This is a genomic window from uncultured Neptuniibacter sp. (genome assembly GCF_947498015.1).
Lineage (GTDB): Bacteria > Pseudomonadota > Gammaproteobacteria > Pseudomonadales > Balneatricaceae > Neptuniibacter.
In genome coordinates, this window is the sequence record NZ_CANMIR010000016.1 from 1 (window position 1) to 57,671 (window position 57,671).

Sequence of the window (57,671 nt, forward strand, 5' to 3'; positions counted from 1 at the left end):
GGACGGCGAATTCTACAGAGATCTCAGACACCGTCAACACCTAACTTTAAAAAATTCCAAAAAAACTCAAAAAAAGCTAAAAACACCCTCAAACTGTTCACTCCGCAACCAGCGCTATTTAATCCCTATACAGCAGACATAAAAAAAGGGTGATTACTGACGTAATCACCCTTTTTTTATCTCTACCTGAAGCCACTAACCTAATGTAAAAAGATGATGTTTCTTTTTACCCAGCTTCACGAGGAAGTATTTGCCGTATAGTGCTTTCTCAACAGCAAAGACCTGTGGAGCATTCATATTATCTTCTACTCCATGTGCCTGACCGTTAACAATCACTGCATTACGTTGCAGGGCATCTTTAACCTGTTTACCACCTGGCGCCATACCCGCCTCAGATAACAGTGTTGTTAGCGGCGTTTCACTCAGCTCACCAGTCTTTAATGCAGATGAAGGTAATCCATCCTGTGCGATCTGAGCGTAATCCTGTTCACTTAACTCCGATGTATCCCCAGAGAAAAGCGCATCAGTAATACGTCGTGCCGCCATAAGACCTGATTCCCCATGAACCAAGCGTGTAACCTCTTCTGCCAAAACTTTCTGTGCTTCAGGACGCCCCTGACGTTCTGCATCTGCTTTTTCCAATGCATCAATCTCAGCAACAGGCAAGAAAGTAAAATATTTCAGAAAACGATACACATCGGCATCTGCGGTCTGCAACCAGAATTGATAGAACGCATACGGTGATGTTTTATTCGCATCCAGCCAGATTGTGCCTGACTCCGTTTTACCGAACTTTGTTCCATCTGATTTCGTAATCAATGGCAGTGTCAGGCCAAACACTTGATTACCATTCATACGGCGTGTCAGTTCTGTGCCGCCCGTAATATTGCCCCACTGATCAGAACCACCAATCTGTAAGGTACAGTTATGAGAAGCATTCAACTGCTGAAAATCATATGACTGCAGGATCATGTATGTAAATTCAGTAAAAGAGATCCCTTCCCCTTCACGATCGATGCGCTGTTTTACGGACTCTTTAGCAATCATCTGATTTACAGAGAAATGCTTACCCACATCGCGCAAGAAACTCAACACATTGACGTTTTGAGTCCAGTCCAGGTTATTCACAACCTCAGCACTTTTCTCACCCGCTTCAAAATCAATAAATGCACTCACCTGTGCTTTAAGCTTTTCGACCCATCCTGCTACAGTAGAATCATCGTTAAGTTTTCGTTCCTGCGCTTTAAAACTGGGATCACCGATCAAACCAGTTGCACCGCCAACCAATGCCAGCGGTTTGTGCCCATATTCCTGAAAACGCTTTAAGGTTAACAGAGGCACCAAACTCCCGATATGAAGGCTATCCGCAGTAGGATCGAATCCGCAATAGAGAGTCACACTGCCGTCAGCAAGATGTTTTTCCAGTTCGTCTTCACTGGTCATCTGCGCAACCAGTCCGCGCGCTTTTAAGTCTTGTAACAGTGTTTCGCTCATCGCTTCAATATGCTCTTTATCATGGCAGGTTAGTAAAAGACGGCTATTTTAGCGGGAGCACGCTCTGCAAACAAATATGTTCCTGCGTTTATTTATTTGATCCACACCAAGCACTGTTCAAGTTTTGTTCAGCCATGCCGACTTTTTTATATAAGAGTGGCATAATGTGACGTTTGTAACCGATAACCCACGACATACATTCAAGGGGCACAGGGTGTTCACACGCTTTTCATCTTTCCGCGGTAATTTTCCGACTGTCCATCTCATTGCAGTCTGCATATCTGTCTTTATTCTTAGCCTTACTCTGCTCCTACTCCCATCACAGCCAGTCAGTGCAACTAAAGGCAGCCCTGTACTAGAATCCTCAACTACTGTGAATGAGCTTGAAAGCACTCCCGTTGCTGTAGCCGCTACCAAACCAGCAGCAAACGAAACAACGGCTGATACTCCTACAAGCAGTTCCAACACTCTTTCCGTGTCCTCCGATGAACACTGGGTTGATTATGTTATTGGTAGCGGTGACAACCTGACCACAATGTTTAAAAAAGCGGGATTAACCGCACGTGATGTTTACCTTGCTGCTAATGCAGGCAGAGAGATCAAAGCATTTACACGACTGTTTCCAGGCCAGACACTCTCCTTTCTTATAACAGATGGCGAACTGTATAAACTCCGCCATATACACTCTGCACTCAAAACAACCTGGCTGCACAAAACAGACAACGGTTTTAAAGTTGAAGAGGTTTTGCGTAAACCGGCTATTAAGCAACAGTTTGCAGAAGGCGTTATTCAGGATTCACTCTTTCTTGCCGGTGAAGAGGCGGGACTATCGAGCAAAAAGATAATGGAGCTGGCGAGCATCTTTGGCTGGGATGTTGATTTCGTTCTCGATATCAGAAAAAACGATAGCTTCAGCCTAATTTATGAAGAGCACTACCTCGATGGAGAAAAGATAGGCGAAGGCCCTATTATCGCCGCTCAATTTATCAACCGTGGACAGAAATATACCGCACTTCGCTATACCAACCCCGAAGGTGATAGTAACTATTTCACACCTGAAGGTTATAGCATGCGCAAAGCATTTCTTCGCTCCCCGGTAGACTTTGCCCGTATAAGCTCGCGATTCAGCCTTAAACGCAAACATCCTGTACTCAACCGTATCCGTGCCCATAAAGGTGTCGATTACGCAGCCCGTACTGGCACACCTATTAAAGCAGCAGGTGATGGCAAGATTATTTTCCGAGGCCGCAAAGGCGGATATGGTAATGCTGTCATTGTCCAACACGGCGGAAATATCACCACCCTTTATGCACATATGAAAAGCTTTAAGCGCAACCAACGTGTAGGCAGCAAAATCAAACAAGGGCAGGTTATTGGTTTCGTTGGGCAATCCGGTTTGGCTAGCGGCCCACACCTACACTACGAATTCCGTCTTAACGGGGTTCACAAAAACCCTCTGACAGTTAAGCTCCCTCATGCCAAGCCCATTCAGAAACGAGATGCTGAAGCTTTCAAGGATACCGCCAGCAGCCTACTGGCACAGTTGGAAACCTATCAAGCGACAAAACTCGCAGCGCTAAGTACGCAATAATGAGCAAACTGAAAAATATTTATATTGGTCTCATGTCAGGCACGAGCCTAGACGGAATTGATATCGTCGCCGCCCGTTTTGAACCCAGCTTTCAATTATTAGCCTCACAGTCAGCGATTATCCCTGCAGAGCTGAAGAATAAACTACTATCCCTAACCCAGCCAGGTTCCAATGAGATCGATCTGATGGGCATAGCGGATAATGCATTAGGGCAGCTCTTTGCCGATGCTACAAACCAACTGATAGATGATAACAATATTGATCGCTCGCAGATCAGGGCTATTGGCAGCCACGGACAAACCATCAGGCATCGCCCGGAATGTGGATTCACCCTGCAGATTGGTAATGCAAATATCATTGCAGAACAGACAAGGATCACGACGGTAGCTGATTTCAGACGCCGAGATATGGCCACCGGAGGACAGGGCGCACCACTGGTTCCAGCATTTCATAAGGCTCTACTGCAAAGCTCCGTAGATGATCGAATTCTTTTAAATGTCGGGGGCATGGCCAATATAACCTTTCTCCCATGCAACATCGACCAACCAGTCATGGGATTCGATACAGGACCTGGCAATGTGCTTTCAGATGCCTGGATTATGCATTGCCTGAAACAACCTTTCGACCATCATGGAGACTGGGCACGATCAGGCTCACTCAACTCAGCACTGCTTAATGATCTATTATCACTGCCCTACTTTTCAGAAGCACCGCCTAAAAGCACTGGCAGAGAGCAGTTCAATCTGGATTGGGTCCAGCAAATATTAGCGGGGCACTCCACGCTTTCTGATGCGGATGTACAACGTACATTACTTGAGCTCACGGCAGAGTCCATATCATCTAATATCCGCCAGTTCGTACCGAGTCAACAGTTCGAGCTTTTTGTCTGCGGAGGTGGAAGCAACAACAGATTCATGCTGGAGCGGCTTCGCTTATTGATGCCTCAGATCAAAATATCCACCAGCGATAAGCTTGGTATTGAGGCTGATTGGATGGAAGCAGCTGCATTTGCCTGGCTAGCAAAACGTTGCTTAGATGGAGAAAGCGGCAACGTCCCGGATGTCACGGGCGCCAGTCATGAGAGAATACTCGGCTCGATACACCCCGCCTAGAAATAAAGATAGCCTTCTCGTCGTAATCGAACCTCCTCAGCAGGCCCAAGGGGAACGGTATCTACAAAATCGGGAAGCTCGGAACGCTCAACCCCATTGATTCTCATCCAGGTTTCACAAATTCGAATATCGATAACATTACTCGCTTCGAGGCGTTCCGCGAGTTTAATCAGATCTTTATACCGTTCCATATTTCTATGTCTGAACGCATGCGCCTCATCGCCATGCAGCACAAAGACGATCGGATCATAAGTGCTCAGATTTTCAACTTCCTCAGCCAGCATCCCCGCCCGCTTAAACAGCATTTCAACCTCGCTGGGGGTATTTTTCTTAATCAGCGCAAGATATCGGGGACTCTGAAGGTCTGGAGAGATAGGAGATTGCTGAGTTTCAGCATAAGCACTTAGAGAGAAGCAAAGGAGAAGAAAAGAAAAGAATGTGCGATACATACCTTTTTACCTACAAAAGCAATCATTTCACTTATAGCAGAGCTAGAGGTATATGAATAGGTTATAAACACCGTTTACAACCTATTCTCTCCTACTCAGATTGAGAAGGAGGAACCACAACCGCAGGTTGTGGTTGCATTAGGGTTATTAATAACAAACTGCGATCCCTGCAGACCTTCTTTAAAGTCTACCTCAGCACCGGCCAGATACTGGAAGCTCATAGGATCAACAACCATCGTCACCCCATCCCTCTCTACAACAGTATCATCATCTGCTGCACTTTCATCAAAGGTAAAGCCGTAAGAGAAACCGGCACAGCCTCCACCTGTGATAAACACACGTAGTTTCAGGCTGTCGTTTTCCTCTTCTTCAATCAACGACCTAACTTTTGCAGCTGCAGCTGCGGTAAAAACCATTGCCGCTTCTGCATTTGGATCAACTGTTTCTATCATAGGGACCATACTCAAATTAACTGAGCGCAATTATCACCTTAACCCAGCAATTCAGTCAAGTATTATGGCATCAAACCAACAACATGAAGACCTGCACTCTCATCCAGATCAAACATAATATTCATATTCTGGATCGCCTGACCTGCAGCACCTTTCACCAAGTTATCAATAACCGATAGCACTACGACCGTGTCATCATTTTGCGGACGATGGATGCTTATACGGCACATATTCGCACCTTTAACACTTCGTGTTTGCGGATGACTGCCTGCTGGCATGACATCAACAAAAGGCTCATCAGCATAGCGCTCTTCGAACAGCGCCTGCAGATCATGATCTACCGGGTCTTTCAAAACACCGTAACAGGTCGAATGAATTCCTCGGATCATGGGTGTCAGGTGAGGAACAAAGGTCAGATGAACCGGTCGCTCAGCAACCAAAGATAATCCCTGTTTGATTTCAGGCAGATGACGATGCCCATGAACACCATAAGCCATCATACTTTCGCTGGCCTCGCACATCAGCATACCAACTTTGGCACCACGCCCTGCTCCACTGACACCTGATTTACAATCCGCAATCAGTCGACGGTGATCGATCAGTTTGTTCTCCAGTAGCGGAAGGTACGCCAACTGTGTTGCGGTTGGGTAACAGCCAGGACAAGCAATTAGCTGCGCACTCTTGATCTGCTCACGGTTCAGTTCAGGCAATCCATACACAGCCAACTCAGCCATATCCGGCTGAGTATGTTCCATGCCATACCATTCAGACCAGAGTTCCAGATCTTTAATCCGGAAATCAGCTCCCAGATCAATTACCCGTGTGCCACTATTGACCAACTCTGCAGCCATGTTCATTGCCACACCATGAGGAGTCGCAAAGAACACAACATCACATCCACTCAAGGTTTTTACGTCAGGCACGGTGAACTTAAGGTCATACAAACCTCGCAGGTTAGGATACATATCAGCTACGCTAATACCTTCCTCTGATCGGGAAGTGATCACCTCAACTTTCGCCTGTGGATGATTTGCTAATAATCGAAGTAACTCAACACCGGTGTAACCGGTTCCGCCTACAATACCGACCTTAATCACGGGAACCTCTCATAAGGGACAAAAAACTGGTAACGTATAATACAGAATCAGCAGCCCATATGACTATTAATAAATAATTCAATACGATGCTCCGAAATACTTTTTCCATGGAACATTTCCGCCATCGCCTGGCGCACAGCGAAGCATTGCCTCAGATGGTTGTTCTGGGCATTCTCTGCGGGCTCCTGTGTGGAGGTGTGCTGGGAGCCTTTCGTTTTCTGCTCGAGTACCCACTTTCGCAACTGCTTCCAGGTAACGAAAGTGAAAATTTCGAAGGCCTGTCTCACTGGTTCCATTTTTTCCTGCCGGTCATTGGCAGTCTGCTACTCATCGCTATTCTTTCACGTGTAACACCGCTCAACCGAAAAGTGGGTGTAACTCACATGATGGAACGAATGGCGTACCATCAGAGCAAGCTTCCCCTCGTCAATGCCATCATGCAATTTCTTGTCGCCACCACAGCTTTGATCTTTGGTCATTCTGTCGGTAAAGAGGGCCCGGCTATCCACCTGGGAGCAGCCTGTGGCAGCCAACTTGGACAGAGACTGAATCTCCCTAACAATACCCTTCGAATTCTAGCAGGTTGCGGAACAGCCGCCGGCATCGCTGCCACCTTCAACACCCCACTTGCAGGCGTAGTGTTCGCAATGGAAGTTGTCTTACTGGAATACACGGTGATCGGATTCATGCCAGTGATGGTATCGGCGGCAACCGGCGCACTTGTCGTACAGTTCATGTTTGGCAGCGAGTTAGTACTTACTGTTCCCTCAATGCATATTGAGTCCTTACGCGAGATACCTTATGTCGCCTTTCTCGGCGGCATTATCGGTCTACTGGCCGTAATGTTCATCTACCTGATGCGGGAGACGATGAAGTGGTCAGATCATTCAGTTTTGACCTACCGCTCTAAACTGATCATAGCGGGGTTATTCACCGGTTGTTGCGCCGTTTTTTACCCACAGGTTATGGGGGTCGGCTATGACACTGTTGCTGCCGCCCTGCAGGGGCAGATAGGCCTTGGACTGCTAATAGGCATACTGATCGCCAAATGCATACTGACCCCGGTGGTGCTCGGCCTGGGGGTTCCGGCAGGTCTTATCGGCCCGACTTTCTTTATAGGCGCTGTCGCAGGCGGCATGCTTGGCATTTTAGGTGCAGGAGCTGTCGATGAAGATGTCGCCCACTCAGGCTTTTATGCACTTTTAGGGATGGGCAGCATGATGGGGGCTGTGACTAATGCCCCGATGGCAGCTCTCGTCGCCATACTGGAACTGACCGGCAATCCCAATATTATCTTTCCAGCGATGATCTCAATCGTTATCTCAAATCTGATCGCCCGTTACGTTTTTAAAATGCCGTCCATCTTCGTTACGAGCATGCAGCTACAGGGGATGGATTATCGCTATCGCCCTCTCACACAAGTGCTCAACAGTTCAGCAGTTCAGAGCCTGATGACCACCCACTTCGTAAAAAGCGATCCGATCATATCGTGCCAAGGTGCCAGCAATGCCCTGGAGGGTAATCCAGACTGGATTATGATCTCCCATAATGATGAAAATATTCTCCTCTCTCCCGGAGATCTTCACTCTATGGTTCGAGCCTCCACGCACCCCCAGCAGGATATCGATATGTTAAAAATGCCTGCACTACGTCTGGATACGAAACCGATCGAAACTAACGCAACACTGCAACAAGCCTTGGATCAGATGACTGCAGAGGGAGTTGAAGCCCTCTGCGTTGTTGATAACCAGGCGAATGTGATCGGTCTGCTTTACCGCGACCAGATAGAAGCCTACTACCGTCAGAGTTAATCCATGAAATACAGTCTAACCGGTCTCTATGGGATCACCGATGCTGAGTTAATGCCAGATACTGAAACCCTGCTACGCCGGGTCGAAAGCAGCCTCAAAGGGGGTGCCCGAGTCATCCAGTACCGGGATAAATCTTCAGACCTTCAAAAACGGGTGCAGCAAGCTTCCGCTCTGAACACACTTTGCCAAACCTATAAAGTCCCTCTTCTGATCAATGATGATGCAGGCCTGGCAGCTGGGATTGGTGCAGCAGGTGTCCACCTTGGTCAGAGTGATGGCGCCGTAGCGGAAGCCAGGGAGATGCTGGGGGAGGATGCGATCATTGGTGTGACCTGCCATGACTCTTTAGCGCTTGCTACAGAAGCATCCCTGGAGGGGGCTGACTATATCGCCTTTGGGGCTTTTTTCCCGTCAAAAACTAAACCTGACGCTACACCGGCTCCGATTACGCTCATTCAGCAGGCGAAGGCCTCTATTCAGCTTCCAATAGTAGCGATTGGTGGCATTAGCGTGGATAATGCCGAACAGATTGTGACCGCCGGTGCTGATATGGTGGCCGTTATTCATGCTCTTTACGCCCAGAATGATATCCAGGCCACCGCAAAGCGTTTCCACCAGCAATTTACTAATTGATTTAGAGAGATAGAAAGATGTCCCGTTCCGAAGAGCTATTTCAGGCAGCCCAACGACATATTCCTGGTGGCGTAAATTCGCCAGTCCGTGCATTTAAAGGTGTTGGAGGAACTCCGGTTTTCTTCAAGCGTGGTGATGGCGCCTATCTCTTCGACGAAGATGACAATAAATATATCGATTATGTGGGTTCTTGGGGGCCTATGATCCTGGGGCACTGTAACAGTGACGTTATCGATGCCGTTCGCAGCTCCCTTGATAATGGACTTGGTTTCGGTGCACCAACCGAAATTGAGATTGAGATGGCAGATAAAGTATGTGAAATCATGCCCTCTCTGGATATGGTTCGCATGGTGAGTTCGGGTACCGAAGCTACCATGAGCGCTATTCGCCTGGCTCGTGGTTACACTAAACGCGATAAGATCGTAAAGTTTGAAGGTTGCTACCACGGCCATTCAGACTCCTTACTGGTTAAAGCAGGGTCCGGCATGCTCACCCTTGGCGAGCCGAGTTCACCCGGCGTTCCTACATCACTTGCAGAACACACAATCACACTGACCCATAACGATATTGATAGTGTACGCCAAGCCTTTGCCGAGGTAGGGGATCAGATCGCCTGCATTATTGTTGAGCCTGTTGCTGGCAACATGAACTGTATTCCACCACTTCCTGGTTTTCTGGAAGGGCTGCGCGAAGTCTGCGATGAATACGGTAGCGTACTGATTTTTGACGAAGTGATGACAGGCTTCCGCGTCGCACTCGGTGGCGCTCAGTCTGTGTACAACGTTAAACCTGACCTGACCACCCTAGGGAAGGTGATTGGCGGCGGACTACCTGTCGGCGCCTTTGGTGGTAAGAAAGAGATTATGGAGCATATCGCACCTTTGGGAGCGGTCTATCAGGCTGGCACCCTGTCTGGAAACCCTCTGGCAATGGCAGCTGGCCTTGCGATGCTCAAAGCGGTTTCCAAACCCGGCTTCTACGAGCAGCTCAGCGCTAAAGTAGAACTGTTGACCGAAGGCCTTCAGGCCGTTGCCATGTCAAATGGGGTTCCGTTTACCACCAGCAGAGTCGGCGGTATGTTTGGTCTGTTCTTCACAGAGCAGCAACAGGTCACCAGCTTCTCAGAGACAATGGCATGTGATGCGGACAAGTTCTCTCGTTTCTTCCACGGCATGCTGGATCAAGGTGTATACCTGGCACCTTCTGCCTTTGAAGCTGGATTTGTTTCTGCGGCTCATACCCAGGAAGATATTGAAGCCACTATTGCAGCTGCCGATCAGGTATTTTCAAATCTGAAATGAGTATTATCCTAATCAGCAGTTACCTTTTCCTGTTGGTCTGCGCCCTGTTTCTGGCAGGGCGTAGCTACAAAGCGGGCGAGGAAAATGATCATACTGCCAGTATGGTTATCAGTCTCTCGGCGGCTTTCATCGCTTGTGCAGCAGCGGGTAATCTACTGCTGCAACAAACAGATCAGGACATTCAAACCCTGCAGAGAATTCTCGATAATCTCGCTTATTATGCCGCGATACCGCTTATCGCCAGCGCTCTGCTTGATAACGCCTGGAAATTCGAATGGTCAAAAGCGGCATGGGGAAGGTGGCTGCTGGTGCTGTTTGCACTATTTGAGCTCTGCCGAAGGAGCGATATTGGTGCACTATACAGCCAGGTAATGGCGGCACTTTCAGTCGCTGTGATCTTGATCAGTGTACTTCGCAGTGACGTTTCATCCTTGCGAATTGCGGGCTGTGCTGCAGCCGCATCACTGGCATCAGCCCTATTCATCTACGGTCCCTACTCATTGATAGCTGACTCCATCGATCCGGCAACCTACTCTGTTACGCTAGGAGTGTCACTGGGCTTACTAAGTCTCGCTTTTACTCCAAAAAAATCACAGTGATCCAACGCCTCATACCAGTGCAAGCAATGCACCCAAATAAAGCAAAAACCTTTTAAAATCAATAAATTGATACAGCTCACTTTTATTGAATTTTAGCGTAACACTACCCCTTAAGGGATATAGGTTTGTCCGTAAGCCCTGTGTCATCGTAAAGATCTACTTGATCGATCACAGGGCTAATTATATGAGTACACTGAGCAACCTTATCGCTAAACAGATCATGTCTGATGAACTGCTGACCGCCTCCGAACACTGGTCGATTCAGACTCTTATAGATTTTTTTAATCGCCACAAAGTAACCGGCGCCCCTGTTCTTTCATCACGTCAGGATTTTATTGGAGTCGTCAGCATCAGTGACGTGCTTACATTTGATGGCAATCCAAAGCACAACATCAGCGAAAATCCGCTAACACAGTTTTACTACAACACGCTGGAAGGCTATACGCCTGATGAACTCGGACTCTCTCAGGGCAACCAGCATATGAATCACTTAGTCAGTGAGATTATGACACCTGAGATAATCACAGCCGATGCAGAGACTCCCGTCACAGAGCTCGCAGCAATCATGTATAGAAAAGGGATTCACCGAATTTTCATCACCGAAGATGAACAGATCAAAGGGGCGGTTTCCACACTCGATATCTTAAAACTTGTCGCGGATAGTTAAGCACTTAAGCTTTTTCTGTCAAAGTTAGCCAATATCAAGTCCATTCGCTATTTCTGCCTCTAAGATGTGGTGCAATAGCATATGGGTATTAGGGTAGATGTATAACCAAGCCATAACCGTGAAACCACTTCCTGGCGATCTGGCCATGTGGATCTTCATCGCTGCTGAACTGACAGTCTTTGCACTCCTATTTCTGCTGTTTAGCCTGATTCGTCTGACGCATACGGATCTCTTTCTGGAGGGACAGCAATCCCTCCATAGCGAAGCGGGTCTGATCAATACTCTGGCATTGATTACAGCCAGTTGGTTCGCCGTCAAATCCGTTGAATCAAATCGTCAAAACCAGCCGACTCGGGCTGCCTGCTGGTTAATTGCCGCGATCCTAGCTGCCTCCGTGTATGTCGTCGTAAAGCTATGGGAGTACAACCAACTGATAACTGTCGGATTTGATCTGGATAGCAACGCGTTCTATACCGGCTATTTTCTACTAACCGGATTCCATCTGTTACATGTACTCCTCGGCATGATCATCCTCCTGTTCATTACCGGCCGTTTATTCAAAAAGGCATATCCCCCAGGGGAAACCACGGGGCTTGAAAGCGGAATCTGCTATTGGCATATGGTTGATCTGGTATGGGTGTTACTCTTCCCTTTAATTTATGTGATTCGCTGATGAAAACCTCCAATCTAACCGGGTTCATTCTCATCACGGTCACTCTACTCAGTTTCTATCTGGCAGAAACTGAGATGCAACCAGGCCTCGTTGCTATAGTGCTGATGCTCACCTCACTAAAAGCCTCACTCATCATTGACGGCTTTATGGAACTATTCAAAGTGAGCCATCTGGTTCGCCGTTCACTCCACCTATACTGCCCTGTACTAGCCATTCTGATCTGGAGTCTTCTTTTTCTTCCACAACTTGATTAATTATCAGTGCCCGAATGTTCTTAAGAGGGTTACATCATGCACCTGTATACGGGAACCTTTCACTGAAATAATGCCCTCAATTTTCATCTCTTTTATTAAACGAGATAGAGTTTCAGGCTGCATAGCTAGTTGAGAGGCGATCAGTTGCTTTGCCATCGGCAGAACGATATCTGCGAATTCTGCCGCTGGATCCGGCAACAGCCCGAAAAGATAGTTACTCAAGCGGTGACGTGTATTTTGCAGGGTCAGCGTCTCGATCTCATTGATCCTGCGATGCAGTTTCATCGCCATATTCCCCATCACACCCAATGCGGATTCAGGTGAAGAGAGAAGGAGCTCCTTATAGATCTGACTGGGTATCACTATCACCTCTGCCTGTCCCATCGCCTCCGCATTTAGCGGGTATACTTTCTGCTCAAGAAACATCAATGCTTCTGCAAACGCATCCCCCTGCCTAACTACTTCAATCACTTTAGCCAAACCATCCGGGGAGACTCGAAATAATTTTATACTGCCGCTTTTCACGAGATAAAATGAGTGTGCCTCACTTCCTTGATGAAACAGGCTCTCTTCATTCTCGAGTGCGACGAGACGAGATGACTGTGCCAACCGCTCCAGACCAGCGGCATCAAAAGAGCTAAAAAGATGGTGCGCTCCCAGGCATGCGAGCAACGGGTTCCCAATAGTTATTGATCCTCTGGGCGTAGTCATAAATACCAACCTCTTCATTACGATCAAGTGCTTTTGATCCGAATTATTACAAGCAGATAACTCATCAGTTCACCTGTTTTTTTTATTTTAGCCTGAGCAGAAACCAAAAGATGTATTTTATATATATTTTTTATTTCAAATTGATATTCCTCAAGTTCCTCACACTGAGAATGCAAGACACTTGCATCCGGGTATCAACACCCCTAACGACAAGAATCCGTCTATCGGAGCCTGACCATGAACGAAACATTCACAAAATCTATGGCTCGAAACATCTTTTATGGAGGCAGTTTGTTCTTCATTCTGGTGTTTATTGGCCTCACCCTCCACACAGAGAGGGTATTACCAGAACGGGACCATCGGGAAAACATCACCCCCGAAGTCATTCTTGGGAAAAAGATATGGGAAGAGAACAACTGTATCGGATGTCACTCCCTACTGGGTGAAGGGGCTTACTTTGCACCTGAACTTGGCAACGTATACAAACGCTTTGGCAACAGCACGGCTGCCATTGTCGGTTTTATTAAAAGCCGACCTGTTGAAGGTATTCCGGGACGCCGCAGTATGCCGCAGTTCAACCTGACCGATGAAGAGTTACAAGCGCTCGCAGAGTTCCTGAAATGGACATCTGAAGTGAATACAAGTAACTGGCCTCCAAATATTCAGGGTTAAAGGTAGCGATTATGAAATTTCAATCTCAATCCGTTGCGATGCCCTATTTCATAGCGGCATTGGGCCTGTTTGTCGGCCAGATAATTTTTGGCCTGATTATGGGCTTACAGTATGTTGTCGGAGATTTCCTGTTTCCTGAGATCCCCTTCAATGTTGCCCGCATGGTTCATACAAACCTACTGATAGTCTGGCTGCTATTTGGTTTTATGGGTGCAGCTTATTACCTCGTTCCTGAAGAGGCGGAAACCGAGCTATACAGCCCGAAGCTGGCCTGGATACTGTTCTGGGTATTCTTTATTGCAGGGGTGTTAACAGTTGCAGGTTACCTGCTGGTACCCTATGCACGCCTCGCCGAACTGACCGGAAATGATCTGCTTCCCACTATGGGGCGTGAGTTTCTGGAGCAGCCAACCATTACCAAAGCAGGGATAGTTATTGTCGCGCTGGGCTTCCTGTTTAACCTGGGGATGACCGTACTTCGTGGCCGTAAAACAGTGGTCAATACTGTTCTGATGATCGGCCTGGTCGGCCTCGCCGTCATGTTCCTGTTCTCATTCTACAACCCTGATAATCTTGTCAGGGATAAATTCTACTGGTGGTATGTCGTACACCTGTGGGTAGAGGGTGTCTGGGAATTGATCCTTGGTGCGATTCTGGCATTTGTGCTTATCAAAACAACAGGCGTCGATCGCGAGGTCATCGAGAAATGGCTCTATATGATTATCGCTATGGCTTTGATCACCGGAATTTTAGGTACTGGTCACCACTTTTACTGGATCGGTACTCCTGAATACTGGCAGTGGTTAGGATCCATATTCTCTGCACTTGAGCCTATCCCGTTCTTCATGATGACCCTGTTTGCCTTCAATATGGTCAACAAGCGTCGCCGCGATCATCCAAATAAGGCCGCGGTCCTCTGGGCAATGGGTACCGGCGTGATGGCGTTTCTCGGTGCCGGAGTATGGGGCTTCCTGCATACACTCGCGCCAGTGAACTATTACACTCACGGAACACAGATCACCGCTTCCCATGGACACATGGCTTTCTACGGTGCATATGCAATGATCGTTATGAGCATCATCTCATATGCAGTACCTCAGATGCGTGGCCGAATTGCTAACTGCAACCGTGCACAGGTAATGGAGATGTGGGGATTCTGGTTGATGACTGTGTCGATGGTATTTATCACACTTTTCCTTACGGGCGCCGGCATTCTGCAGGTATGGATGCAGCGCTATACCGACACTCCGCTACCGTTTATGACAGTCCAGGATAAGATTGAGATCTTCTATTGGCTACGTGAAGCTGCTGGCGTGGTCTTCCTGATCGGTCTGGTGGTGTACATCAAAAGTTTCTTTACCGGCAGTGAACAAGAAGCGGTTGAGGACTACACAAAATCAATTACACAGCGCGATTACGCCGCTGCAGAGTAAACCTTGCCTAATCAGACCAGTTTATCGCCTCGATAAGCTGGTCTCTCCTTGAGGGATTTATAATGCAATCAACCAAGCCTACCCCTATCAGTCAAGAGGACTCTCTGCCGTTCTATGTTCCCCAACATAACGAAATCGAACTCTTTGAGCATGCCTATCACCACCAGCTACCGGTCTTGATCAAAGGCCCGACCGGTTGTGGCAAAACGCGGTTTATCAGTCATATGGCAGAGAGACTGGGGCTCCCGCTCTACACTGTATCCTGCCATGATGATCTCACCGCTTCAGACCTGGTGGGTCGCTACCTGATCGGCGACGGCACAACACAGTGGCATGATGGCCCGTTAACCCGGGCAGTGCGAGAAGGCGGAATCTGCTATCTAGACGAGGTTGTTGAGGCGCGAAAAGATACTACGGTGGTAATTCACCCTCTAACCGATGACAGACGTATCCTCCCTCTGGACAGAACGGGTGAACTCCTTCAGGCGCCGAGAAATTTTATGCTGGTTGTCTCATATAACCCGGGTTACCAGAATCTGATGAAAGGCCTCAAACCCAGCACCCGGCAACGCTTTATCTCCATGAGTTTCAACTACCTTTCCCCAGAGGAAGAGCTTGCCGTTCTGGATGAAGAGACCGGGCTCGAAAAACTACAGTGCCAACGACTGATACGCCTGGCCACTGGACTACGAAACCTAAAAGATATGGATCTTGAAGAGGGAGCAAGTACTCGCTTACTGGTTTATACCGCCACACTGATAAAAGCTGGGTTCGACCCGATTGAAGCCTGCAGGGCTGGTCTGGTTGAATCTCTAACCGATGATGAAGATACCATCAGTGCGCTAATGGAAGTTGTACGTGCAAACTTCAGTTGTTGAGGAATAAACAGTGGAAGAACAGGTAGGTCAATTCTGGGACAGGTTCATCACTAAGCTGGCAGATCCAAACCATCAACATGAACCGGTCAAGCTACAAGAGTTGCGCAAACCTCTGGCCATCTTTTTCCGTACGCTGGGTGGTGAGCCCGGCTTATCGATTCGTGCTGCATCAGAAACCAGCAATGACAGTAAGCGTAGCTGGATTCAGAGATTGGCCGGCAGCCATCAACGCATCGCACTGGCATGGCGTGACGAAGATACCTTATGCCTGCCTGAGTCACTCAATGTTTATCCACAGGCCTCTTTGAACCGTGATCTATACTATTGGCTCGCCGCACTTGCCTGCGCCCCCTCATACACCGACAGCAGTTGGATCAAACGCAGTCAGCAGCAAACCAACTGGGTTCTTTCAAAATTCCCAGGGCTCAAACAGCGCTACACCTGTTTGCTTGAAGCATTGATTCCCTTAAGGGCAAAACACCTGAAAGGGATGGATGCAAAGATAGAGCAGGTGATTTTACAGGCGCTGCGTAATCCCGGCTCTGTAGAGAGCCTCCCACAGAGTAAATTGAATCCGGCTCCGGTTCCTCTCTGGTTACATCCATCACCACCCTTATCTCAACCTGTCGCTACCACAGCGCATTCAACAGACGATGGCCGATCAAATTCATCTGGCGAGAGTGAGGAGAGCAAACAGCAGAAGAAACGTCAGGCCGAACCTACCGAAATGCCTGAGGAAAAAGGGGGTTTGTTAGCCCTGCGCTATGAAACCAGTTTATTCAGTCTGGCCGAAATGACTCGGGTCAATCGTGAAACAGAGGAGGAAGATGACCTAAGTTCGGCTGATGCAAATGCCGATGATCTGGAAAAACTCAGCATCGCCAGAGACAATCAGACCATCGCAAAACGGATCCGATTTGACCTGGATCTGGCACCCGAAGCAGATGATGACATCGATCTCTCCGGTCCGCTGCTTCTCCCTGAATGGGACCATCGGAAACAGGAACTCATTCCAGATTATTGTCAGATTATATCTCCAAAAGCGGATGACAGCTCCTCTGCAGAACTACCTCACCATCTGCAATACAGCGCCAAACGTCTACGCCGCCAGTTTCAATCACTGCGTCCGCACTGTCAGTGGATTAAACAGCAACCGGAGGGTTCAGAGCTTGATCTAGAAGCCTACAGTCACTTCCACTCACAGCGGGCTGCGGGGCATTTAGTCGCAGAACCCAACCTCTATTCGGCACTCCAGAGGAATCATCGTGATCTTGCATGCCTCCTGTTAGCGGACCTCTCGCTCTCCACTGATGCCTGGGTAGCTCAACAAGCACGCGTCATCGATATCATCCGTGACAGTCTTATGCTGTTTGGGGAAACGCTGCAACAAACCGGAGACCGTTTTGCAATATACGGCTTCTCATCACGATTTCGGAATCATGTCCGCTTCCATACGCTGAAAAGTTTTGAGCAACCTTATGGCGGGAAAGTACGCGGCCAGATCAATGCGATCAAGCCCGGCTATTACACCCGAATGGGTACCGCTGTTCGCCGGGCAACGCAGCTATTGAGCGAGCAACCGAATCAACAAAAGCTGCTGCTACTGCTGACAGATGGGAAACCCAATGATCTGGACAAATATGAAGGCAGGTATGGAATAGAGGACACCCGCGAGGCCATACGCGAGGCCCGTAAGGCAGGGCTAATCCCATTTTGTATCACAATAGACAACGAAGGGGAGGATTACCTGCCCTATCTATTTGGCAGGAATCACTACACTCTGGTCAGACGTGCCACTGAGCTACCTGGAAAGTTACCTCAGCTTTATGCTCGCCTGACCAGCTTACCCCACTGAACGAGCCTAATAGCTCTGTGCTTTCAGGCGGGCCTCTCGAGCGCCTGAACGATCACCGGAACTTTGCCGAATATCCGCAATCAGCAACCATAAGCGCCGCAACATCACTACATCACCAATCGCCAGATTCGTACCTTTTAAGGCTAATTGTTCCGCCTGAGGCCAACGCCCTTCTAGACGGCGCAGATCAGCCCAATGATAGTAGATCTCAGGATCCCGCGGTGCGATACGCTGAGCACGCTCAAGGCTGCTTTCAGCGGACTGCATGGAACCACTTTGTTTCTGCCGCTTGGCGCTGTCCAACAGTGCAATCACTGCCGGATTCTGAGCTTGAACGGTCCTTGCCGTAGGTACAGGCACAGAGACCGTCTGCTCAGTTCGTGACTCTCGAATTACGCCAGGCCGGACGACCACACCTGTTGCAGCAGGCTCCACTTGTTGAACAACACCTCCCTGTCCCGTTCTATCCTCAACGGGGGGGCGGTAACCTCCTGTTCCACTGACACAACCAGCCAATCCAACAAACATCACACCTGCAACCGCAGCTTTTAAGCCGCCTCTTACCTGAACCATCGTTTAAACCAATCCAAAGAGTTATTTTGCCGGTCATCAGCACACTCAGCGTATTCCTGCGGAGCTGTACCTATTATGAACGGTAACTGTCGAACGCCCTGGCACTGCTCTGCCGAAAGCAATCCAGTCTGTTCCTCTATCCAATGATACTCAATCCCCTCTGGCTGTGTCGCCATAAAGGAGTGTGGCCGCTCTTTAACCATTAACTCGGTCCAAACTCGCAAAGCACCACCGGAACCGGTAAATGGTAATTTACCGTTATTATCCAACCCTAACCAGACCACTGCCATACGGTCCCCCGCAAAGCCGGCAAACCAGCTATCACGTTGATCATTACTGGTGCCCGTTTTGCCCGCTACATTCAGTGCAGCCGGCAAACGATTATAGATATAACGCCCTGTTCCCTCTCGCGTCACAGCCTGTAGCGCGTACTGAATCAGGTGCATATTCTCGGCCGAAACCACCTGTTTAACTTTAAAGGGGTAGCGGGATAGCTCCTCACCCTCGATATCCGTCACCAGTCGGATCGCCCGCATCGGTGCCCGAAAACCATTCGCCGCGATAGTCTGATACACCTTCGCGATCTCAAACGGGCTCATCGATTCAGCACCCAGTAGCAGAGATGGATAAGGTTTCGGCGTCCGTTCAACCCCCAGGCGTTCTAGCAGATCAATCACCTTATCCAGGCCGACGCTCATTCCCAACTGCGCAGTGCTCTGGTTATAGGATTTCGCGAGCGCCAGATAAAACGGAACCTTACCATGACTTACCCGATCAAAATTCTGCGGCACCCAACTGGAGCCATCCGATAAGGACACACTGATCGGTTGATCATCCAGAATGGTCGCCAGTGTATAACCCTGCTCCAATCCGGCCAGGTACACGGCCGGCTTCACCAGAGAACCTATAGGACGACGCGCATCCAACGCACGGTTAAAACCCTGATAGCGAGTCTGCTTCCCCCCGACCAACGCTAAAACCTCGCCCGTTTGCGGATCCGTTACGACGATCCCTCCCTGCAACTCACTAACGGGCTTCCCATACCGTTTCTGTAAAGTCGTAATGGTCCTGCTTAACGCCTGCTCACTGTTTGCCTGCACCATCGGGTCAAGGCTGGTAAAAACACGCAACCCTTCAGAGTTCAGCACCTCTTCAGGGTACTCTTCACGCAGCTGCCGTTTCACCAGATCCAGATAAGCCGGATAAGCCCCCTTGTGTAAGCTGCGCTGCTTAACAACGCCCAGTGACTGTTTTTCGGCAGATAAGCGCTGTTTCATACTGATAACGCCCTGCTCCTGCAACACCTTCAAAACCAGATTTCGTCGTGCTGTTGCCCGCTCAGGGTGACGGCGTGGATCGTAATAGGAGGGGCCTTTGACCATGCCCGCCAACAGTGCCACCTGATGGAGTTTTAACTCATGAATCGGTTGTGCAAAATAGTACTGACTGGCTAGACCAAATCCATGTACGGCGCGCGAACCGGCCTGCCCCAGATAAACCTCATTCAGATAGGCTTCAAGAATCTCCTCTTTGCTGTAGTGCAGATCCAGTAGCACCGCCATCGGGATCTCCATCAGCTTACGCGCCAAAGTTCGCTCCGATGTGAGGTAAAAGTTCTTAATCAACTGCTGCGTGAGCGTACTGCCACCCTGCACAAAACGGCCAGCTTTGATATTCACCCACATAGCGCGAGCGATCCCTTTGGGCGAAACACCAAAATGATCGTAGTAATCGCGGTCTTCTATCTGGATCAGTGCTTCCAGCAACGCTTCTGGCGCCTGATCCAAACGAATCAGGTCGCGATCCTCATTATCCTGTGGATAGATCCCTCCAATCAGGATCGGTTCCAACCGGCTCAGAGGGACTGACTGACCATTACTGCCCTGAATAGAAGCAACACGGTTACCACTGAAAGAGATCAACATCCGTTTGGCAGGTTCATCCCCATCAGGAAAACTGAATCCCCGGGTATAGACTCGCGCCCTTGAAGAGGCCCACTCAACCATGCCCGGCTTATTCGCCTGATTTACAAAACGGTACCCGAGTCCCTTCAACTCCTGCTTGAACGCAGCCCGATCCAGCACCTGCCCAGGATAGAGTTCGAGTGGACGCGCATAGACTTTCGCCGGCAGAGCCCAACGCTTACCTTCGAATTTAGTGGTGACCTGTACATCCAGATAGATTAAGCCTATACCGCCAATCACGAGGCCCAATAGGGATAATTTGAAAAGCAGAATCAGGAACTTTTTCAGAAAACTGCGCGGCTTCTTTGAACGCTGCCCACGACTTGACGATTTTGGTGCTCTCTTTTTTGCCATTGGCTCAGTATAATGCCTTCCTTTGAGACGAACGAACTCAGTATCAATTCATACGATACCGGACATATGACGCTTATCGATTCACTTAACAATGCGGCAATCTATCCACACCCTGTCGAACAGATTGAGGTGATAGAAACCCATATCTCATGGCTGATCTTAACGGGTAATTATGCCTATAAGATTAAAAAGCCTGTCGATTTTGGCTTTCTGGATTTTACCACGCTCGCGAAGCGTCAGCACTTTTGTGAAGAGGAACTGCGCCTGAATCAGCGTCTGGCTCCCGATATCTACCAGAAAGTTATTGCGATCGGGGGTACACCGGACACCCCAACTCTGAACCCCCATGAGGGAGAGGAGATTATCGAATATGCGGTGCAGATGCGCCAGTTCAATCCGGAACAGCGCCTGGATCTGCTGCTACAAAATCAGCGATTTGAGCCGATCTGGATCGATATGCTCGCTGAACAGATCGCAACCTTCCATAGCGAAATCCCAATTGTGGCAAAAGACAGTCCCTGGGGTGAAACTGAAACCATCTGGGAAGTAATATCGGATAACTTCCTCCATATTACCGATTCAATCGAGCAGCTGGATGATTGGCATAAGGTCCAGAAGTTATCACATTTTACCGCACAGCAGTTTCGCAAACTGACGCCACTCATTGAAAAACGTAAGGCCCAGGGACATGTACGGGAGTGTCATGGAGACCTCCATCTGGCCAATATCACTTTATACAAAGATGAGCTTCGTCTGTTTGACTGTATAGAGTTCAATCTGCAGTTTCGCTGGATAGACACGATTTCAGACCTTGCCTTCCTGTTGATGGATCTGGAGGCCAATGGTGAGTTTCGCTGGGCTAACCGCTGTCTGAACCGGTATATGGAGCTGAGTGGTGACTATCAGGCCCTGCCACTTCTCAACCTTTATAAAGCCTACCGTTCCATGGTACGCGCTAAGGTTTCGGTGCTTGGGGATATGCACGATCTGGTTACATTACGACGCTACCTCCGCCTGACCGAATACTATTCGCGCAAACCGAAACCGGTGCTGTTCCTGATGCATGGCATATCCGGCAGCGGCAAAAGCCATCTGAGCCAACAGCTGGTCGATCAGACAGATACGATCCGAATCCGCTCAGACGTCGAGCGTAAACGCCTGTTTCGGGAGTTAAGCCTTAAAGGCACCAAGCTCGATATGTACGGCCCGCAAATGAACGCCCACACCTTCAACCACCTGTTTGATACCAGTGCCGAACTACTTCGCAACGGCTACTCCGTGGTTGTCGATGCCACATTTATTCGTCAGCGTACGCGGCAGAGCTATATTGACCTGGCAAACAAGCTTGGCATTCCGATCCGAATTATCAGCTGCGAGTGTGAGCAGAAATTGATTGAAGCCCGGTTAAAACGGCGTGTCACTGAGGGCAGTGATGCATCGGATGCCGATATCCATGTGATGCAGGATCAGATGCAGCATCAACAACCTCTGACAGAAGCAGAGCAAGGCATTACCGTCACCATCAATACAGATGATGATGATGCGATCAGTCGACTGCTTGAACAGCTTAGAATTGAAGAAGTGATCTTTTAGATGACCGTACTATGCCATATTGATGAGATCCCGGAAGGCACTGCAAAAGGTTTTGAACTGACAGAGACAAAGCTCTTCGCGGTTAAATTTCGCGGTGAAATCTACCTATACGAAAACAGCTGTCCACACCGAAGTATTCCGCTAGAATGGCAACCCGATCAGTTCCTCGATTATGACAAAACCTTCATTCAATGCGCTACTCACGGAGCCCTGTTCAAGATCGAAACCGGAATCTGCATTTCAGGCCCCTGCGTTGAGGACCATTTAAATTCAGTCCCCTTCACGCTCATAGATGGTCAGGTAACACTCTTAAACGAATACGGGTAATTCCCGCACCAGGGAGATCTGTTGTAGATCGATCTCAGCACCGTAAGCATAAACTTCAACACCAGAGTCCATTGCTAACCGCAATAGCCTGCCATATTCAGGGTCAATATGATCCGCGGGCCGCACCCGATTTATCCCCATATGCGGGACGCAGAATAGCATAACCGCCCGATCACCCTGCTCGACCATACGCGAAAGCTCCTGAAGATGTTTAGCACCTCGGGCAGTCACCGCATCAGGGAAGCTCCCCCAGCCCTCGCTCTCGAGCAGAGTAACATTTTTAACCTCCACCCAGGCCCGGCCTTTATCAGGATCCTCCAGCAGCAGATCGATACGACTGTTTTCACCGTACTTAACCTCCTGACGGATTGAAGAGTAGCCCTGAAGCTGACTGATTACACCTGAGTCGATCGCCTCCCAGACCAGTTTGTTCGCCCGTCCGGTATTGATACACGCGAGAAAGCGCTCCTCCACCTCGACGATCTCCCAGCCTAAAGGGTACTTTCGCTTTGGGTTCTGGCTATCCAGAACCCAAACCCGACTATCAGGGTCTGCGCAGTTTTTCATTGAACCGGTATTTGGGCAATGTGCTGTTACTTCACGCCCATCATCCAATGTCATATCCGCAAGAAATCGCTTATAGCGTTTAATCAGGCGCCCTGATATCAGATTATCCAACCGCATTAACCTTGAATCCTCTTCTGCAAGCGATCGAGCGCTAACTGAATACGATCTAATCCGGTGGTATAGGAGAAGCGGATAAATTCATTGCAGCGATGACGGCCAAAATCCAGTCCCGGCGTTGTGGCGATATGATTCTCTTCCAGCAGGGACCAACAGAAGTCATAGGTATTATCGGTCAATTTCTGTGCGCCCGCGTAAACATAAAACGCGCCTTCCGGCGTCACTGGAAGATCAAAATCTAACTCACGCAACCCTGAAACCAGCAAGTCTCGCCTGAGCTGAAACTGCTCTTTACGTTGTTCAAGAATATCCAGCGTTTCCGGTTTGAATGCTACCAAAGCCGCATATTGCGATACGGTGTGAGGAGAGATCATCAGATTTTGAGCCAGCTTTTCCAGTTCTGGGGCCGCATCTTCAGGCGCAACCAACCAACCCAACCGCCATCCGGTCATGCCAAAATATTTTGAAAAGCTATTGATCACAAACGCATCTGGATCGATCTCCAGAACAGAGGGTGTATCACACTCATAGGTCAGCCCATGATACAGCTCATCAACCACCAGCGATCCACCCGAAGATTTTACCTGCGCAGCGATCGCCATCAACTCTTCACGGTGTACAACTGCTCCCGTAGGGTTGGCAGGGGAAGCCAGCAACACCCCCGCAGATTCAGCACTCCAGTTTTGCTTAATCAGATCGGCGTTCAGTTGAAAGTTCTGTTCCGCATCAACAGGTACCAGAGATGATTTCGCTTCCAGAAAACGTAAAAACTGACGATTACAAGGGTAGCCCGGATCAGCCATCATGATCGACTGACCGGCATCGGTCAGCAATGAAAATATCATTAACAGCGCACTGGATGCACCCGTAGTAACGATAATACGTTCAGCCCCGATATCAAGGCCATATCGCTGCTGGTACCACTGACTAATGGCCTCGCGTAATTCAGGAATACCTGCCGCTGGAGTATATTGCGTCAGCCCCTGATCAATCGCAGCTTTGGCTGCATCAGCAATCGGCTTTGCCGTGGCGAAATCGGGCTCTCCCGCCTCCATATGAACTACATCATGCCCCTCAGAGTCTAACTGTTTTGCCCGTTTCAACAGATCCATGACTTTGAAGGTTTCTATTTCGGATACGCGTCTGGAAGGATGAAATACCATTTTACTACCTGAACAAACTGTAAAACTCGATTATACCTCAGACCATAGGCGAATGATGCGATCAGCCGCCTATTTACAAGCGCTACAGGCTGAACTAAACCTAATAAGATCGCCTTTAGAGTCCTGAGATTAAATTTAGGGCTAGCGTAACGGCAAGGCATCTGGTAATTTGCCTGCCTTTCATGCTAAATGCATTTTTGCATTACTAACACAGGCAAGTGAAGTCATCATGAGGTGACTTACGAAAGAGAGTGAGGCAGCGCTTATGCCAAACAAGAGCGAATCTTTCACACATTTTGAGCCTTACCCGATTGTTGAGGGTGAGGAATACATGAATGAGAAACAGAAGGATCACTTCCGGGCTATTCTGGAAGCCTGGAAACTGGAGTTGATGGAAGAGGTCGACAGCACCATCCACCATCTGCGGGAGGAACCTTCAAACTTTGCAGATCCAAGCGATCGTGCCAGCCAGGAAGAGGAGTTCAGTCTTGAACTTCGAACCCGCGACCGCGAACGAAAATTGATCAAAAAGATCAATGAGTCGGTAGAGCTGATCGAAGAGGATGAATACGGCTACTGCGATGCCTGTGGCATTGAGATCGGTATCCGTCGCCTTGAGGCACGCCCGACTGCGTCGCTTTGCATCGATTGCAAGACGCTCGCTGAGATCAAAGAAAAACAGCTTGGCGGCTAAGCCGGTATTGAGCCAGCCATAACACGGCTGGCTTTTTTGGCTCACATTCGTGTCCTACGTCGGCCGTTTTGCCCCATCCCCTACTGGACCATTGCATTTTGGTTCACTGCTTGCTGCACTCGCCAGTTATCTGGATGCCAGAGCCAATAATGGCACCTGGCTGCTGCGCATTGAAGATCTTGACCCTCCAAGGGAGTCCCCTGAAGTTAAGGAACAGTTTCCTGAAATTCTGGAAGCTTATGGGCTTCTCTGGGATGGCGAACTGACTCTTCAGAGTGAACGCAGCGACCTCTATCATTCTGTATTGCAAACATTGATTGAACAACGCCATGCTTACCGCTGCAACTGTTCCCGCAAACAGATTATAGAGCGCTGTGACAATCTTGTTTATGATCGCTACTGTTATAGCCATCCGCCTCAACAAGATGCCTCTTGTGCGATCAGAGTCAAAAGTGAAGATAGCCTGATCAGCTTTCGGGATATTATTCAGGGCCCCCACGCGTACAATCTTAATAGCACCGGTGATTTTGTTGTCTTTCGCCGTGACCAGCTATTTGCCTATCAGCTAGCTGTTATCGTTGACGATGAGCAGCAGGGCGTCACACACATTGTTCGCGGCTCAGATCTGCTGGATGAGACAGCCCGCCAGATTCATCTGCAACAGCTGCTGGGATATCCAACCCCCGCTTATGCCCACATTCCCGTAGCAACGAATCTGGAGGGGCAGAAATTAAGCAAACAGACCTTCGCAGAACCACTCAGGGCAGATAATCCTGCGCCAGTTCTTATTCGGGCACTACACTTTCTTAACCAGAATCCACCTGCAGAGCTTCACAACCAGCAACGTGACGATATATTGGCCTGGGCAGTGGAAAACTGGGATATACGTAATATTCCTCAAACACTTAGTAAGCCTCTGCTCATGGAGCAGTAGCTGTGTATTTCCATCGCGTTCTACTGTTACTTATCCCCGCTATCTATATGGTGTTACCTTTATTGATTGATAGTTGGCAGAGCATGCAAACACCCTGGTATATCCCTTATCTGGTCTGGAGTGGCATTATTATCCTCGCCTTCCTTATAGAAAGAAGACATCACGATGTTTAGTTTACCCATGCTGATCCTGATCGGAATCGCATACCTGCTGTTTCTATTTGGAACCGCATACCTGACTGAACGTGGGCTCTTGCCTAAAAAGCTGGTGCGCCATCCGGCTACTCATCTCCTGTCCATCGGTGTTTATGCCAGCGTCTGGACCTTTTACGGTGCTTTCGGGCTCGCACATGAATCCGGCTATAACTTTCTTGGTTCCTATCTAGGTGCAGTTATCACTTTTATCCTGGGCCCCGCACTACTCATTCCCATTCTGCGCATTACACGCACCTATCAACTCAGTTCACTCTCAGATCTCTTCGCATTCCGCTTTCGAAGTGGCACGGTTGGTACATACACAACACTCCTCTCGGTTCTCGCCACTCTGCCGATGCTGTCGATCCAGATCCAAGCGGTCACTGACGCACTCTATCTATTGAATGATCAATTTAGTGCTGATCAGATCGGGTTAGGGTTCTGCTTCATCATTGCTCTGTTTTCTATCCTCTTTGGAGCCCGGCACGCCTCGCTCCGAACCAGCCATCAGGGAATGATGGTGGCGATGGCAGTAGAATCTCTCATTAAACTGATCGCCCTGCTGGTGATTGCGGGGTTTGCTTTTTTTCAGATACTCGGCGGTCCTTCAGGTCTGGAAAGCTTTATTCAGAGCCACCCGGAAGCAATTCAACAGCTGGAAAAACCCGTCAATAGCGAGGCCTGGAGAACTCTTCTTCTCTCTTTTTTCACCGCCGCTATCGTCATGCCGCATATGTTTCATATGCTGTTTACTGAAAATTCCGCTGAGGAAACAATCTACAAAGCGACCTGGGGTATGCCCCTTTTCCTGTTTCTGCTAGCTATTGCGGTACCTCCGATCTTATGGGCAGGAGCCGCGCTGGGCGTCGGCGGTGAAGCCCAGTTCATGATCCTGAACATCGGGCTGATGCTGGATTCCACATGGCTCACCGTTCTCGCCTTCATTGGTGGACTTTCAGCTGCGACCGGCATAATGATCGTCGCTACGGTGGCCATGGCCTCAATGCTACAAAATCACGTTATTCTTCCCCTCATACCGAAACCGAAGACACCGCGCTTCTACTCGTGGCTTCTCTGGCTACGCCGCCTCTTGATTATGGCGCTGCTTCTTGCCAGTTATCTTTTCTATCGCCTGGTCGGTAATGGTGTAGACCTTCACCAGATGGGGATCGTGGCGGTTGTCGCCTTTCTACAGTTCCTTCCCGGACTTCTGGTCACTCTTTTTTGGCCTCGTGCGAACCGGTGGGGGCTGATACTCGGGCTAACTGTTGGCATGTGTATCTGGCTATTTTATATGCTCCTGCCCCTGCTCAATGCACCACTGATTGAGATTGCGCATTTTAATCTGGATAGCAATAACTGGGACCAGATCGCCATCCTCTCCCTGCTTTTAAATACGGTGGTCATGACGATCGTCTCGTTAATCGTTCCTCAGTCTCAGGATGAGAGCCGTGCCGCCCAGGCCTGTCTGATGAACGCACTTCAAAAGCCTAGTTCAGGAAATCTTCTCGCCTCCAGAACTGATGATTTTATCGATCTGCTGACCGGACGGCTCGGCAGAAAAGCGGCAGAGCGTGAGGTGCAAAAAGCGATGGAGATGATGAACCTATCCGCAGAAGCGATCCGTCCCGTCGATCTGATGAGATTAAGGACAACACTGGAGCACAATATCTCAGGACTTTTAGGCCCCGTTGAAGCAGCCGCTCTGCTTGAGCCCGCAGACAGACCTTCAGATCCGATGGGCTTTAAGGCCAGCAATGTACATCTGGTCGAAAGCCAGCTGGAGAACTATCGCGAACAGTTAACCGGCCTGGCCGCCGAGCTTGATGAGATGCGCCGCTATCACCGATTAACATTGCAAAAACTCCCGGTGGGGGTCTGCACACTCGATCCCGATGGACAGGTTTTATTCTGGAACAGCGAGATGGAGCGCCTGACGGAGATAGCCGCAGATGAGATCGTGGGATCTCAGCTGATCGCAGAATCTAGCCTCTGGGGTGAAACCCTTTATCAATTCGCCTGCAGTGCGCTAGATCACCAGCTTGGTCAGAAGCTGATTATTGAAGATCACACCCATTGGTTCAGCCTGCACAAATCCATTCTGAAGGAGCAGCGCGAGATCGGCATGGTTATTCTGCTGGAAGATGAAACCGACACTAAGACTATGCAGGATAAACTGGCACATAATGAGCGCCTCGCCTCTATCGGCCGTTTCGCGGCTGGCGTAGCTCATGAAATTGGTAACCCTGTTACAGGTATCGCCTGCCTTGCTCAGAACCTGAAACTGGAGACTGATAACAACTATATACTGGAGACCGGCGATCATATTGTAGACCAGACTAAGCGGATCAGTCGGATCGTTCAATCACTGGTTCGCTTTGCCCATGCGGGCCGGCCCGAAGCCGACAGAGAACAGCTACCCGTGTCACTCGCTCACTGTGCGGATGAGGCCATCCACCTACTGTCGCTGGATAGCCACGGCAAGCAGCTGCATTACATAAATCAAATTCCGGATACTCTACGGATCAATGGCGATCCTCAACAGATCCAACAGGTTTTCGTCAATCTGTTACAAAATGCCGGAGATGCTTCTGAAGATGGCGACAATATCTGGGTCAATGCGGAAGAGAATAGCGAAACCGTTGTCCTGCGCGTCACGGATGAAGGTATCGGTATCGATACGGAATGCCTGGACCGCTTGTTTGAACCTTTCTTTACGACCAAAGACCCAGGTCAGGGAACCGGGCTGGGTCTTTCTTTAGTGTACAACATCATCGAAGAGCATTATGGTAGTATTGATATAGTTAGTCCTGCCAACAACAAACAGAAGAAAGGCACTCAAGTAGTAATTACGCTTCCGCGTCTGAAATGGGCAGAAGACCCTGTAGATGCGACTTAGTGGGATAAAGGTACGCCGATGAGCCGAATTCTGATTGTCGAAGATGAAACAATTATCCGTTCAGCCCTACGTAGGTTGCTGGAAAAAAATAACTTCCTGGTCGAAGATGCCGCATCAGTCGATGAGGCCCAAAGCCGTTTTACTCTCACTGAATTTAACCTGATCATCAGTGATTTGCGACTGCCCGGCGCACCGGGTACCGACCTTATCTCATTGGCTCAAAACGTTCCGGTTCTGATTATGACCAGTTACGCCAGCCTGCGATCTGCAGTCGACGCGATGAAGCTGGGTGCAGTTGATTATATCGCTAAGCCCTTTGATCATGATGAGATGATCTCATCGGTACAAACAATTCTAAACAACGCGATACCCTCAACGACCAGCAGTGCCAACATGCTTCCCTCAGAGCCAGAGTGCCGCAATGACAGTTCGGTGATGTTCGGCACATGCCCCCCGATGCAGGAGCTTTATCATCGTATAAAAAAAGTCGCCCGCACAAACGTGACCGTGTTGATTCAGGGTGAGTCAGGTACAGGTAAAGAGCTTGCTGCCAGAGCGATCCATGAGCAAAGTTTACGTGCGGATATACCGATGATCTCAGTCAACTGTGCCGCTATTCCGGAAAGTCTGATTGAATCCGAATTGTTTGGGCATGAGAAGGGGGCTTTCACCGGCGCCTCAAGTGGTCGCAGTGGTTTACTTGAAGCCGCTGATGGCGGAACGCTTTTCCTTGATGAGATCGGCGAGCTGCCTCTGGAGGCCCAGGCCAGATTGTTACGCTTTCTTCAGGAAGGTGAGATCAGACGTGTAGGCTCCGTTCACTCGAAAAAAGTAGATGTACGATTGATCGCCGCGACGCACAGGAACCTGAAAGACCTTGCCAAAAGGAACGAATTCCGCGAAGACCTGTACTACAGGCTCTATGTTATGGAGCTGCGTATCCCACCCCTGCGAGAAAGGGGACAGGATATTCTTGAGATCGCAGACAAGATGTTGATTCAGGCCACGGAAAGGATGCAAACCGAGACCCTAACCTTTTCCCCTGAAACCCGTCACGCGATGTTGAGCTACCACTGGCCAGGAAATGTCAGGGAGCTGGAAAATGCCATCGAGCGCGCTACGATTCTGGCAGAAAACAGTACAATTACCACGGAACTTTTGGGGCTAGATATCCCGACCTCCTCACTTAACGAACTGGAAACCCAGTTTGCCCAGATGAATAAAACTCCATCACCCTCCCTGAGCAAGGAGGAGCAAGCCAATCTATCCCTAGATGATTATTTCCAACGGTTTGTACTTGAAAATCAAGATCAGCTGAGTGAAACCGAGCTGGCTAAAAAACTGGGCGTTAGCAGGAAGTGCTTATGGGAACGCCGACAGAAATTAGGCATCCCCCGAAAATCTCGAAAATAGTTACAGTCGGTTACACTTGAGTAACCCTCAAGTAACAATTAGGTAACATTTTAACTGTTACCTTACTACCCACCACCCAGTACCAAAGCGTAACATCGGGTAACAAAACCGGCACCAAAGTAGGTTGCTTAACACACAGATAAAATCAACCTGTTGTTTTTCAAGGAATTTTTATAATTGGCACACAGAGTGCAATGTATTAACGCGAAAACAAAAAGAAGCACACTTCGAAACCTGTACCACCAATAAAAATAAAAACTGGGATAGTGAAGAGAAGTACCCGCCTCGAATAAAAATAACAATGAGGCTTAATAGCTGATCGTAGCGAAGCTGTAACGGTCCTAAAATTGCTCTTAGAAAAAAAACAACAAGCTAAGAACTAGCGTTGTTGCCTGAGATGCGATCAGCTCCCCATCTACCCCTCTTTACAAAATCATTACCGCCTAAGCCTCCATTACTACTTACAACAGTGGTATGATTGCGCTCCCGATTTAATTAGGGATAGCGTTCTCGGGTTGGTTAGTACCTACATACTAACCCTGTAATCAGCTCTCCCGTTTAGCTATTTAATTGTATGAGTAGGCACCACCTTGCTTAAAACCATTAGCAACGCGCTGAGCAAAGTCTTTGGCGGCAGCAACGATCATCAAGAGCCAAGCAGTTCAACGGAACAGCCACATGTGACCTCCGTTAATAAACAGGTCATTGGTGAAGAAGAGCACAGAATTGCACGCCGCTATCTGGATGACAACGCCCTAAAAGTGGCCTACCGCTTACAAGACGCCGGTTTTGAAGGTTATCTGGTTGGCGGCTGCATCCGAGACCTCCTACTGAAGAAAAAGCCAAAAGATTTTGATGTTGCTACCGATGCTCACCCGGAAGAAGCCGCCGAGCTGTTTCGTCGTGCCCGCCTGATCGGGCGTCGCTTTAAACTGGTACACGTAAGGTTCGGTCGTGACCTGATAGAGGTGGCTACTTTCCGAGCCAGCCATGATAGTCAGAATCAAACCGAGGAAGGCGAGCAGGGTAAGCAATGTGATAGCGGCATGATCTTAAGGGATAATGTTTACGGTACCATTGAAGATGATGCCCTGCGCCGTGATTTTACCGTTAATGCGCTCTACTACTGCCCGAAAGACCATTGTGTCTATGATTTTGCAAACGGCTACTCTGATCTGAAGCAGGGGATTCTGCGAATGATCGGGAATCCTGAGGAGCGTTATAAAGAAGATCCCGTACGGATGTTGCGTGCCGCTCGCTTCGCTGCAAAGCTGGATTTTAAGATTGATCCACAATCTGAACGCCCTATCCAGTCCCTCGCCCCAATGCTGAAACGGATCGCACCCGCCCGTCTATTTGATGAAGTTCTAAAACTGCTGCAATCTGGTCATGCGGTTAAGTCGTATCAACAACTTCAGCGCCTAGGTCTGTTTGAACCTCTATTCCCTCAAGTTCAGGCCCTGCTAGAATCCAGCGCAATAGATGATGTTCCTCTTGAACGCCTGATTGAGAACGCGCTTAGAAATACGGATCGCCGCCTTTCACAGCGAAAAAGTGTGACCCCGGCATTCCTGTTTGCTGCAATCCTCTGGTACCCAACCCAACTTCGGATGCAGCAGCTGATGCGTGACAACAAGATGCCACCACTACCAGCGCTGCATGAAGCGGCAAACCAGGTACTCGGTGAGCAGGTCCGATCCACCGCCATACCCCGTCGTTTTTCAACACCTATCCGTGAGATCTGGGAGATGCAGTTGCGACTACCACGACGTCAGGGCAACAGAGCAACACGCCTGATGGAGCAGCCAAGATTCCGCGCATCATACGACCTGCTGCTGCTGCGTGAAACCAGTGGAGAAAACCTGGATGGACTCAGCCAATGGTGGACAGACTACCAAAACGCAGATGAACACCAACGGGAAAAGATGGTCCAGGCTCTGGGCAAAAGCGATAAACCACGCCGCTCGAACCGACGTAAAAAATCACGAAAAGATTAATCATGCAAAAAGAACCTGTCCGCTGCTTTATAGGCTTGGGGAGTAATCTAAACTCACCTTTAGAGCAGGTATCCCAGGCCATTGAAGAGATCGCCTCTCTCCCGGGATGCGATTTAACAACTTCATCATCCCTCTATAAAAGCGCTCCAATCGGTCCCCAGGATCAGCCGGACTTTATCAATGCGGTTGTCGAGATCTATACCACTCTCGATCCCCACAGCCTTCTGGATCAGCTCCAATCTCTGGAGCAGCAGCATCAAAGAATCCGAGAGCGTCATTGGGGACCACGAACATTGGATCTGGATCTATTACTCTATGGTAACAGCATCATCCAGACAGAACGTCTGACCGTCCCACACGCTTTTATGCAAGAGCGCAGCTTTGTACTCTATCCACTAGCTGAGATATCACCTGAACTACAGATTCCCGGCGGAGAACAATTGTCTTCCCTATTAGTTGCATGTCCTATGGGCAGCTTAGTAAAGATATAGGTATAATCCCGCCAACGCGTAATAACAGGAAGCTGATTCCATGAGCAATATTACTCTGCACACGTTGTCATCAATGAAAAAAGCGGGTGAGAAGTTCGCTGTACTCACAGCGTACGATGCTTGCTTTTCACACCTTGTCAGTTCATCTGGTACAGAGGTGATCTTAGTCGGTGATTCATTAGGCATGGTGCTTCAGGGCAACGACAGTACATTACCAGTCACTGTTGAGGAGATGGCCTACCACACCCAGGCCGTCGCCAGAGGAAATCAGGGAAGCCTTATCATGGCTGACCTCCCCTTTATGAGCTACTCCACCCCAGAACAGGCGATGGACAGTGCTGCGGCGCTAATGCAGGCAGGTGCTAATATGGTCAAACTCGAGGGAGGAGCCTGGTTGGCAGACACCATCTCTATGCTGGCTGAGCGGGGTATACCGGTCTGCGCACACTTAGGTTTAACGCCGCAAACTGTTAATAAGCTCGGTGGCTACCGCGTGCAGGGCCGAGATCAGGAAAGCGCTCAGCAGATGATCAACGATGCTGTACTTCTTCAGGATGCTGGGGCGAGCATAATCCTACTGGAATGTGTCCCTACTCTGCTGGCCAAGGAGATCACTCTGGCTCTGGACGTCCCCGTTATTGGTATTGGTGCGGGTTCAGATACGGATGCACAGGTTTTGGTACTTCACGATATGCTGGGAATCACACCAGGCCGTCGTCCAAAATTTGTTAAAGATTTTATGGCCGATAGCAACTCAATTGAGGAAGCGATCAGCCAGTACAATACTGATGTAAAAAGCGGCCAGTTCCCTGGCCCGGAACACGGGTTCGAATAGAGATGATCACCATACATACGATTGCTGAACTTCGCGCAGCGCTCGGAAAAGAGCGCTTCAAAGGGAAGCGTATCGGTTTTGTCCCGACCATGGGAAATCTACATGAGGGACATCTGCAGCTGATTGATCAGGCGAAGGGGAGCAGCGATGTTGTAGTTTCCTCCATCTTCGTCAACCCTCTCCAGTTTGGCGCGGGAGAAGACCTCGACAACTATCCGAGAACACTACAGGAAGACCAGGCTAAACTAGCATCACGTGGGTGTGACTACCTATTTGCCCCAACTGATGCTGAGGTCTATCCACATGGTCGTGAAGCTCAGACGCAGGTTGAAGTTCCTGTTATATCAGATCTTTATTGCGGTGCTTCACGCCCAGGGCATTTTCGGGGTGTTGCTACAGTCGTGACCAAGCTTTTCGGCATGGTACAACCTGATGTAGCGATCTTTGGCGAAAAAGACTTCCAGCAGCTGATGGTTATCCGCAGAATGACTGAAGATCTTAGCCTCCCGGTTGAAATTCAGGGTTCACCTATCGCCCGTAGCGAAAATGGCTTAGCCCTCAGTTCACGTAACGGCTACCTTTCCACAGAAGAGCTGGCGATTGCCCCCGCGCTAAACCAGATACTGCGCGATTCTGAGAAGCTGATCCTCGATGGAAACAGTGACTTTGCTACTATTGAAGAGCAAGCGCAGTCTCGACTGGAAAGCGCCGGGTTCAAGCGTGACTACTATGCGATCTGTCGAAGAAGCGATCTACAGCCGGCAGGTGCTGAAGATCGGGAACTAGTTATTCTTGCAGCCGCTTATCTGGGCCCTGCGCGCCTGATCGATAATATCCAGATCAATCGATAGTATAAGTCCGGGGTTAAACACTCCGGAACACTTTGAAAACGCTCCAGTATCGCACTGCGGTATTTGAACGGGTTGAAGCAAACGAAGTGCTTGCACCACAAGCGATATCGGCGAATAAAGATCGGGGATAGGGTACGGATATCGTCAATGTGAATAGTGGCTGTATGTGTACTGCACTGGCAATCGAGCGAGACTAGTCTAGAGTTAGATTAGTTACACCGTCCTTTTATTTAAACCGCAGCACTGCTGCGGTTTTTTTATAGTCGTAATCCATCGCTCTTCAGAGAGCTCAGAGTTCCACTATAGCGCCTTTACCTACTCCTTCAAAAGCCCGCACCATAACCACCTGATCGGGGTAGTTTTTCTTAATCTGCCTTGCCAGGTGCTCTGCTATCAATTCCACCGTGCTGTCAGTGTCGATCAGATAACAGACAGATGCAGGCAAACTAATAGAAAACTCCCCCTGAGGGGCTCTATACGCGTACTTATGATAATGATCAGACTGAGCAATCAGATGATCTTCAGAACCAATATAGATATCACGAAAACGTTCAGCCCATTGTGCTTCCAGCATTTCATCACGCTGATCATTTAGATAGATCTCAATCTTGGAACGGTGACCATGTGCGATGCGTTGGCAATTACCATCATGTTTCTGTAAACCATGACTGTAATGATAAAAAGCACCATCAACTTTTTCAGGAATGAATTTGATGCTGAGGCCCTTAACATCATCTGGAAAAAGTTCTAACAATTTGTCCTGACACCACTGTGCCAGAGTATGCTCCGTAATTTCAGGAACGCCGACCAAACAGATAGCATCCTGAGGGGAGCGACAGTTAAATGTCTCACCATCAGCATACAACCACTCGATCTCAGTATAACCATCTTCAGAGGAATAGCTTAAACGAGGCATCCCGGTAGGCACCACCAGCGCATGATCAACCCAGCGATCAAACCAGCGTTTAACCTCTTTTTTCACGATACCAAAGTCACAGATCATTCCCTGTTCATTTAGCGTGCCATCCAACTCCAGCTGGACTAGCCAGGATTCACCCATCAGACCTCGCTGAGGATGCAAATACGAGAAATCAACATTGGTCAGGTTATCAACAAACAGTTTCACAAGCGGGCTCCAGATTTGAAGGCGCTATAGTAGCTCAAAATACCAGAGTAAAAAACGGTGCACACTATAGGGAAAAAGCCAGTTCAGATATAATGCACGACTTCCATTAGCTTCCAGCCAGATTTTGCATGCGCCTAGATAAATACCTAGCACAATCCACCGGATTTTCACGTAAAGAGGTTCGCCGCTTTATGAAAGCCGGTGAAGTGATCGTCAATACACAGGAGGTATCTGATCCCGCTTTACAGATAGCTCATAGCGATGAAGTTTATCTGAGTGGATATCCTGTCGAGCCCCCTGGTGATAAGTACCTGATGCTCAATAAACCTCTGGGCTGTGTTTGTTCTAACGATGACAGCACTCACCCTACAGTGCTGAGCCTTATTGATCTGCCCCGGGCAGATGAGTTGACGATCTGCGGCCGGCTTGATGTAGATACCACGGGGCTGGTATTACTGACGAGCAATGGAAAATGGGCTCACCGAGTCACGTCCCCCCGCCACAAAACCGGAAAACTTTATCAGGTTGTCACCGCTGACCCGATACCAGAGAGCGCTATCGATAAGTTTTCTAAAGGGCTGATGCTCATCAATGAGAAAACCCGCACAAAACCGGCACAATTAACGATCACGGGTCAAAATAAAGCCGATGTCGTTTTGACCGAAGGGCGGTATCATCAAGTCAAACGCATGTTTGCAGCGATAGGTAACAAAGTTGAAGCCCTTCACCGTGTCAGCATCGGCAGCATCTCCCTCGATGAGGAGTTAGAACCCGGAGAGTTCCGTTATCTTACAGACGAAGAGATCAATAGCATCTAATGAGTGATACAGCCTTCGACCTGCTTGCACCCCATGTCAGATCTTCTTCCGGGAGGAGCTTATGGCTGGCAGATGAAAACCTGCTCAGTGCACATATTCCGGCAAATGAATCGGTAGTGGCGATCACAAACCGTTTTGACCTTCAGCAGCATCTTCAAAAACAGGGTTGGAAAGCCTTTTTCTCTGATTATGATCTGAGCATTATCGATGACGAAAGCCTTGATTCAGTGATCTACAGAATCTCAAAAGAGAAACCAGTCGTTCACCATCTGATCAATGAAGCATATCGTTGTCTGAAACCAACAGGAAAGCTCATAATCGCCGGAGATAAAAACGAAGGCATCAAAACCTACTTCAGTAAAGCCAAAAAAATGTTTGGCTCGGGCAACTGCAGTAAAGCTGATAAAGACACCTGGCTAGCTTTCCTTGAGAAAACCGACCTCTCCACTGAAACTCGTTTGGATGATAAGCAGTATCATCAATTACGGATAACCGCATCTGATGACAATTATGAGTATCAGAGCAAACCGGGAGTTTTTGGTTGGGACAAGATCGATAAAGGTAGTGCTTATCTGATTGAAAATCTCGACAGCTTTCTGATGACACTGCCAGAGCCACCTAAAAACGTATTAGATCTTGGGTGTGGTTACGGCTACCTGTCACTGAATCTGGCCCCGTTAGATATTCCGATCACAGCCACAGATAACAATGCTGGGGCTCTCTTGGCCTGTCAACGAAACTTTGATCGTTACCCGGTTAATGGCAGAGTCATCGCGGCAGACTGCGCTGATGGAATAACAGAGGGATTTGACCTTATTGTGTGCAACCCTCCATTCCATGCAGGCTTTAGCGTAGATGGGGATCTGACAGATCGTTTTCTCAAAGCAGCCCATAATCGCCTAAATGAGAGAGGGATAGCCTGTTTTGTGACCAATCTTCATATTCCGATTGAGCGCAAAGCTGCGACATTGTTCCATCAGGCAGAATGCATCATGTCCAATGGAAACTTTAAACTTGTCCGCCTGTCGCACGCGGTCTGATCCGGAGAGTAGATAGATTAATGGGGCATTCACAGCCCCATCAATTGAACAAACCTGACAACACACTCAATACTATTCTAGTAAGTGTTATTCACATCATGGCCTTTATAACCAAAGAGGTCGCTTGTACGGCTCTGGCCTGCAGCGGTTGGCTGTTCATCGATAGTTCGATTAATATCTGCCATCATCCCCGCACTAGACACAGCTACTGCATCGCTGCTTAATGAAAAGATTTTCCCAGTTAATGCATCATGTTCAATATCTGTTGCAAATGCCATTGCGGGTGTTAAAAGTAGTGCAAATAAAGTCGCTTTAATTTTAGTAGACATAACGATCACCTTGCCGTTTGACAGCTCCCCCATGAAGTCGGGTAATACCTTCGCTGTGCGTTGTTACTTTGTGACCCATAGAATCTGAATGCGTTCCTAATAGGCGAAACTTTCTTTAAACCAATTAAGAAAATGCATATTCAAAAAAGAAATATAAAAACCTTTAATATAATTTGAACTTAATACCTACCGAAAACTCAAACCCTGCTATTTCACACCCCACTCCCACTAATAAAACTATGTATATATAAATAAGTATTCTTTATATACAATATAATTTAACTCTATAAATAATCTGATAGACAGTAAGATTTTTTGTGGAATTGATAAGAAATTCAGGATTGAAATAATGTAGCATAGAGACCAAACATAGTTCCAAATAAAACCGACACAAAAGCCACTCTCACTATAGAATTCCAGGGACTATGCATTTAAATTGGATAAAAAAATGGGGCATATATTGCCCCATTTTAATTCAACTACTTTTAGCCGGTTAATACGTATTATTCAGATCATGACCTTTATATCCAAACAGATCATTTGATCTACTCTGGCCAGCTGCAGTGGGCTCTTCATCGATAGTGCGATTGATATCAGCCATCATACTATCTGCGTTAACCTCCATAACATCTGGAGATAATGCATATAGATCACTGGTCAACGAATCATGTTCAAAATCCGTAGCGAATGCCATTGCAGGAGTTAATAGTAGCGCGAATAAAGTTGCTTTAATTTTAGTAGACATAATGATCACCTTCTTGTTTGACAGATCCCCTAGTACTTGGGAAATACTCATCTCTGTTTGCTGTACCTCTGTGACAGCAACTTTTACTCTACGTTCCTGAATAATCGTTCTTTTTTTAATTTTTTTAAAATTAAACTAATTCAAAAAATAAATAACAGTAAAAACACTCCAAAATAATCGAATAAAACCACAAGAACAATCCGCCTAACAGCCCTCATAATAGCCTGATCTATAAGGGTTATAGATAACCAATCCATTAAAGTTAATGAAAAAAATTCATGACTATTCAACTAAAAAGATCACACTTAAACTATTGCAACGGGATACAGAGCTTGCTGCATTATTTCTTTGTTTGTCTCTTTATCGTCAGATACACACCTGCCACCGCCACAAAAATACCGCATATCGCTATACCATTTAGTCTCTCACCAAACAGAAACCATGCTTCTACAGCGGTTAAAATGGGTACTAGGTAGAAATAACTGGCAACCTTAGCGGCTTCACCCTCCCGGATCATAATCATCAATAACAGGATGGCCACTACGGACAGTGCCAACACCATCCAGGCGATGGCTAAAACCAATTCAGCGGACCAGATGACAACTCCTGAGTCAAACTGGTACGCAAGGATTGCCATCACAGCTGCGGTTGACAGATATTGGTAGAATGCACCGACCATTAAATCGACCCCTCCTCCAAACCGTTTCTGATAGAGAGTTCCGATAGAGATAGCTGTCAGTGCGACAATAGCGGCTGCCCAGGCGACCAACGCAACGGGTTCGGATTCACCAGATCCATTCTGGCTGACAACCAACAGTACCCCTACAAAACCTAATAGGAGTCCAATCCATTGGGTTTTGAGCAGCCGTTCACCCAGCCATATCCAGCTAATAAACGCGGTTAGTATAGGCTGAAGCCCCATTATCAGCGCTGTTAAGCCAGCAGGCAGTGACCAATCAATCGCTGCAAAAACACCACCCAGATAGCAAGCATGTACAAGAAAACCAACAACCAGCTGATGCCCCGCTTGAGTCGGTGAACACCATTGAGGTTTTCTCCACCATAAGAGCAGCCCGAACACAGCGAGCGTCAACAACATTCGGATCAGCAGGACACTGAACGGCTCCATATAGGGCACCGCATATTTAGCCCCGATGAAGCCAGTGCTCCAGATACCGACAAATGCCCAGGGAACCAGCGCTAACTGAGTTTGCTTATTCAACATAGTGTTTCACTGCATAAACTTGAAGAGGTCATCACTGTATCAAGTATCTGTATGACTCAAAGAGACACGAAAGACCTCTTTTTATGGGTACAGATAAAATACTATAGATTTTTTTTAGGGCTCGATTTAGTCTGTACCCATGAAAAAGCATGAGTGGCTTAAGCTACACCTCCAGAAACATATTCAACAGGGAAAACTGCTGCCAGGCACTCGCCTCCCTTCGATCCGCTCTCTGAGCCAGCAGTACACACTGAGTAAAAACACGGTAATCAGAGCTCTATCTGACCTTGAGGAGCTACAACTAATCCATGCTCAACCCCGACAAGGGTTCATCGTCAACGCTCACCCCTCTTCATCAGTTGTACTGAAACCCAGACAGGTCACGTTAGGCACGACAGCATTCAGTGTGTTAGGTGCCGCTAATGAACCGGGTAATCTGGCATTAGGATCAGCATACCCGGACGCACGCTGGCCCACTGTCAGTTGGTTCTATCGTCAGCAGAGCAAACAGGCACGATTATGGGCCAATAAAAGCCATCGCCATATCAGCCATTACAGTACTCCTCCAGGCGATCCACTGTTTCGCTCTGCCTTAGCAGACCACTTAAACTCAACCACGTTTGCCTGCGATCCTCATGAGATTGTTATTACTCATGGGGCTCAGGAAGCGGTCTCTCTCTGCCTGCGATCTGTTGCACAACCCGGGGATACTATCGCCGTTGAATCTCCCTGCTATTACGGCACGTTACAGTGTATTGAGGCTCTGGGATTAAATGTGCTCGAGCTTCCCTCAAATCCTATCGGTGGCACCAACCTTGATGCCCTGACTCAGGCGCTTCAACAGTGGGAGATCAAAGCTCTGCTCACCAATCCAAGCTACAACAACCCTCTGGGGTTTAGCCTCGACTTAAATAATCGCAAAAAGCTCATGGATATTGCCAATCAGTGGGATATTGCCATTATCGAGGATGATGTTTTTTTAGAGCTTGGATTTAACACTCAGCGTCACACTCCACTTAAAGCTCTGGATAAGGAGCAACGGGTTCTCTATTGTGGTTCACTATCAAAAACCATGGACGCTGATATCCGATTAGGATGGGTACTTCCGGGACGGTATTACGATCAGTTGAATTACTACAAATTCGTCACCAGCATCTCCTGCTCCGCCCTACTACAACAATCTGCCGCAACCTTGCTTAAAGGGCGTCGCTATCGAACTCACCTGAAAACGATAACCCAGCATTATCAGCAACGCTGTCACCTTCTTGCTGAGGATGTGGAACGCTACTGGCCAGATGGCGTGCAGTTTATTCGTCCTAAGGGAGGCCTGCTGCAATGGTATGAACTGCCACCATCAATAGACAGTGACCTTCTGTTCAAAGAAGCATTGGATGAAGGCATCGGCATATCACCTGGGAATCTGTTCTGCGCCGATCAGCGTTTTGGTCATCATATCCGTCTCTGCTTCTCTCACTACACACGTACAGAGCAACAACGCAGTGCCATAATAAAACTGGGTAAAATGATGAACTCCCTCCAGAGTGATTAATACATCACCCGTTCCTGTTCAGGTTTTGCACTTATCGCTTAAACCCTGAATGGATCATGCTCCAGCAACATAACCCACAGTGAATATACCAACTTATCCACAGATTATCTGGATAACTAACAATACCTAACCCGCTACAACACAGTTTCGTCCCTGACCTTTGGCCCGGTATAGAGCCCGATCCGCATGATTTTGCAGATCCTGATAATCACAATGTGTCTCTTTAGACCATTCCACCACACCGATACTTACCGTTATACGAAAGGCTCCGTTTTCATTCTGAAACTCATTCAGTTCAATGCTAGCTCGAACTCTTTCCGCTAATCCACACGCTTCTTTCAGATGTGTTTCAGGCATCAGGATGACAAACTCCTCCCCCCCCAGTCGTGCAACTACATCTGTCTTGCGAACCGCGCAATAACAGATCTCATAAAACTCCTTTAAGACCTGATCTCCGACCGCATGCCCATAGGTATCATTTACTGACTTAAAATAGTCAATATCAAGCATGAGCACAGAGAGAGGGCGCTCAAACCGCTCTATGCGCGATACTTCCCGCTCAGCAAGGCGGATGAACTTACGTCGATTCATAGCGCCTGTGAGAGGGTCAGTCGTAGCCAGATGCTTATAGCGCTCATGTTCCATCTTATTCCGTAAAAGGTCCATCGCCTGCCGCTGCCGATAAACAGCCGCAGAGATATCTGCCTGAAGCAGGCTACGGCGACATGTCTCATAGGCTTTAACCATCTGACCGAGTTCATCATCAACATATCGATCCGTAAACATATAGTCACGGTGCCCTTTAGTCAGACTGATCATCGCTCTTTTCAATTTTCGTACTGGATAGATAATACTGAAATTGAGCATCCATGATGAAATCAGGGTAATCAGAATAAAGATAATCAAAACAAAGGCGGTAAAATAGAGCTTCATTTTCAGCTGAGCTTCTACAGCCCCTGCACTCGAATCAATATCACTAACCAATCGGTCTGCTAAAACCTTTAACTGATCGATCTTATGAGAGAGCACCGAAAACCAGGCATTTGCGGCCTGATGATCAACCTTTCCCAGCTCAATATCAGAGATCAGACGGCGTTCGAAATCCTCTACCTGCCGTATTACCATGCCCCCCAGAAGTTCATCATAGAGCTGTTGCTGCTTATCAGAAGCCACCTGATTAAAGAACTGAGCCAAACCCTGCTGCTCCCCCAGTAGCTGGATGAACCGATATAACTCGGATTTCGTTGTCTCCTCCTGTGATAGATAGAGAGTCCCCAATGCCCGCTCCTGACCCAATACCTCCTTCAACTCAACAATCGCACTAAAAGCCGTTATATTCGAAGCGACAACTGAATCCATCTCAAGCATCGCCATACCAGCAGGGATATCCAGAAGTTTTGAAATAATATGGGTATAGCTGCTTTGCATATCTTCGATCGCAACACTCTTCTGATCAGTTTTTGTTCTAACCTTATCAATGCCCGCTAATGCCACCACTGTCTCATCAACTGCCAGCTGCATCTCTTCTGTTAAGGCTTTATGTGAAAATCGATTCAGCCTTTGCTCAAATGCAGATAATGCGGTATCTGTTTTTTCACGCTGAATATCCAATTCATCAACAAAATTTCGATAATCTGAACCGATCATGCCGGTAGTGATTCCACGTTCAGCCTGAAGGCTGTGAGCCAGATCATTCACCTCATGAAATAGATGACTAACCTTTGTTAACTGACTCACTGAGCGATAGTTTTGAAAGCTTCCTACAAGGATGACAGCACTTAATAAGATCAGACCGATAAAAGGGAAAAGGGCCGTAAGGAAGATACGTTGACCCAGTGGCAACTTACCACTAATCCATGCGACGAAATGTTGTAAATAGGTCCTGTCGGGCTTATTCAAACTGGTCAACCCATGTTCATAAGCATCCTGAAAGTACTCCATATCATCCACGACAATATGGTTTAACAGCCAGTCAATCAGAAACAGATAAATGTCACGCGCCACCTCAATACTATCCGCATTGATCAAGGCATCTCTGAGCTCAGGAACCTTAGCAATAAACTGTTGATGAGATTGAATATGCTCTTCCAGCTGCGGATAATCACATTCACGCATCAACTGTTCTTCACGCGTAAAGTGCAGCTTCACATAGCCCTCCAGCTGGAGGAATACTTTTTCAATAACATCCGATTCGTGATTTGACTCTATCGCATCCGATAGATCCGAGATAATTGATAGGAGCATTTTGTGATCGTTATCGATCGATTCAACTCCTACGCTTAGCCCATCATCCCACTTAAATTCACTCATCTATTAAAACCTGGCACACAAACCGGAACCTGTCATAAACGACACACCTTAATACTGAAAATAACTCTAAGATCATAAAAATAGATACCACCCCAGCCTTTCAATAACCACTCCTCGAAAGGGGTATTACCATGATAACTATAAGGGCTTTTGTTACAAATCAATTCCGCATAATTCAGGCATAAAAAAACCGCTATTGTGTCCAATAGCGGTTTTTATAAAAGTACTACGCCTATTAGCTTACAGCATCGTCAGCCAGCAGATCTTTCATAGACAGTTTAATACGGCCACGCTGGTCTACGTCCAGAACTTTAACCTTAACCATCTGATCCATCTGGATGTAGTCAGTTACTTTCTCAACACGCTTGTTGTCGATCTGAGAAATGTGAACCAGACCATCTTTACCCGGTAGGATATTAACGAAGGCACCGAAGTCTTCGATACGTACAACCTTACCTTCGTAAACCTGACCAATCTCTGCTTCTGCAGTGATTTCGATGATCTTATCTGTCGCTGCTTTCGCTGCTGCCTTGTCTGCAGCGTATACGCGAACTGTACCATCATCTTCGATATCGATAGATGCGCCGGTTTCTTCTGTCAGTGCACGGATAGTTGCACCACCTTTACCGATAACGTCACGAATCTTCTCAGGATTGATCTTCAGCTGAGTAAGAGCAGGTGCATTATCTGGAAGCTCTGGACGCGCGTAACCAATAACTTTCGCCATCTCTTTCAAGATATGAACACGTGCTTCATAAGCCTGTTCCAGAGCGATATCCATGATCTCTTCGGTGATACCAGTAATCTTGATATCCATCTGTAGAGCTGTGATACCCGTTTCAGTACCTGCTACTTTAAAGTCCATATCACCCAGGTGATCTTCATCACCCAGAATATCCGTCAGGACTGCAAAACCGTTCTCTTCTTTAACCAGACCCATTGCGATACCCGCAACCGGTGCTTTAAGAGGAACACCTGCATCCATCATCGACAGGGAAGCACCACATACAGAAGCCATGGAGCTAGAACCGTTAGATTCAGTGATCTCAGATACGATACGGATTGTGTATGGGAACTCTTCCTGTGTTGGCAGAACTGCAGCCACACCACGACGAGCCAGACGACCGTGACCGATCTCACGACGGCCTGCACCCATCATACGACCACACTCACCTACAGAGTATGGAGGGAAGTTGTAGTGCAACATGAACGGATCTTTACGCTCGCCTTCAATTGCATCGATGATCTGCTGATCACGTGCAGTACCCAGCGTACAAGTAGCGATAGACTGTGTTTCACCACGTGTAAACAGCGCAGAACCGTGCGTACCCTGAAGAACATCAATCTGAACATCGATGCCACGAACAGTTTTGTTGTCACGACCATCAATACGCGGTTCACCCGCTACGATACGACCACGAACAATCTCTTTTTCCAGAGAGCTTACGATACCAGAAACATCACCCGCGCTAGGTTGCCCCTCCTCATCGCCAGCCAACGCTTCTACCGCCTGTGCACGCAGATCTGCCAGAGCATTCTGGCGCTGCATCTTATCAGCGATCTGATAAGCAGCAGTGATACCTTCACCAACTTCCGCACGCACTTTCGCAATTAACGCTTCATCTTTCTCAGGCGCATTCCACACCCACGCTTCCTTACCTGCTTCAGCTGCCAGTTCGTTAACCGCATTGATAACAACCTGCATCTCCTGATGAGCAAACAGTACAGCACCAAGCATCTCATCTTCAGACAGTTCCTGTGCTTCGGATTCAACCATCAACACAGCATCAGCTGTACCTGCAACCACCATGTCCAGCTCAGATGTAGCCAACTGCTCGAAAGATGGGTTCAACAGGTAACCCGCTTCTTCAGTGAAGCCAACACGGGCTGCACCAATTGGCCCCTGAAACGGGATACCAGAGATTGCCAGTGCTGCTGAAGTACCAATCATTGCAGCAATATCAGGATCATTTACCTTATCTGCAGACATTACGGTACAAACAACCTGTACTTCGTTCATGTAACCTTTCGGAAACAGTGGACGAATTGGACGGTCGATCAGACGAGAAGTTAATGTCTCTTTTTCTGATGGGCGAGCTTCACGCTTGAAGAAACCGCCAGGAATGCGGCCTACAGCGTAGTATTTTTCCTGGTAATGAACAGAAAGTGGGAAGAAACCCTGACCTTCTTTCGCTTCTTTAGCACCAACAACAGTACAAAGTACTTCGTTACCGCCCATTTTAACCAAAACGGAACCTGTTGCCTGACGCGCTACGCGACCAGTTTCAATAGTGACTTCCTGGCCACCAAACTGGAATGTTTTTGTTGCTACTTGAAACACAATATTTTCCTTACATTAAGTTTGCGGAGTAGTCACAGGTCAACGCTCATGCCTTCTGTCTAGCCAGTACTCTAATGAACTCTTTATTGGAAACAAAAACTCATAAGAGTACGGGCGGGATGAAAGTGTTGCGCAGTAACTGACTCCAGATAAAGCCGGGGCCATACAATGTATGGCCCCGTTGAATTCACACTAACTTAGCGGCGCAGACCAAGACGCTTGATCAGCTCAAGGTAACGATCTGCATCTTTACCTTTCAGGTAATCCAGCAACTTACGACGCTGGTTAACCATACGAATCAGACCACGACGAGAGTGATGGTCGTGCTTGTTTGCTTTGAAGTGACCCTGCAGGCCTTCGATGTTTGCAGACAGCAGAGCTACCTGAACTTCCGGAGAACCTGTATCACCTTCACCACGAGCAAAATCAGCAACGATCGCCGCTTTCTTTTCAGTTGTTAATGCCATTTCTAATCTCCTAAATAATATGCACACAGCCACTAAAGCTGCCGGATTAAAAGAAACGATGCACCGAGCATATTTTCAGTACAACGCCACATTATCGATTCTCAGTTGAGAATCAGAAAATTCTTTACTGATCAGCTTCCGTACAGATAAGACGTTTAGGTTTCAGGTGGTCATCAATTACTTCTGCGACACCCAAAAACCGCTCTGATCCAACCTGTCCGGATACACCAAACAGGCGAACTAATCGCCCATCTGCAAACTCTTTATGTGCAACAGACTGCCCATGTAGAATCAAATGAGTTTGCTGATCATCTAAGCTAACTGCTGGCAGGTTATCCACTGCAGCCCAGGCTGGCAATAATAGCTTATCCAACTCCATTTGTATGCTTTTTTGCTCCGTCTCATCCTCGTTGTCTGGAAGCAAAGCGCGCAGTTCATCCAGGCTCATCATACGGTCTGCTGTAAAAGCCCCCACATCCAAACGATGCAGCATGCTGACGTGCGCACCACAGCCCAGAATATGCCCAAGATCTTCTACAATCGAACGAATATATGTCCCTTTCGAACAGAATACTTCGATATCAACCTCATCCGCTCGTAAAGCCAGCAGCTTAATCTGATGGATCATGACCCGACGCGGTTTAACTTCGACCTCGATCCCCTTACGGGCTAACTTATACAGTGGCTGACCCTGATGCTTTAATGCAGAAAACATTGAGGGAACTTGCTCAATTTCGCCACTGAACTGAGATTGCAGGATCTCATCGATCTTAGAGGCTGTTAATCCTTCAGGAACAGGCTTCTCTTCAACAACAGCACCATCCGCATCACTGGAATCAGTTCGGATACCCAGCTTAGCCGTGGTGATGTAACGCTTATCTGAATCTAACAGGTGTTGCGAGAACTTAGTCGCCTCTCCCAGACAGATAGGTAGCATCCCGGTCGCTAAAGGATCCAATGCACCGGTATGGCCCGCTTTAGCGGCTCCATAGATACGTCGCACCTGCTGTAACGCAGAATTGGAAGAGATACCGGACGGCTTATTCAACAGGAATACACCGTCGACCGCCCGGCCTCGGGATTTTCTACGACGACCCACGCATTACTCCTCGTCGGTGCCGTTATCAGAACTCTGATTTTCCTTGCGGATAGCCGCTTCAATCAGGTGGTGCAGATGTCTGCCGCGCTCAATTGTTTCATCGAAATGGAACCGAAGCTGCGGCATTACGCGTAACTTAACATTGCGACAAAGCTCACCACGAAGGAAGCCTGCCGCATTGTTTAGGACTTTAAGTGAATCAACAATTGCTTCAGCTTCATCTTTACCATTGAGTGGTAATACTGTGATGTAGACATCAGCAAAGCCCAGATCCTTACTGACCTTAACGTGACTGACTGTCACCATGCCTAAGCGAGGATCTTTTACTTCAAACTGGATTAACTGAGCCAGCTCACGCTGCAGCTGGTCAGCAATCCGTGATGTACGACTATAATCGCGTGCCATAAAGGTTATCTATTACCTTAAAGTGTGCGCTGAATTTCAACAGTGTCGTAGACCTCAATCTGATCTCCGACCTTAACATCGTTGTAGTTCTTAACACCGATACCACACTCCATACCCTGACGCACTTCGTTAACGTTATCTTTAAAGCGACGCAGGGATTCCAGCTCACCCTCATAGATAACAACGTTTTCACGCAGGACACGGATACGTTTATTACGGAAGACGGTACCTTCAGTCACCATACAACCAGCAACTGCACCAATCTTAGGCGCCTTGAAGACATCACGTACTTCAGCAATACCAACAATCTCTTCACGATATTCTGGTGACAACAAACCACCCATCGCCTGTTTAACATCATCGATGATATCGTAAATAACACTGTAGTATCGAAGTTCAATACCTTCGCGCTCCATCACCTGACGAGCCTGAGCATCAGCACGAACGTTAAAGCCAACCATCAGCGCTGAAGCCGTTACCGCAAGGTTTGCGTCGGTTTCAGCAATACCACCAACACCGCCAGAGACGATATTAACCTTCACTTCGTCAGTGGATAGATCTTCTAGGGCATGAGTCAGTGCCTCGAGTGAGCCACGTACGTCTGTTTTCAATACGATATTGAAAGTTTTGACATCGCCTGCCTGCATGTTGGCAAACAGATTTTCCAGTTTCGATTTCTGCTGACGAGCCAGTTTCACATCACGGTATTTACCCTGACGGAACAGAGCTACTTCACGAGCTTTTTTCTCGTTAGACACCATGGTGAATTCATCACCCGCATTTGGTGTGCCATCTAAGCCCTGAATCTCAACTGGAATTGCTGGGCCCGCTGCCTCAATGGGTTTACCATTTTCATCCAGCATCGCACGAACACGACCGTAGTGCAGGCCGGCAAGAACGATATCACCTTTACGCAGCGTTCCATTCTGAACCAATACCGTTGCAACAGGGCCGCGGCCTTTATCAAGACGTGATTCAACAACCACACCCTGACCCGGCGCATTAGGAACCGCTGTGAGTTCAAGGATCTCTGACTGAAGCAGAACAGCATCTAACAACTCATCAATGCCCTGACCTGTTTTAGCAGAGACATTAACAAACTGGTTTTCACCACCCCATTCCTCAGGAATAACGTCCAATGCAGCCAGCTCATTCTTCACACGATCTGGATCAGATTGTTCTTTATCGATTTTGTTAACCGCTACAACCAAAGGTACGCCAGCAGCTTTCGCGTGCTGCACCGCCTCTTCAGTCTGAGGCATCACACCATCATCAGCGGCTACGACCAGAATAACGATATCGGTAACAGATGCTCCACGAGCACGCATCGCTGTAAAAGCAGCATGTCCCGGTGTATCCAGGAAGGTAACCATACCGTTGTCAGTATCAACATGGTAAGCACCGATATGCTGTGTAATACCACCAGACTCACCAGATGCTACGCGTGAAGAACGGATGTAATCGAGCAGAGATGTTTTACCATGGTCAACGTGACCCATTACAGTAACAACCGGTGCACGGCCTTCAGCATCACCTTGCTGAGACTGGATGCTCTCCATCAATGCCTCTTCCACTGCATTTTCCTGCATTGGTTTAGGCTTATGCCCCATCTCTTCGACAACCAAAGTCGCTGTATCCTGATCAATCACTTGGTTAATAGTCGCCATTGCGCCCATACCAAACATGATCTTAATGACTTCAGCCGCCTTGACGTTCATCTTCTTCGCCAATTCTGCGACAGTAATACTTTCAGGGATGTTTACTTCCAGCACCTGCTGAGAGGTAGGCTCCTTGAAACCGTGCTCATTTGGCTTATTAGAGACAGGCCTACCATTTTTACCCCGGTTACGGCTGATTTTGCCTCCGCGGCGATCCTGATTGCGATTATCAGAACCTTTCTTCTTGCCTTTACCACGACGATTATCATCACGTGAAGCAGGCTCTTTCTTCTTAGCCTGTTCCTGCGCCTTGAAGCGAGCTTCAGCTTCAGCTTCAGCTTTCTTACGACGTGCTTCTTCTTCCTCTTCACGCTTGATGCGGGCAGCTTCTTCAGCTTCCTGCTGTTTTCGTGCTGCAGCAGCTTCCTGCTGTTCACGACTAGCTTCCTCTTCGGCTGCGCGAGCCGCTGCTTCAGCTGCTTCCTTAGCCGCCTGCTCTTCTGCTTCACGCTGCTGGCGTTCCGCTTCAAGGCGCACTTCCTCAGTTTTCTGAGCTTCAAGCGCTTCATCAGCAGCTGTTTCAGGTCCATCCATCTCAGAACGTTTGACGTAAGTACGTTTTTTACGCACTTCAACATTCACTGTTTTTTTCTTACCAGATGCGCCTGAGACCTTAAGTGTTGACGTTGTCTTACGCTTTAACGTGATCTTTTTAGGTTCTGCATCTGCAGAATCTTCACCATGACTACGTTTTAAATGACTCAAAAGTGATTGACGCTCATTTTCTGAAACCTCAGCGGTCTCATTCTTACCCGAAATTCCGGCTTCCTGCATTTGCTCCAACAAACGCTCAACGGAAACACCAACCATTTCGGCAAGCTGTTTAACTGTTACTTCTGCCATGTTAGGAGGCTCCTCTTCCGTTAATCTTTACTCTTCAGCAAACCATGGTGCACGAGCAGTCATGATTAACGCTGCAGCTCGCTCTTCATCCAGGCCTTCGATACCTAGCAGGTCGTCAATTGACTGTTCTGCCAGATCTTCCATTGTGATGACACCTTGAGCAGCAAGCAGGTAAGCCAAATGCTTATCCATGCCGTCCATTTCCAGCAAATCTTGAGCTGGTTCAGCGCTATCGAGTTTTTCTTCACTCGCAATGGCTAAATTCAACAATGCATCTTTAGCACGCTTGCGCAGTTCTTCAACGATATCTTCATCAAACCCATCGATCTCAAGCATCTCATCAACAGGCACATAAGCAACTTCTTCTAGTGTCGTGAAGCCCTCTTCCACTAACACTTCCGCAACATCTTCATCCACATCAAGATGATTGATAAATGTATCAATAACTGAACCAACTTCTGACTGATGCTTTTCCTGCGCATCTTCTTCAGTCATAACGTTGAGTTCCCATCCAGTAAGTTCAGATGCCAAACGAACATTTTGACCGCTGCGACCAATCGCCATTGCCAGATTTTCCTGAGCAACAGCCACATCCATGGAATGAGTTTCCTCATCAAGCACGATGGAAGCGACATCAGCAGGGGCCATTGCATTGATCACCAACTGCGCCGGATTATCATCCCACAGCACGATATCAACACGCTCACCGCCAAGTTCATTAGAGACAGCCTGCACTCGAGATCCACGCATACCTACACAAGCGCCAACCGGATCTATACGGCCATCATTTGTCTTAACTGCAATTTTTGCCCGAGAACCTGGGTCACGTGAAGCTGCACGAATTTCAATAACCTCTTCGGAAATTTCAGGCACTTCGATACGAAACAGCTCAATAAGCATTTCATTACAGGAACGGCTCAATATCAGCTGTGGACCACGTCCTTCAGAACGAACTTCCAACAGTACCGCTCTAACACGGTCACCCATACGGAACGCTTCACGCTGAATTAACTGATCTCGTGGAAGTAACGCTTCCGCATTGTTACCCAAGTCTACGATAATATTATCGCGTGTAACTTTTTTAACACTGCCTGAGATCAACTCACCCTGACGATCACGATATTGCTCAACAACTTTAGCGCGCTCAGCTTCACGTACTTTCTGCACGATTACCTGTTTCGCAGTCTGAGCTGCAATACGTCCGAACTTAACTGACTCAACCTGCTCTTCGTGAATTGAACCTGGCTGAAGAGAAGTATCAATCTCTTCAGCTTCTTCCATTGTCAATTCAGTCCCTAATGCTGGTACCTCTTCGTTGCTTACAACCAACCAACGACGGAAAGTTTCATAGTCGCCAGTTGCCCGGTCAATAACGACACGGATATCAGCTTCTTCGTCGTAACGCTTCTTAGTTGCTGTAGCCAGTGCAACTTCAATCGCTTCGAAAATAACCTCTTTCGGAACATCTTTCTCGTTAGAAACTGCTTCCGCAACCAACAGAATCTCTTTATTCATGCTTCTGCCTCGCCTAGACCTCTAATCCACGTTTAGAACTGAGGGATAATGTTTGCACGATCGATATACTCGATCGGTAGCATATATTCTTCGTTATCAACCACAACCAGTACTTCGTCGCCTTCTATACCATTCAGAACGCCTTTGAATTTGCGGCGTCCTTCAAATGCAACCCTAAGCCGAATTTGAATTGTTGAACCTGCATACGCTTCAAACTGCTCCAAGGTAAATAGAGGACGATCCATACCAGGAGATGACACCTCAAGGGTGTAATTGCCGGCTATTGGATCCTCTACATCCATAATCCCGCTGACCTGATGGCTGACCTTAGCGCAGTCATCTACGTTAATGCCATTCTCAGAATCGATATAAACCCTAAGGGTGCTGTGTTTTCCCTGTGAGAGAAACTCAATACCCCAGAGTTCGAACCCAAGTGCTGTCACTGAAGGTTCAATCAACTCTTGTAATAGTTTCATTTTCGCTGACACGAATACCTCACCCGTACTTACACACAAAACTAACACTTACAAATCAATAAGTTAAAATCAGTTTCGCAAATTACAAAAACAAAAAATGGGTCTAAAGACCCATTCCCGACATACAGCATCTGCATAACGCCTAGCTGTATTACACCTACGAAAAAGCCCCTATAAAGGGGCCTTACGTTAAATAAGGTTGGTAGCGGGGGCTGGATTTGAACCAACGACCTTCGGGTTATGAGCCCGACGAGCTACCAAGCTGCTCCACCCCGCATCAAAACTGGTGCAAATTGTATATGCACCAAGCACCTTTATCAAGATAATGGTGCCCAAGGCCGGACTTGAACCGGCACGGCCTGACGGCCACTACCCCCTCAAGATAGCGTGTCTACCAATTCCACCACTTGGGCAACAAACTTTCACTGACTATCAATCTGCCTTAGGAACATCTGAATCAGCAGGCACTGCAGATTCAGACTCTTCCAATGCTGGTAATTTTGGCTCATCCGCCACAACTTCAGCTGCTTTACTTTCAATCAGCTCTGCTGAAGGGATACCCGCATCATTGATAGATTCCGCTTTGTTCTTTGCATATACAGCCAGAACAAAACTTGTAGCAAAGATACCTGCCGCAACAATTGCCGTCATACGTGACAGAAAGTTACCGCTACCCGTACTACCAAAAACTGTTTGAGATGCGCCGGCTCCAAATGAAGCACCCGCCTCAGCACCTTTACCTTGCTGCAGCAAAATCAAACCAATAACAGCCGCTGCCAACAGCACATGAACAATAAGAACTACTGTTTCCATCTCAGAATCGTCTCTTTACGCACCTGCCGCATGGCAGATAGCAATAAAATCATTTGCTTTGAGAGAGGCTCCACCTACCAGCCCCCCATCAACATCCTCATTAGCAAATAGCTCCGCCGCATTCGCCGCGTTTACACTACCACCATAAAGGATACGAATTTTTGCAGCTATAACTGAATCACTTTCAGCTAAAATCGCTCGAATTGCTGCATGTACTTCCTGAGCTTGTTCAGCCGTTGCAGTTTTACCTGTCCCAATGGCCCAGACTGGCTCATACGCGACAACTGCATCAGAAAACTTATCAATTCCTGCAGAATCGATCACTGCTTTTAGCTGACGACTCACGATATCTATGGTCGCACCAGACTCACGCTCTTCCAGCGTTTCACCAACACAGAGTATTGGCTTCAGCCCTGCATCCACAGCCGCAATAAACTTATCAGCGACCACTGTATCAGTCTCTCCATAGAGACTGCGACGTTCAGAATGACCCAGAATGACATATTCGCATCCAAGATCGTTCAGCATCGCCAAGGATATTTCCCCGGTGAAAGCACCATTTGGGTGCTCACTCACATTCTGCGCACCCAGAGCGATACTGCAAGATTGAGTAAACTCTTTCACCTGAGAGAGGTATACAGCAGGCGGACAGACCAGAACATCAATATTGGATGACCCAGCTGCAGTAGTCAGGCTACTCATCAGCTCATTGATGAAAGCGGAATCGCCATTCATCTTCCAATTTCCGGCTACTAAGGCTGTACGCATCGATACCCCCTATTTAAAGAGGCGCAAATATTAACTGGCTTAGACTGAAGTTTCAAGCTCAATCAACGCTTTTTCGACATCTGCCGCAAGCGTCTCACAGAGACTATTCACTTCACCCGCGTCCTCACCTTCAACCATCACTCGCACGACCGGCTCAGTACCTGAAGGCCGTAGCAACACACGTCCACGCTCTCCCAGCTCTTCTTCGGCAGTGGAAACCGCAATATTGATTGCTTCAATCTCGTTCGTATTCACTTTCTGGGGCATACGAACATTGATCATCCTTTGCGGCAATTTTGTCATCCCATGGCGCAGCTCATTCAAACTACAACCTGTTTCAACAATCGCTTTCAGAATCTGGAGCGCAGCCACAGTACCATCACCCGTTGTAGTGAGATGCCTACATACGATATGGCCTGAGCTTTCACCACCCAGCAACCAATCATTTGCATACAACTGTTCCATCACGTAACGGTCGCCTACTTTCGCACGAATAAACGGAATATCTTCTCGCTGATAGGCTTGCTCTAGCCCAAAATTGGTCATCAACGTACCTACGACCCCACCCTGGAAACTACCTTCACGCCTCATCTGGGATGCGATGATATACAGTAGCTCATCGCCGTCGACCTCTTCACCTTGATGATCAACCATGATGACTCGATCCCCGTCACCATCAAGCGCTATACCAAGATCCGCCTTTTCTGCAGTGACAACCGTTTGCAGGCGTTTTGTGGCCGTCGCCCCACAATCTTCATTAATATTAAGGCCATCCGGTGACGACGCGATTTCAACAATATTGGCCCCAAGCTCTGTAAATACCGAAGGGGCCACATGGTAAGTTGCACCATTGGCACAGTCCAAAACAATCTTCAGCCCTTTCAGACTGATGCCACCGGCGGTTGCCTTACAGAACTCTATATAGCGCCCTGCTGCATCATCGATGCGCTTAGCCTTACCTAGCTCAGCAGAATCAACCGTTGTCATGGCAATATCCATCTGCGCTTCGATCGCCTGCTCGATCTCATCCGGTAACTTAGTGCCCTCTGATGAGAAAAATTTGATGCCATTATCAAAGAAAGGGTTGTGTGATGCGCTAATCACGATCCCAGCATCAGCTCTGAATGTTTTTACAAGATATGCAACCGCGGGAGTTGGCATCGGCCCAGTCAGCAACACATCAACACCAGCTGCTGACAATCCTGCTTCTAACGCAGACTCAAACATATAGCCCGAAATACGTGTATCTTTACCAATCAAAATTCGGCTATGACCTTCACGAGCAAAAACTTTCCCCGCCGCCCAACCGAGCTTGAGAACAAAATCAGGGGTGACTGGAAACTGCCCTACCTTTCCTCGAATACCATCAGTTCCAAAATAACGCTTGCTCATCCTCTATCCTCTTTTACACCAATGCTTCAGCATTCACTGCCTGAACCATCTTTACTACATCCATTGTTTCAGCCACATCATGCACCCGCACGATCTCTGCGCGCTTCATTGCAGCTATTGCGATTGTGGCAAGACTACCAGCTAACCTCTGATCGATTTCACGACCCAGTACCGCTCCAATCATAGACTTTCGCGAGGTCCCCACCAATAATGGAAGCTCTAACGACCTGAAATAATCTATCCGATTCAGTAACCTCAAGTTGTGCTCAACTGTTTTACCAAATCCAAACCCAGGGTCCAGCACAATCCGCTCTTTCAAAATCCCATTTTGGAGACAGTCATCCACACGATGTGATAAGAAATCACACACCTCATCCAGAACGTCACTATATTCGGGTCGCTCCTGCATGTTTGCCGGATTTCCCTGCATATGCATCAAGCATACAGCGAGATCAGTCTCCCGTACTGCATCAATTGCACCTTCGCGCCCCAGGGCACGAACATCATTGATCATTCCGGCACCTAGCTTTGCTGACTCCCGCATCAGCTTAGGTGCACTGCTATCAACCGAAATGATTACATCCAGTTCGCTGGCAATTTTTTCTACCACTGGGAGTACACGATCCAACTCTTCCTGTAGCCCCACAGGTTTAGCACCCGGTCGAGTGGATTCCCCTCCCACATCAAGGATCGAAGCCCCCTCACGAACCATAGCCTCAGCACGGACCAGAATCTCATCCAGAAGCAACTTCGAACCGGTATAGAGCTTACCACCATCAGAAAATGAATCGGGGGTTACATTCAGAATACCCATGACCTGGGTCTGCGACAGATCAAGAAAACGATCGCCACATTTTAATTTGCACATAAACTTGTTTCTGATACTAAAAAAACATTAAAAAAGGCCGGCTATTTACACAGCCAGCCTTTTATCATCTATTCCACTCAGTGGAGATTATTATCCGGAGACTGCGGCACATCAGGGTCAACACCCTCACTATCCGATGAGCCTGACGGTCCTTCCTCACCAGCTGATTTTTCCTCTACTGTAGCACCATCACCAGAATCATTCCCTTTTTCATCCTCTTCAACCCAACCTTCAGGCGATGAAACAGGTTCACGATTCATAAGCTGATCTATCTGTTTGCTATCTATCGTTTCATATTTCATCAATGCCTGACACATTGTTTCAAGGATATCGCGATTTTCAGTCAATATCTGCTCAGCCTTCTGATAGCACTCATCGATAATTTTGCGCGTTTCACTATCAATCCGGCGCTGAGTATCTTCCGCAAGAGGCTTAGCCCCCTGACCATAACCACGATTAAATGGATCTGACTCTTCCTCATCATACAGGAGCGGACCCAAAGCATCCGTCAATCCCCACTTTGCGACCATACTACGGGCAAAGGAGGTCGCACGCTGTATATCATTAGAAGCACCTGTTGTGACCCCCTCTTTACCCAGCGTCATCTCTTCAGCAATCCTGCCTCCATAGAGAGAGCAGATATTGGACAGAATAGACTGGCGGCTATGGCTGTAACGATCCTCTTCAGGAAGAAACATTGTCACACCTAACGCTCGGCCACGAGGAATGATAGAGACTTTATAAACAGGATCATGTTCAGGCATCATGCGCCCGACAATTGCGTGCCCAGCTTCATGATAAGCCGTGTTCAGGCGTTCTTTCTCAGACATCACCATTGATTTACGCTCTGCGCCCATCATGATTTTATCTTTCGCCTTTTCAAACTCATCCATACCCACTGTGCGCTTATTAGAACGGGCTGCAAAGAGGGCCGCTTCATTCACCAAATTGGCAAGATCGGCACCTGAGAAACCAGGTGTTCCTCGCGCAATCAGTTCTGGTTTTACGTCTTCACCTAGTGGCACTTTGCGCATGTGTACCTTTAGGATTTTTTCACGACCGCGGATATCTGGCAGGCCTACATGAACCTGTCGATCAAAACGGCCCGGTCGAAGCAGGGCCGGATCAAGCACATCAGGGCGGTTAGTCGCAGCGATAACGATAATCCCTTCATTA

General features: G+C 48.0%; 52 protein-coding genes and 2 tRNA genes (1 of these 54 running past the window's edge). 26 read left to right on the forward strand and 28 right to left on the reverse strand.

Features of this window, described 5'->3' with window-relative positions; translation table 11 throughout:
- Window positions 1–195: 195 nt before the first annotated feature.
- Window positions 196–1,494 (reverse strand): tyrosine--tRNA ligase, encoded by a 1,299-nt coding sequence (gene tyrS / locus Q0882_RS15500; protein WP_299183518.1) that lies wholly within the window; start codon window positions 1,492–1,494, stop codon window positions 196–198.
- 166 nt (window positions 1,495–1,660) lie between these two features.
- On the opposite strand from tyrS, the gene Q0882_RS15505 reads away from it, so the two are divergent.
- Entirely contained in the window at window positions 1,661–3,085 is a 1,425-nt protein-coding gene (locus tag Q0882_RS15505; protein WP_299183520.1) for a peptidoglycan DD-metalloendopeptidase family protein, read from the forward strand.
- An 8-nt stretch (window positions 3,086–3,093) separates the two neighbouring features.
- A complete protein-coding gene (locus Q0882_RS15510; RefSeq protein ID WP_366915938.1) occupies window positions 3,094–4,197 on the forward strand; it encodes an anhydro-N-acetylmuramic acid kinase in 1,104 nt (367 codons plus the stop codon).
- Here Q0882_RS15510 and Q0882_RS15515 read toward each other — a convergent pair.
- The 3 genes from Q0882_RS15515 to argC form a co-directional block, all read right to left on the reverse strand.
- Window positions 4,194–4,646, reverse strand: a complete 453-nt coding sequence (locus tag Q0882_RS15515; RefSeq protein ID WP_299183525.1) for a hypothetical protein — start codon at window positions 4,644–4,646, stop codon at window positions 4,194–4,196. The genes Q0882_RS15510 and Q0882_RS15515 overlap by 4 nt on opposite strands.
- A gap of 95 nt (window positions 4,647–4,741) precedes the next feature.
- On the reverse strand, window positions 4,742–5,098 hold the full coding sequence (gene erpA, locus Q0882_RS15520; RefSeq protein ID WP_299183528.1) for an iron-sulfur cluster insertion protein ErpA: 357 nt from the start codon (window positions 5,096–5,098) through the stop codon (window positions 4,742–4,744).
- 62 nt (window positions 5,099–5,160) lie between these two features.
- Window positions 5,161–6,195: an N-acetyl-gamma-glutamyl-phosphate reductase gene (gene argC / locus Q0882_RS15525; RefSeq protein WP_299183530.1), complete on the reverse strand. Its 1,035-nt coding sequence runs from the start codon at window positions 6,193–6,195 to the stop codon at window positions 5,161–5,163.
- Between the two features lie 107 nt (window positions 6,196–6,302).
- Between argC and Q0882_RS15530 the strand changes: the two genes are divergently transcribed.
- The 7 genes from Q0882_RS15530 (at window position 6,303) to Q0882_RS15560 (ending at window position 12,133) form a co-directional block, all read left to right on the forward strand.
- Window positions 6,303–8,006 carry a chloride channel protein gene (locus Q0882_RS15530; RefSeq protein WP_299183533.1) on the forward strand — a complete coding sequence of 568 codons (1,704 nt, stop codon included), beginning with the start codon at window positions 6,303–6,305 and terminating at the stop codon, window positions 8,004–8,006.
- 3 nt (window positions 8,007–8,009) lie between these two features.
- On the forward strand, window positions 8,010–8,639 hold the full coding sequence (gene thiE, locus Q0882_RS15535) for a thiamine phosphate synthase (protein ID WP_299183535.1): 630 nt from the start codon (window positions 8,010–8,012) through the stop codon (window positions 8,637–8,639).
- 17 nt (window positions 8,640–8,656) lie between these two features.
- A complete protein-coding gene (gene hemL, locus Q0882_RS15540) occupies window positions 8,657–9,940 on the forward strand; it encodes a glutamate-1-semialdehyde 2,1-aminomutase (RefSeq protein WP_299183537.1) in 1,284 nt (427 codons plus the stop codon).
- The gene (locus Q0882_RS15545; RefSeq protein WP_299183539.1) at window positions 9,937–10,539 is read left to right on the forward strand and encodes a hypothetical protein; all 603 of its coding nucleotides are present in this window, start codon (window positions 9,937–9,939) and stop codon (window positions 10,537–10,539) included. Before hemL ends, Q0882_RS15545 begins: the two co-directional genes overlap by 4 nt.
- 184 nt (window positions 10,540–10,723) lie before the next feature.
- The gene (locus tag Q0882_RS15550) at window positions 10,724–11,206 is read left to right on the forward strand and encodes a CBS domain-containing protein (protein WP_299183541.1); all 483 of its coding nucleotides are present in this window, start codon (window positions 10,724–10,726) and stop codon (window positions 11,204–11,206) included.
- Between the two features lie 97 nt (window positions 11,207–11,303).
- The gene (locus Q0882_RS15555) at window positions 11,304–11,879 is read left to right on the forward strand and encodes a cytochrome c oxidase subunit 3 (RefSeq protein ID WP_299183544.1); all 576 of its coding nucleotides are present in this window, start codon (window positions 11,304–11,306) and stop codon (window positions 11,877–11,879) included.
- A complete protein-coding gene (locus tag Q0882_RS15560) occupies window positions 11,879–12,133 on the forward strand; it encodes a cytochrome C oxidase subunit IV family protein (RefSeq protein ID WP_299183546.1) in 255 nt (84 codons plus the stop codon). The genes Q0882_RS15555 and Q0882_RS15560 overlap by 1 nt, the downstream gene beginning before the upstream one ends.
- A 3-nt stretch (window positions 12,134–12,136) precedes the next feature.
- On the opposite strand, the gene Q0882_RS15565 is transcribed toward Q0882_RS15560, so the two are convergent.
- Window positions 12,137–12,844 carry a Crp/Fnr family transcriptional regulator gene (locus Q0882_RS15565; RefSeq protein ID WP_299183548.1) on the reverse strand — a complete coding sequence of 236 codons (708 nt, stop codon included), beginning with the start codon at window positions 12,842–12,844 and terminating at the stop codon, window positions 12,137–12,139.
- A gap of 237 nt (window positions 12,845–13,081) precedes the next feature.
- Here Q0882_RS15565 and Q0882_RS15570 point away from each other — a divergent pair, with 237 nt between their 5' ends.
- From Q0882_RS15570 to Q0882_RS15585, 4 genes are all read left to right on the forward strand, one after another.
- On the forward strand, window positions 13,082–13,516 hold the full coding sequence (locus tag Q0882_RS15570; RefSeq protein WP_299183551.1) for a cytochrome c: 435 nt from the start codon (window positions 13,082–13,084) through the stop codon (window positions 13,514–13,516).
- 11 nt (window positions 13,517–13,527) lie between these two features.
- Complete coding sequence (locus tag Q0882_RS15575) at window positions 13,528–14,949, forward strand: cbb3-type cytochrome c oxidase subunit I (protein WP_299183553.1); 1,422 nt, start codon at window positions 13,528–13,530, stop codon at window positions 14,947–14,949.
- A gap of 62 nt (window positions 14,950–15,011) precedes the next feature.
- The gene (locus Q0882_RS15580) at window positions 15,012–15,827 is read left to right on the forward strand and encodes a CbbQ/NirQ/NorQ/GpvN family protein (RefSeq protein ID WP_299183556.1); all 816 of its coding nucleotides are present in this window, start codon (window positions 15,012–15,014) and stop codon (window positions 15,825–15,827) included.
- Window positions 15,828–15,837: 10 nt separating this feature from the next.
- Window positions 15,838–17,682: a VWA domain-containing protein gene (locus tag Q0882_RS15585; RefSeq protein ID WP_299183559.1), complete on the forward strand. Its 1,845-nt coding sequence runs from the start codon at window positions 15,838–15,840 to the stop codon at window positions 17,680–17,682.
- A gap of 6 nt (window positions 17,683–17,688) precedes the next feature.
- On the opposite strand, the gene Q0882_RS15590 is transcribed toward Q0882_RS15585, so the two are convergent.
- Together Q0882_RS15590 and mrcB are read right to left on the reverse strand one after the other, a co-directional pair.
- A complete protein-coding gene (locus Q0882_RS15590) occupies window positions 17,689–18,255 on the reverse strand; it encodes a tetratricopeptide repeat protein (RefSeq protein ID WP_299183561.1) in 567 nt (188 codons plus the stop codon).
- Window positions 18,243–20,573 (reverse strand): penicillin-binding protein 1B, encoded by a 2,331-nt coding sequence (gene mrcB, locus Q0882_RS15595; RefSeq protein WP_299183563.1) that lies wholly within the window; start codon window positions 20,571–20,573, stop codon window positions 18,243–18,245. The genes Q0882_RS15590 and mrcB overlap by 13 nt, the downstream gene beginning before the upstream one ends.
- A gap of 12 nt (window positions 20,574–20,585) precedes the next feature.
- Here mrcB and Q0882_RS15600 point away from each other — a divergent pair, with 12 nt between their 5' ends.
- Both Q0882_RS15600 and Q0882_RS15605 read left to right on the forward strand, forming a co-directional pair.
- The gene (locus Q0882_RS15600) at window positions 20,586–22,166 is read left to right on the forward strand and encodes a bifunctional aminoglycoside phosphotransferase/ATP-binding protein (RefSeq protein ID WP_299183565.1); all 1,581 of its coding nucleotides are present in this window, start codon (window positions 20,586–20,588) and stop codon (window positions 22,164–22,166) included.
- Window positions 22,167–22,493, forward strand: coding sequence for a Rieske 2Fe-2S domain-containing protein (locus tag Q0882_RS15605; protein ID WP_299183568.1), 327 nt, complete (start codon window positions 22,167–22,169; stop codon window positions 22,491–22,493).
- Here Q0882_RS15605 and sfsA read toward each other — a convergent pair.
- The gene (gene sfsA / locus Q0882_RS15610; RefSeq protein ID WP_299183571.1) at window positions 22,476–23,177 is read right to left on the reverse strand and encodes a DNA/RNA nuclease SfsA; all 702 of its coding nucleotides are present in this window, start codon (window positions 23,175–23,177) and stop codon (window positions 22,476–22,478) included. The genes Q0882_RS15605 and sfsA overlap by 18 nt on opposite strands.
- Complete coding sequence (locus Q0882_RS15615; protein WP_299183574.1) at window positions 23,177–24,340, reverse strand: pyridoxal phosphate-dependent aminotransferase; 1,164 nt, start codon at window positions 24,338–24,340, stop codon at window positions 23,177–23,179. Before Q0882_RS15615 ends, sfsA begins: the two co-directional genes overlap by 1 nt.
- 265 nt (window positions 24,341–24,605) lie before the next feature.
- Between Q0882_RS15615 and dksA the strand changes: the two genes are divergently transcribed.
- From dksA to panC, 8 genes are all read left to right on the forward strand, one after another.
- Window positions 24,606–25,034, forward strand: coding sequence for an RNA polymerase-binding protein DksA (dksA, locus tag Q0882_RS15620; RefSeq protein WP_299183576.1), 429 nt, complete (start codon window positions 24,606–24,608; stop codon window positions 25,032–25,034).
- Between the two features lie 49 nt (window positions 25,035–25,083).
- On the forward strand, window positions 25,084–25,968 hold the full coding sequence (gene gluQRS / locus Q0882_RS15625) for a tRNA glutamyl-Q(34) synthetase GluQRS (RefSeq protein WP_299183578.1): 885 nt from the start codon (window positions 25,084–25,086) through the stop codon (window positions 25,966–25,968).
- 165 nt (window positions 25,969–26,133) lie between these two features.
- The gene (locus Q0882_RS15630; protein WP_299183580.1) at window positions 26,134–29,061 is read left to right on the forward strand and encodes an ATP-binding protein; all 2,928 of its coding nucleotides are present in this window, start codon (window positions 26,134–26,136) and stop codon (window positions 29,059–29,061) included.
- Window positions 29,062–29,079: 18 nt separating this feature from the next.
- Window positions 29,080–30,474: a sigma-54 dependent transcriptional regulator gene (locus Q0882_RS15635; protein WP_299183610.1), complete on the forward strand. Its 1,395-nt coding sequence runs from the start codon at window positions 29,080–29,082 to the stop codon at window positions 30,472–30,474.
- Between the two features lie 590 nt (window positions 30,475–31,064).
- Window positions 31,065–32,471, forward strand: coding sequence for a polynucleotide adenylyltransferase PcnB (gene pcnB / locus Q0882_RS15640; protein WP_299183612.1), 1,407 nt, complete (start codon window positions 31,065–31,067; stop codon window positions 32,469–32,471).
- Window positions 32,472–32,473: 2 nt separating this feature from the next.
- A complete protein-coding gene (gene folK, locus Q0882_RS15645) occupies window positions 32,474–32,962 on the forward strand; it encodes a 2-amino-4-hydroxy-6-hydroxymethyldihydropteridine diphosphokinase (RefSeq protein ID WP_299183614.1) in 489 nt (162 codons plus the stop codon).
- Window positions 32,963–33,002: 40 nt separating this feature from the next.
- Window positions 33,003–33,797, forward strand: coding sequence for a 3-methyl-2-oxobutanoate hydroxymethyltransferase (panB, locus tag Q0882_RS15650; protein ID WP_299183616.1), 795 nt, complete (start codon window positions 33,003–33,005; stop codon window positions 33,795–33,797).
- A gap of 2 nt (window positions 33,798–33,799) precedes the next feature.
- Window positions 33,800–34,648: a pantoate--beta-alanine ligase gene (panC, locus tag Q0882_RS15655; protein ID WP_299183619.1), complete on the forward strand. Its 849-nt coding sequence runs from the start codon at window positions 33,800–33,802 to the stop codon at window positions 34,646–34,648.
- 289 nt (window positions 34,649–34,937) lie between these two features.
- On the opposite strand, the gene Q0882_RS15660 is transcribed toward panC, so the two are convergent.
- Window positions 34,938–35,774 carry a 6-carboxytetrahydropterin synthase gene (locus tag Q0882_RS15660; RefSeq protein ID WP_299183621.1) on the reverse strand — a complete coding sequence of 279 codons (837 nt, stop codon included), beginning with the start codon at window positions 35,772–35,774 and terminating at the stop codon, window positions 34,938–34,940.
- Between the two features lie 128 nt (window positions 35,775–35,902).
- Here Q0882_RS15660 and Q0882_RS15665 point away from each other — a divergent pair, with 128 nt between their 5' ends.
- Entirely contained in the window at window positions 35,903–36,592 is a 690-nt protein-coding gene (locus Q0882_RS15665; RefSeq protein ID WP_299183623.1) for a pseudouridine synthase, read from the forward strand.
- Complete coding sequence (locus tag Q0882_RS15670; protein WP_299183625.1) at window positions 36,592–37,632, forward strand: methyltransferase; 1,041 nt, start codon at window positions 36,592–36,594, stop codon at window positions 37,630–37,632. The genes Q0882_RS15665 and Q0882_RS15670 overlap by 1 nt, the downstream gene beginning before the upstream one ends.
- A gap of 77 nt (window positions 37,633–37,709) precedes the next feature.
- On the opposite strand, the gene Q0882_RS15675 is transcribed toward Q0882_RS15670, so the two are convergent.
- From Q0882_RS15675 to Q0882_RS15685, 3 genes are all read right to left on the reverse strand, one after another.
- Window positions 37,710–37,961 carry a hypothetical protein gene (locus Q0882_RS15675; RefSeq protein ID WP_299183627.1) on the reverse strand — a complete coding sequence of 84 codons (252 nt, stop codon included), beginning with the start codon at window positions 37,959–37,961 and terminating at the stop codon, window positions 37,710–37,712.
- 493 nt (window positions 37,962–38,454) lie between these two features.
- The gene (locus Q0882_RS15680; protein WP_299183628.1) at window positions 38,455–38,706 is read right to left on the reverse strand and encodes a hypothetical protein; all 252 of its coding nucleotides are present in this window, start codon (window positions 38,704–38,706) and stop codon (window positions 38,455–38,457) included.
- A gap of 340 nt (window positions 38,707–39,046) precedes the next feature.
- Window positions 39,047–39,931 carry a DMT family transporter gene (locus Q0882_RS15685; RefSeq protein ID WP_299183630.1) on the reverse strand — a complete coding sequence of 295 codons (885 nt, stop codon included), beginning with the start codon at window positions 39,929–39,931 and terminating at the stop codon, window positions 39,047–39,049.
- Between the two features lie 139 nt (window positions 39,932–40,070).
- On the opposite strand from Q0882_RS15685, the gene Q0882_RS15690 reads away from it, so the two are divergent.
- Entirely contained in the window at window positions 40,071–41,480 is a 1,410-nt protein-coding gene (locus tag Q0882_RS15690) for a PLP-dependent aminotransferase family protein (RefSeq protein WP_299183632.1), read from the forward strand.
- Between the two features lie 126 nt (window positions 41,481–41,606).
- Here Q0882_RS15690 and Q0882_RS15695 read toward each other — a convergent pair whose 3' ends face one another.
- The 15 genes from Q0882_RS15695 to ftsH form a co-directional block, all read right to left on the reverse strand.
- Window positions 41,607–43,790 carry a bacteriohemerythrin gene (locus Q0882_RS15695; protein ID WP_299183634.1) on the reverse strand — a complete coding sequence of 728 codons (2,184 nt, stop codon included), beginning with the start codon at window positions 43,788–43,790 and terminating at the stop codon, window positions 41,607–41,609.
- A gap of 235 nt (window positions 43,791–44,025) precedes the next feature.
- Window positions 44,026–46,131, reverse strand: a complete 2,106-nt coding sequence (gene pnp / locus Q0882_RS15700) for a polyribonucleotide nucleotidyltransferase (protein ID WP_299183636.1) — start codon at window positions 46,129–46,131, stop codon at window positions 44,026–44,028.
- A gap of 197 nt (window positions 46,132–46,328) precedes the next feature.
- Entirely contained in the window at window positions 46,329–46,598 is a 270-nt protein-coding gene (gene rpsO / locus Q0882_RS15705) for a 30S ribosomal protein S15 (RefSeq protein ID WP_299183637.1), read from the reverse strand.
- Between the two features lie 124 nt (window positions 46,599–46,722).
- A complete protein-coding gene (truB, locus tag Q0882_RS15710) occupies window positions 46,723–47,697 on the reverse strand; it encodes a tRNA pseudouridine(55) synthase TruB (protein ID WP_299183640.1) in 975 nt (324 codons plus the stop codon).
- Window positions 47,698–47,700: 3 nt separating this feature from the next.
- Window positions 47,701–48,102 carry a 30S ribosome-binding factor RbfA gene (gene rbfA / locus Q0882_RS15715; RefSeq protein ID WP_299183643.1) on the reverse strand — a complete coding sequence of 134 codons (402 nt, stop codon included), beginning with the start codon at window positions 48,100–48,102 and terminating at the stop codon, window positions 47,701–47,703.
- A gap of 17 nt (window positions 48,103–48,119) precedes the next feature.
- Entirely contained in the window at window positions 48,120–50,663 is a 2,544-nt protein-coding gene (infB, locus tag Q0882_RS15720) for a translation initiation factor IF-2 (protein ID WP_299183645.1), read from the reverse strand.
- 27 nt (window positions 50,664–50,690) lie between these two features.
- Complete coding sequence (gene nusA, locus Q0882_RS15725; protein ID WP_299183647.1) at window positions 50,691–52,178, reverse strand: transcription termination factor NusA; 1,488 nt, start codon at window positions 52,176–52,178, stop codon at window positions 50,691–50,693.
- Between the two features lie 32 nt (window positions 52,179–52,210).
- A complete protein-coding gene (rimP, locus tag Q0882_RS15730) occupies window positions 52,211–52,666 on the reverse strand; it encodes a ribosome maturation factor RimP (RefSeq protein ID WP_299183651.1) in 456 nt (151 codons plus the stop codon).
- 188 nt (window positions 52,667–52,854) lie between these two features.
- Window positions 52,855–52,931: transfer RNA gene (locus tag Q0882_RS15735), tRNA-Met, on the reverse strand.
- Between the two features lie 49 nt (window positions 52,932–52,980).
- Window positions 52,981–53,067: transfer RNA gene (locus Q0882_RS15740), tRNA-Leu, on the reverse strand.
- A gap of 19 nt (window positions 53,068–53,086) precedes the next feature.
- The gene (gene secG, locus Q0882_RS15745) at window positions 53,087–53,467 is read right to left on the reverse strand and encodes a preprotein translocase subunit SecG (protein ID WP_299183652.1); all 381 of its coding nucleotides are present in this window, start codon (window positions 53,465–53,467) and stop codon (window positions 53,087–53,089) included.
- A gap of 15 nt (window positions 53,468–53,482) precedes the next feature.
- Window positions 53,483–54,235, reverse strand: a complete 753-nt coding sequence (gene tpiA / locus Q0882_RS15750) for a triose-phosphate isomerase (RefSeq protein ID WP_299183654.1) — start codon at window positions 54,233–54,235, stop codon at window positions 53,483–53,485.
- Window positions 54,236–54,274: 39 nt separating this feature from the next.
- A complete protein-coding gene (glmM, locus tag Q0882_RS15755) occupies window positions 54,275–55,627 on the reverse strand; it encodes a phosphoglucosamine mutase (RefSeq protein ID WP_299183656.1) in 1,353 nt (450 codons plus the stop codon).
- Between the two features lie 13 nt (window positions 55,628–55,640).
- Window positions 55,641–56,495 (reverse strand): dihydropteroate synthase, encoded by an 855-nt coding sequence (gene folP / locus Q0882_RS15760; RefSeq protein ID WP_299183659.1) that lies wholly within the window; start codon window positions 56,493–56,495, stop codon window positions 55,641–55,643.
- A gap of 77 nt (window positions 56,496–56,572) precedes the next feature.
- On the reverse strand, window positions 56,573–57,671 hold the 3' portion of the coding sequence (gene ftsH, locus Q0882_RS15765) for an ATP-dependent zinc metalloprotease FtsH (protein WP_299183662.1). The gene runs 863 nt beyond the window's last position; only the last 1,099 of its 1,962 coding nucleotides appear in the window; the start codon falls outside the window, past its right edge; its stop codon occupies window positions 56,573–56,575.

Coding starts and splice junctions, on each gene's coding strand:
- Q0882_RS15630 (WP_299183580.1), top strand. CDS start 26,134: ATGTTTAGTTTACCCATGCTGATCCTGATCGGAATCGCATACCTGCTG.
- panC (WP_299183619.1), top strand. CDS start 33,800: ATGATCACCATACATACGATTGCTGAACTTCGCGCAGCGCTCGGAAAA.
- sfsA (WP_299183571.1), bottom strand. CDS start 23,177: ATGCGGTTGGATAATCTGATATCAGGGCGCCTGATTAAACGCTATAAG.
- erpA (WP_299183528.1), bottom strand. CDS start 5,098: ATGATAGAAACAGTTGATCCAAATGCAGAAGCGGCAATGGTTTTTACC.
- panB (WP_299183616.1), top strand. CDS start 33,003: ATGAGCAATATTACTCTGCACACGTTGTCATCAATGAAAAAAGCGGGT.
- Q0882_RS15530 (WP_299183533.1), top strand. CDS start 6,303: ATGGAACATTTCCGCCATCGCCTGGCGCACAGCGAAGCATTGCCTCAG.
- hemL (WP_299183537.1), top strand. CDS start 8,657: ATGTCCCGTTCCGAAGAGCTATTTCAGGCAGCCCAACGACATATTCCT.
- rpsO (WP_299183637.1), bottom strand. CDS start 46,598: ATGGCATTAACAACTGAAAAGAAAGCGGCGATCGTTGCTGATTTTGCT.
- Q0882_RS15570 (WP_299183551.1), top strand. CDS start 13,082: ATGAACGAAACATTCACAAAATCTATGGCTCGAAACATCTTTTATGGA.
- mrcB (WP_299183563.1), bottom strand. CDS start 20,573: ATGGCAAAAAAGAGAGCACCAAAATCGTCAAGTCGTGGGCAGCGTTCA.
- Q0882_RS15565 (WP_299183548.1), bottom strand. CDS start 12,844: ATGACTACGCCCAGAGGATCAATAACTATTGGGAACCCGTTGCTCGCA.
- Q0882_RS15675 (WP_299183627.1), bottom strand. CDS start 37,961: ATGTCTACTAAAATTAAAGCGACTTTATTTGCACTACTTTTAACACCC.
- Q0882_RS15515 (WP_299183525.1), bottom strand. CDS start 4,646: ATGTATCGCACATTCTTTTCTTTTCTTCTCCTTTGCTTCTCTCTAAGT.
- Q0882_RS15575 (WP_299183553.1), top strand. CDS start 13,528: ATGAAATTTCAATCTCAATCCGTTGCGATGCCCTATTTCATAGCGGCA.
- Q0882_RS15635 (WP_299183610.1), top strand. CDS start 29,080: ATGAGCCGAATTCTGATTGTCGAAGATGAAACAATTATCCGTTCAGCC.
- folK (WP_299183614.1), top strand. CDS start 32,474: ATGCAAAAAGAACCTGTCCGCTGCTTTATAGGCTTGGGGAGTAATCTA.
- folP (WP_299183659.1), bottom strand. CDS start 56,495: ATGTGCAAATTAAAATGTGGCGATCGTTTTCTTGATCTGTCGCAGACC.
- Q0882_RS15550 (WP_299183541.1), top strand. CDS start 10,724: ATGAGTACACTGAGCAACCTTATCGCTAAACAGATCATGTCTGATGAA.
- Q0882_RS15665 (WP_299183623.1), top strand. CDS start 35,903: ATGCGCCTAGATAAATACCTAGCACAATCCACCGGATTTTCACGTAAA.
- Q0882_RS15695 (WP_299183634.1), bottom strand. CDS start 43,790: ATGAGTGAATTTAAGTGGGATGATGGGCTAAGCGTAGGAGTTGAATCG.
- secG (WP_299183652.1), bottom strand. CDS start 53,467: ATGGAAACAGTAGTTCTTATTGTTCATGTGCTGTTGGCAGCGGCTGTT.
- Q0882_RS15670 (WP_299183625.1), top strand. CDS start 36,592: ATGAGTGATACAGCCTTCGACCTGCTTGCACCCCATGTCAGATCTTCT.
- Q0882_RS15560 (WP_299183546.1), top strand. CDS start 11,879: ATGAAAACCTCCAATCTAACCGGGTTCATTCTCATCACGGTCACTCTA.
- Q0882_RS15605 (WP_299183568.1), top strand. CDS start 22,167: ATGACCGTACTATGCCATATTGATGAGATCCCGGAAGGCACTGCAAAA.
- Q0882_RS15685 (WP_299183630.1), bottom strand. CDS start 39,931: ATGTTGAATAAGCAAACTCAGTTAGCGCTGGTTCCCTGGGCATTTGTC.
- glmM (WP_299183656.1), bottom strand. CDS start 55,627: ATGAGCAAGCGTTATTTTGGAACTGATGGTATTCGAGGAAAGGTAGGG.
- Q0882_RS15690 (WP_299183632.1), top strand. CDS start 40,071: ATGAAAAAGCATGAGTGGCTTAAGCTACACCTCCAGAAACATATTCAA.
- rbfA (WP_299183643.1), bottom strand. CDS start 48,102: ATGGCACGCGATTATAGTCGTACATCACGGATTGCTGACCAGCTGCAG.
- Q0882_RS15600 (WP_299183565.1), top strand. CDS start 20,586: ATGCCTTCCTTTGAGACGAACGAACTCAGTATCAATTCATACGATACC.
- dksA (WP_299183576.1), top strand. CDS start 24,606: ATGCCAAACAAGAGCGAATCTTTCACACATTTTGAGCCTTACCCGATT.
- thiE (WP_299183535.1), top strand. CDS start 8,010: ATGAAATACAGTCTAACCGGTCTCTATGGGATCACCGATGCTGAGTTA.
- nusA (WP_299183647.1), bottom strand. CDS start 52,178: ATGAATAAAGAGATTCTGTTGGTTGCGGAAGCAGTTTCTAACGAGAAA.
- tpiA (WP_299183654.1), bottom strand. CDS start 54,235: ATGCGTACAGCCTTAGTAGCCGGAAATTGGAAGATGAATGGCGATTCC.
- infB (WP_299183645.1), bottom strand. CDS start 50,663: ATGGCAGAAGTAACAGTTAAACAGCTTGCCGAAATGGTTGGTGTTTCC.
- tyrS (WP_299183518.1), bottom strand. CDS start 1,494: ATGAGCGAAACACTGTTACAAGACTTAAAAGCGCGCGGACTGGTTGCG.
- Q0882_RS15545 (WP_299183539.1), top strand. CDS start 9,937: ATGAGTATTATCCTAATCAGCAGTTACCTTTTCCTGTTGGTCTGCGCC.
- Q0882_RS15680 (WP_299183628.1), bottom strand. CDS start 38,706: ATGTCTACTAAAATTAAAGCAACTTTATTCGCGCTACTATTAACTCCT.
- Q0882_RS15615 (WP_299183574.1), bottom strand. CDS start 24,340: ATGGTATTTCATCCTTCCAGACGCGTATCCGAAATAGAAACCTTCAAA.
- Q0882_RS15580 (WP_299183556.1), top strand. CDS start 15,012: ATGCAATCAACCAAGCCTACCCCTATCAGTCAAGAGGACTCTCTGCCG.
- Q0882_RS15590 (WP_299183561.1), bottom strand. CDS start 18,255: ATGGTTCAGGTAAGAGGCGGCTTAAAAGCTGCGGTTGCAGGTGTGATG.
- Q0882_RS15555 (WP_299183544.1), top strand. CDS start 11,304: ATGTATAACCAAGCCATAACCGTGAAACCACTTCCTGGCGATCTGGCC.